The sequence below is a fragment of the Streptomyces sp. NPDC002499 genome (assembly GCF_053595415.1).
In genome coordinates this window covers 336,431-393,885 of the sequence record NZ_JBSFXO010000004.1, presented here as the reverse complement: position 1 = coordinate 393,885, position 57,455 = coordinate 336,431, and the positions used below count along the sequence as shown (strand labels likewise).

Genomic DNA, 57,455 nt, shown 5'->3' with positions numbered 1-57,455 from the left:
GCCCTGCTGTTCATCGGCGGCACGCTCCTGCACGCCAGCCGCAAGCGGGCCGTCCTGGCCCCGGGCACGGCCTACGACGACGCGCGGACCGCCCACCCGGGCCTGGAGCCGTGGACCGCGACCCCGGCCGAGCGCGCGGTCGCCGAGCGCGCCCTGGCCGCCGTACCGCAGTCGCCCGAGTTGCTGTACGCGCGCGTGGATCTCGTCGACGGGGACGACGGGGAGCCGGTGGTGATGGAGCTGGAGCTGGTCGAGCCGAACTTCTTCCTGTTCCTGCACCCGGACTCGGTGCCGGTGGTCAGGGACGCGATCCTGGCGGCGGCCCGTCGCTGACCGCGGTCCGCTGGAGCAGCCCCCAGGTGAATTCCGCTACGACGTTCCGCCGCACACCCGCTCCGTCCGGAGCCGCGAACGCCAGCCCCCAGCGGGTCGGCGCGCTGCCCTCCAGGGGGCGGGCGGGGGCGAAGGCGCGGGCGGCCTCGTCGACCGTGCAGGACCAGGGGGTGAGGTCGTCGAGGGTGCGCAAGGGCGGGGGCTCGGCGCCGGGGGCGCGGATCAGCCACTCGTTCCAGACGGCGCCGTTCGGGGCGAGCAGCACCTCGAAGCGCAGGTCGGGCCAGAGGGGGACCGGCCAGAGCAGGGCCTCGCAGTCCAGGTCGCCGATCGTGCGCTCGATCGTCGACTCGGGGGCGCCGAGGATCGAGCGGTAGCGGGAGGCGGCGCCACGCGCGCGTGGGGAGCGGGCCATCGCCTGCCACCGCTTGTTGGCCTCGCGCATGTCGGCGAGCGAGGCGCCCAGCTCACGGCGGGCGTCCTCGACCCGGTCCGGGTTGTGATCGGCCATGCGGCGCAGCAGGACGAGCTGGAAGTCCAGCGGGGTGAAGGGGCGGAAGGAGCCGGACGGTCCCGTGGAGCTACCGGGGCGCTTTGCGGAGGGCATGCGCACCATCGTCGCCCATCACCGATCCGCCCGGACGGCGGCCGTCGGGCAGGAACAGGACCGAGTTGACGTACCGCGGGTGACGGCGGAAGGGCAGTACGCGGCCCAGCAGCCCCTGGGGGACGACGTGCGCGGCGCCTTCCTGGTGCTCCTCCAGCGGGAAGGACGACAGCGGGACCCAGGTGTCGCCGGGCAGCACCCAGCCCTCGTAGCGCAGCAGCGAGAGGTAGGTGACGACCGGCCCGATCGGCTGGATCCGGGACTCCAGCTCGACGAAGAGGGCCGGGCGGTCGCGGGAGAGCAGCCCGGTGGCGCCGCGCAGCACCGCCAGCTCGCTGCCGTCCACGTCGACCTTGATGAAGCCGACGTCCCGCAGCCGCAGTTGGTCCAGCGTGACGCAGCTGACGTGCAGGGCGTGCGCGTGGATGTCGCGGCGGACCAGGGACGACACCCCCCGGTCGCCGTCGTCGAGCGCCGGGAACCACAGCCGGGCCGTGCCGGGCCGGTCCGCGGCGGCGGCCTGTACGACCCGTACGTTCGCCGGGACCCAGGCGGTCAGCAGCCGCGCCAGGTGCGGTACCGGCTCGACGGTCACCACCCGGTGCGCCCGCCGCGACAGCCGCCGCGTCCACGGGCCGTACCAGCCGCCGACGTCGACCGCGGTCCCGCAGCCGGCCGGGCACAGGTCCCCGAGCCGGGCCAGTTCGGGCTCGAAGCGCGGGTACACCGCCCGGGCGGCGGCCGCGACCAGGCGGGTGGGCAGCAGCCGGGCGAGGCGGGCGGCGAGGGTGGGGGCGGGCACGGGAGCGGCGGCGGGCGCGCGCACGGGACTCTCCGATTCATGACTCACTGGACCCTCCGATTCAGGTCTCACGGGACCATCCGCTTCAGCAGGGCCTCGTGCTCGTCGTCCGACACCTGCTCGCCGGAGGAGGGCAGCAGCTGCGGGATGCCGTCGACGATCGGGTAACGGCGGTGCAGGCGTGGGTTGTAGAGGATCTCGCCGTCGGCGACGAGATGCAGCGGGCCCTTGTCGAGCGGGCACGCCAGGATCCGCAGCAGTGGGTCGTCGGGGTTCATGGGGGCGTCAACTCCTTTGCACCGATGGGGGGTTGGGGTGCGGGATCGTGCCTGGGCATGGCCAGCAGCACGGACACGGCCAGGGCGGTGCCGCCGATCCGCAGGGCGAGCCGCACCGGTTCGTGCGGCAGCGCCTCGCCGAACGAGAGCGTGCCGAGCACCGCCGTGTACAGACAGGTCACCGTCGTGCACACCGGCACGATCAGCGAGGCCCGGCAGCGCTGCAGCGCCGCCTGCGACATGACCAGGCCGAACACGCCGGTGCACAGCAGGAGATACGGGTACGGGGAGCGCAGCAGGTCGACGACCGCACCACCGAGTCCACTGGTCGTCAGGTAGCTCGACACCCCCTTGATCGCCAGCGAGCTGACCCCGTACAGCAGGCCCACCGCGACGCCGTACTCCACGCCCGTGGTCGGCGCGCGGTGCCGGTGCCGGGCCCGGCGCTCGGCGGCCCCGTACAGCCACACGCCCCCGGCGAGCGACGGCACGCACACCAGCAGGATCAGTTGATACGGCGCACTGCGGCTGACGGTGTCCGCGCCGCCCCCGGACTCCTTCAGCGACAGCACGACCATGAGCAGCGCGGCCAGGATCGCGCCCAGCGCGTACCGTTCGCGACCGGTCGTCTCCTCGCCCAGCAGCCGGGCCGACAGCAGCACGAGGAGCACCAGGCCGGAGACGAAGATGCCCTGCGCGGCGGCGATCGGCAGCGTCCGGTAGACGACGAGCTGCGCGCCGAAGCCGGCGGCCAGCGTGAGCGAGCCGCCGATCCACAGCGGGCTGCCGATCACCAGCCGCAGCAGTCGCGCGGGTTGACGGATCGTCACCTCCGGCAGGCTGGACAACGCCCGCTTCTCCAGGACGAATCCGAGACTGTAGAGAAGGTTCGCCAGCAGGGCCGCGGCCACTCCCACCCACATGGGCCACGCCCCCTTACGTCTTGCGCGCGTGCAGCAGAAGGATCGAGGCGAGGGACGGTCTGGCGCAGGCGAGCCGGTCGAGCGGACGCAGCGCCCGCGGTACGCCGTGGAAGGGGGCGCCCTTCACCGCCACGACCGTGAAGCCGGACGCGGCGACGAACTCGCTGAGCGCACGGGCGGTGTAGAGCCGCAGATGCCCGACCACCTCCGACCCCGGCCGTCCGTGGATCGCCCGCAGACTGACCTCGGAGAAGACCGGCTGCACCCCCGCCAGCAGCAGACCGCGGTTGTACCAGGCGGCCAGGTTCGGCGTGGACAGCATCAGATGACCCCCGGGGCGCAGTACGCGGCGGATCTCGTCGAGGGCCGCGTCCGGGTCGACGAGATGCTCGACGACCTCGCTGAACAGCACGGCGTCGGCCGCTCCGGCCCCGAACGGCAGCCCGCCGCCGGTGAGTTCACCGCGCACGGCGTCCGGCAGCCGGGTGCGGGCCCGCCGCAGCGCGTCCTGCGACCAGTCCACGCCGATCAGCCGGTGCCCGGCGAGCAGCGGGGCGGCGGTGGCCGCGGCGGTGCCGTCACCGCAGCCGATGTCGAGGACGGTGCACGGACCGTGGCCCGCCGGACCGAGCGCGGCGGCCAGCATGCGGGCCTGGCGCAGACTGCGCGAAGTGCCGGAGGCGACGGGTACGGACGGGTTCTCGTAGAAGTCCCGGAGCTCGCGCGGGAGCGCCGCGGTGGTGGTCATGGGCCCGTCTCCGTCCCTGTCTCCGGCTGTGTCCCTGTCTCCGTCGTGTGCAGGTAGTGCTCGAACAGGTCCCTGACGTGGGCGCCGTCGCCGTGCCCGAGCAGCGCCCGGGACCAGCGCAGGGCGAGGTGCAGCCGGCCCGCCGTGGAGGCGGTGGTCACGGTGAGACCGCGCGGCATCCGGGCCGGGGCCGAGAACCAGACCGCATGCGCCCGGCCCGCCTCCTCGCCGAAGTCCAACGCGTACGGGATGCGCCCGATGTTGCTGAGCAGGGTCGTCGAGGTCCAGCTCGCGGCGGCCCGCCGCAGCCCGCGGGTGACGCCGGCCCGCCAGGTCACCGGGGTGACCGGTGCGGTCAGGAGGGCTGCTCCGCGCCCGAGTTGGGGCCGCGGGAGGGCCTTCAGGGCGCGGGTGCGGGCCGCCGTGCGGCGCAGCAGGGCCGGCATGTCGACGGAGTCCCCTTGGCGGCCGTGTGCGTCCAGCTCCTCTATGGAGAAAGGGACTTCGACCAGCCGGGTGCCGTTGCCGATCGGCATGGAGGAGTCCCGGGGGCGGTCGTCCACGGGCATGGTGATGCGAAGCGGCCGGGGCCGGGCTCCGTGTTCCCTGTTCCAGTGGGTGATCGTCAGGGCCGTGGTGACCATCAGCTGGTCGTTCACGGTGTAGGGGGAGCCCTTGGGGCGGTGCGGCAGCGGGAGTTCGGTGACGAGCAGGCCGTTGCCGGGGGAGGGCTCCGGGGTGCCGGGGGCGACCCGGGCGGGCGGGGACCAGTTGGAGGGGGTGTCGGCGGGCGGCTGCGGTGGTTCGGGCGGGCGGACCGGGGGTGCGGCGGGGGAGTTGTCCCGGCCGCCGTACAACTCCGCGGCTGTGGCGAGGACTCGGAGGCAGGCGGGTCCGTCGAGGGCGGTGTGGTTGATGGTGAGGAAGAGAACGGTGCCTTTGGCTCCGCCGGTTCGCGGGGCGCGGGTCCGCCGGTGTGCCGCCAGCCCGACCGCGTCCGTCGCCTCGCTCCCCTCGGCCCGCCCCGCGTCCGCCACCACCTCCAGCCGGACCGGCGGCGACAGCGACAGCGACGGAGCCGACGTCAGCGCACGCGTCCTGGCGTCCCGCAACGCGTTCGGCCCGGCCGGCGGGAAGCTCACCACCTCGACGTCCGGCTCCGCCGTCAACTCCCACTCGTAACGCCGCCGGTACCAGGGACCGGGCGCCTCACGCATGAGCACCCGAGGATGCCGACGCAACGCCTCCACGAAGGCCGCGGTCAGCCGGTCCCGGTCGAGCGGCCCCGGCAGATGCACCTCGATGTGCACCGTCTCCGGCTCCTCCTCCTGCACACAGTGCCGGGAGACTTCGTCGACGAGCGGGAAGGGGATCCGGGCGGACGGCTGCGCCGGGCCGTCGGCGCGGGCCGGGTGATCGAGTGCGGTCATGTGCCTTCACCCTTTCCCCTACGGTCCTCCGGCGGACGATCGGTCGGCGCGGCGGGGGCGTCGTCGGTCCGCCGGGGGTCCGGGGGGTCTGCGGCGTCTCCGGTGTGTCCGGTCGCTTCCGGTTCTCCGGTCTCCTCGGGCGGGGTGGGCCGGGGCCCGGGTTTGCCGAGCGGGATCCGCGCGGTCGGTGGGTCGGGGTCGGGCCCGCCGGGACCGCGCGCGGTGATGGGCCGTCCGGCGTCGGGGCGGGGGACGGGAACGGGTGCCGCGGGCTTGCCCTCGGCCGACGGCTCGCGCTCGGCCGCTCGCTCGCCTTCGGCCGCCTGCCCGCCTTCGGCCGCCCGCCCGCCTTCGGGCGTCGGCTCGCCCCTGGTCGCCGGGTCACCCGGGACCGCCGTTCCCCTCTCGGTCGCCGTCCTGCTTCTGCCCGCCGTTCCGTTCCTGGTCGGCGGCCCGCTCTCGCCCGGGTGCCGTTGCGGCAGCGGTCGGGTCGGGGGTGTCTCGAAGCCCGGCGGCGGCCCGCTCGCGGGAGTCGGCGGCAGCACCGCCGTATCACCGGACCTGGCCCCGGACCCGGATCCGGATCCGTAGGGACGGCCCCGCGCAGGGTCACCCGCGTAGCCGCCGTACGGCTCCCGCACGCTCACCAACCCCGCGAACAAGCCGATCAGCGCCAGCAGTTGAGCCGTGTGCCCGAACGCCCCCTCGCCCGCGCCCACCGGCTCCCCGGCCCCCGTGGCGGCGGCGATGCCCGCTCCCGCCAGGGCCGCGAAGGCGATCGGTACGAGGAGCTGGTGGCGTCGGTACGCGAGCAGCGCCAGCGCCGGGACCAGCAGGGCGAACCAGCCGGCGATCACGATGCCGACCAGCGTGAGCGCCACCGTGCCGAGCCACAACCCGGGGTTCGGCGGGGTCGGTTGGGGCTCGTCGGGGTTCGGCGTGCGGCGGCGCCAGACGACCAGGCCGATCAGGACCGCGAGCCCGACCGCACCGCCGATCAGCCCGCCCTCGTACGTCGTCGCGGGCTCGTACGACAGCTTCACCGCGCCGCCGGCACCGGCCGGGACCCGCCAGCCCTGCTGCCATCCGTCGAGCCGGACCGGGGTCAGCTCCTTGCCGCCGAGCGTGGCCTTCCAGCCGTCGTTGAAGTTCTCGTACGTCGTCAGATAGGTGGCCGCGCCCGAGCCGACCGTCACCTCGCGGCGGTCGCCCAGCCAGTCCCGGATCGTCAACTCCCGTGCCTCGGCGGTGGGTTCGGTGACCGTCCCGCGGGTGAGGGTCACGTCGGTCAGGGCGAGGGGGCCGCTGTCGCCTCCCTCGACCCGGTGCGAGCCGGAGGGCAGCTCCAACTCGGCGTCCTCGCGCCCTTCCTGGCACAGCGTCACCTCGACCTGCCGGCGTTCGGTCAGGTCCCGCACGGTGCCCTGCACGGCGGTCTGGTACAGCTCGCCGTCCACCGACACCACCGGACCCTGACCGCACGGCAGCTCGAACGACCGCGCGGGGCTGGGCTGTTTGGTGCGGTACTGGTCGAGGGCCGGGATGTACGCCTCCGTCAGGCCCACCGGCAGCTTCAAGTCCTCGTCGGCGACCGGGTTGTGCAGGGTCAGCGGGGCGGTCTGGGTGATCGTGATGTCGAGCCGGTCGGTGGTGATCGGGTCGAAGCGGGCCACGCCGTTCTCGTCGACACCGGCGATCGTGGAACCGTCAGGGGAGCTGATGTCCACCTGCGTGGCGCGGGTGGACAGCCCGCCGGCGGGCGCCAGCACGACCTCCCCCACCGCTTGTTTGCCGCTCCAGCTCAGGTGGATCGTCGGCCGGTCGCCCGCGATCCACGCCGTCGTCAGGTCACCGTCGGTGAGGTTGCGCGCCGACAGACCCGCGCCGAGGTCCGCCGTGGAGTCGGCGGTGGCGACGATCCGGTTCTGCTGGTCCGGCGCGACCTGGTACAGCAGCTTGTCGAGCGCCTCGCCGCTCACCGGCACCGCGCCCGCCTTCACCTCGTACGTCCCCGCCGAGCCGGTCGAGAAGGTCCGGTGCAGGCCGGCCTCGGTGCCGGTGGCGGAGAGGCCGGTGGGGTCGGGCGTGCGGTGCAGGGAGATCAGCGAGGCGGCGGCGTCGGAGGAGTCCGCGTCGGTCGGCAGCCGCAGCAGCCGGGTCACCTGGACGTCCGGCAGGGCGATCTCGGAGAACCCGGCGCCGGTGAGACCCGTGTGCCGCGCCACCGAGTCGACGATCGTCAGCTTCATCCAACTCGTCTCGCCCGCGGGCGCCTTGATGCTCTGCGTGGTGCCGTTCGGCTTGAGGAAGCTGGTCCTCGACCCCTTCTCCGTCTCCACCCGCACCTTCGTCGCCGCCGAGCGCACGCTCTCCTGCGGCAACGGCGTGACCTTGAAGGAGGACGGCATGTCGTACGAGCCGGTGAAGCCGATCCGCAGCCACTGTCCGTCCGCCGAGCCGGGCGCGCCCTCGGCCCACGCGGTGTCCGGGTTGCCGTCGAAGGCGTTCACCGGGTCGTACTGCGGCAGCGAGAACAGCCAGTTGCCGTAGGAGGACGCCGACACCGAGCGGGCGCCGCGCAGTTGCGCCACGGTCTGGTGGTCGAGGCCCTTGGTCGGCAGGATCTGGTGCGGTTTCTCACCCGCGTCCTGCACGGCGTCCGAGGGGTTCCGTTCCGAACTCGTGTATGTGTACGAGGTGTTGGCGCTGACCAGGCCGAACCGGGTGTCCGCGCGGCGCAGTCCGTCGCCGGTCACCTGGAGCGCGGGGGTGCCGAGACCGGGGTGGTTGTCGCCGGTCAGGACCGTGGCTCGGCCGCGGAGGTCGGATGCCAGCGGCAGCAGGGACTCGGGGCCACCGGAGACGACGGCGGTGTCGGCGACCGGGAGGAGGTGCGCCTGCCCGGGCCTGGGCACGTCCTGGTCGGCGGGTTCGTAGATCTCCACGGCCCGTTGCCGCGGGTACAGCCCCTCCACCTGGAGCGGGGAGTCGTGGGCGATGGTCCCGCCCGTCATGACCGGCCCGAACCCGGTCACCCGCTGGTACCCGGACTGCTCCAGGGTGCGCTTGACGGTGGTGGTCGGCACCGAGCCGACCTGGTTCTGGTCGAGGTCGTTGCGGACGACGACGTAGAAGACTCCGGCCCGGCTCAAGTAGTCGGCCAGGCCCGGTACTTCACTCCCGGAGGTCAGCGCGCTCTCGACGGCGTCCATCGCGCGCCGGTTGCCCGGGGTGCCGAAGGGGACGTAATCGCGTTGTGCCCAGCGGGACTTGGCGAGCACGTCGAGGGGCTGGTCGATGGGGGAGCCCCAGGTGTAGAGGCCGTGCGCGGTGGCGGGGACGACCAGGGCGCGGGAGTCGGGGGAGTACTTCTCCAGCCAGTCGGCCGTGGTCGACCAGTACTTGGGCAGCTCCTGGAAGGAACCGGGGTTGAGGATCGACCCGTTGAGGTACGGCCACATCAGCCCCGGCAGGATCAGCACAGCCGCGATCAGCGGCGCGAACCGGCGCCCGCGCACCGGCCGTGCTCCACGCGGCTCGGCGGCCACGCCCACCAGATGGGCGATCCCGAGCACCAGCGCCAGCGCAAGGCCCGTCTGGAACTTGTAGATGTTGCGGAACGGCACCAGCCACCCGTTCAGCCAGTCCTGCACCACCCCGTGGAAGGGCGCCCCGAACGCACCGCCGTACCCGGCGAGCAGCAGCAGCGAGACCGTCACCACGGTCAGCACCAGCCACCGCCGCTCCGGCATGTCCCGTCTCGCCAGCCCGGCAAGACCCAGCCCGGCCGCGAGCGCGGAGCAGACGATCACGATCACCGAGGACGCCACGACCCACCCGGCCGGCAGCCACGCCTCCCCGAAGTGCAGATACGCGACCCAGTCACCGCCCCCGCGAAGCGCCTCGGTCGCCGACATGGTGGCCGTCGTGGTCTGTGAAGTCTCCACGTACGGAAGGAAGTTCTCGCCGTAGACGCCGAGCATGAGCAGCGGGATCCACCACCAGGCGGTCGCCACGATCACCCCCGGCACCCACCACGCGATCAGCTTGCGCTGCCGTGGTCCGGGCGGCCGGGACAGCAGATACAGCCCGACCGGCAGCAACGAGGCCAGCGTGGAAGCACCGTTGACCCCGCCCATGAACGGCACGATCAACGCCGAACGCAGGGCCGCGATCCGGGCAGTGTACCGCTCGTCGGTCAACGGCAGCAGCACCCACGGCAGAAACGCGCCGGGCAGCGCGGCAGCCGACGTGGAGCCGACAACAATGGTGAAGACGGGCCACAGCGCGTACGCCACCCCCGCCAGCAGCCGCGACCCGCCGGTCCCGATCCGCAGCCGCTCGGCCAGTCGCAGCGCACCCCAGAAGGCGACGGACACGATCAACGACAGCCACAGCCGCTCGGCCAGCCACACCGGCAGCTGCACGGCATGGGCCAGCCAGTAGAACGGCAGCATCGGCCACAGATACCCGGCGTACTGGTCCTGGATCCCGCCGAACGACCCCTGGTCGTGCCACAACTGCCCGAGGTCGGAGAAGAAGGCACCGGGATCGACCGTCACACCCAGCTTGGTGTCGAAGGTCTGCCGCCCCGGATGCACCACCAGGAACAGCAGGAACGCCACGGCCCAGAACCCGACCAGCAAGCGCCGCGACCGCGGCCCCTCCGGCGGACCCGAAGTGGCCCGCGCGGTGGGGACGGTTGCCGGAGGAGGAGCCTGGACCGTGGTCGTCATGGGGGACACCGCCGGAGTATGAGGAGGAGGTTCCAGGTGGCCAACTCCCTTATGCCGGGCGCCTTCACGACGGTCTCGGCGAGGAACGGCCAGTAGCGGGAGCGCGCCGAGACGACCGTGACGTCGTCACGCGCGCGCACCTGCCGCAGGGTGGCGCCGATGTGCACGGCGAACAGGTTCTCGCCGAGGGTGTGCTTGGCCGGCTTTCCGGTACGCCGCCGGTAGCGCGCGCGGGCCCGTTCGGCACCGAAGTAGTGCCACGGCGCCCACTCGTGACCGCCCCACGGGGACAGCCAGTTGGTGAACGACACATAGATCAGCCCACCGGGCCGCGTCACCCGGGCCAGCTCACTCAGAAACGTCTGCGGATCGGCCACGTGCTCCAACACGTTGGACGAGAAGGTCACGTCGGCGACCCCGTCGGACAACGGCAGCAGATACCCGTCGGCGATGACGGAGGAGTCGGGAGGCTTCCCACCCAACTCCGCCGCATCGGGCTCGAAGAGGTACGCGTGCGCTCCGCGCCGCCGGAACTCCGAGGTGAAGTACCCACTCCCACCGCCGACATCGACGACGGTCCGCCCGGAGACGGCTCCGTCATAGGCCTCGACTTGATCAACGGCGTCACGAGCGAGGAGGGAGTAGCAGGTCTCCGGGTCGTCTTGTTCGTGCCGGAAGGCAAGGAAGAGAGAGACGGAGCGTCGAACCGACGGATCTTTGAAGTGCCGGTTGCGCATATCGCCCTTTGAGGGGCGCGGGGAACTGCGCGACCAGCCACGACGCACCCCAGGCCGCATCACGACCCCCAGCCCGCCACCGCCTCCGCGGCAACCGCCCGGAACTGTCTCACCGTACGGTCCCACCGAAAACGAGCAGCCCGCTCCCGAGCGACCTTCCCCATCAACTCCCGCCGCTCCCCCGAGAGGGCAAGCGTGCACCAGGCCGCAGCGAAGGAAGACTCCCCGTGCGCAAGCACACCCGTCTCCCCGTCCACGACAGAATCCCGCAAGCCGGGCACGTCGAACGCGATGGTCGGCGTCTCCCGGGCGGCGGCCTCCGTGACGACCAGCCCCCATCCCTCCACGGCGGACGGATGCAACAACAGCCAAGCCGCGCACAACAGCCGATGCTTCTCTTCCTCGGACACATGCCCGGCGAACTCGACCCCAGGACCGGCGAGTTGCTCGAGCCGCTCCCTCTCGGGCCCGTCCCCGACGATCACCAGCCGCCCGCCGGTCACGGGCCGCACCCGTTCCCACAGCCGCAGCAGCAGATCGATCCGCTTGTACTCGACCAACCGACCCACCGCCACGAACAACGGCTCGGCCGACCGATCACCACGGGGCCCCGGCTCCTCGACTCCGTTGTGCACGACTCTGATCCGGTCCCGCTCCACGCCGATCCCGCGGAGCGCATGCGCGGTGGAGGGCGAGACCGCGACCAGAAGCCCACGCCGCGAACCGGCGGAGCCGCTCGCGCCGGTCAGCGCCCACTGCTCAAGTCTTCGTCCGAGCCTTGCGGCCGGCGTCAACGGCCCGCCGAACCGCATCGCCCACAGGTCGGAGTGGACGTGGTTGACCAGGCACAGCGTGGGCCCGCGGTGCCAGACCGGCGCGAAGTACGGCATGCCGTTGCAGACCTCGACCAGCAGGTCGCAGTCGCCGATCCGGCGGGCGAAGGCGGAGCGGGCGCGCAGGTAGTGGTCGAACGAACCGCCCGCCGACACGACGCGGTAGTCCCGGAAGGCCGCGGGTCCGCCGCACAGCAGCGTCACCTGATGGCCGAGTCCGGTCAGTCCGTCGGCGAGCCGGTCGACCAGCAGCTCGGAGCCGCCGGCCGCCGGGTTGTCCAGATCCCGGTGGGCGAGGAAAACGATTCGGCGCGGTTGTGGGGGAGGCGCCGAAGGGTGCTGCGGCGCCGCCCGGGGTGGCACGGCACGCAGCGAGGAAGGCACGTGCTGGGGCATGGGTGCTCCAACTCGTCTCAGGGTGCGGAACTCAGTGGCGAGGTCTCGGCGACCTCGTGGCGACCTGAACCGCCGCGCTGCCGCGCCGACTTCGTGGCTACTTCTGTGCTGTTGCTGTGGGGGAACTGAGCCCTTCTCAGGAGGGGGGTGTGGACGGGTTGTGCGGGGGTGGGGTTGGACAGTTTTCGCCCCGCCGTCCGCCACGGCTACTCACCGAGATGACAATTTCGGGCTTTATTAGAACTGACGTCATGTCACATCGTGAGCCCAGTCCCGGACGAATCGGGGGATCCGGGGCGCCTTCGCCCTCGTACCACCAAAACGCCCCCTACTACGGCCAGGACGAACCCGGCCACAGCGGCTCCTATCGGCAACGTCTGCCCCACCATGCGCAGTTGACCACTCTCCTTTTTGGCCAACTTCACCTGGGACTTCTGCGTGGCGGTCGTGAAGACCAGTTTCTCGGCGTCCAGGAGGAGCACCGCGTCGTACGAGTGCCCCGGCGCGCGCAATGTACGTCGCGGGCCGACCTGGGCGTAGATCACGCGGCCGGTGCGCTGGTCGACGACGAGCCGGACGCCGTGGTTGGAGTACCACTCCTCGGCCAGCACCTGGGGCTGGTTCGGCTGGTCGACGAGGCTGCCCGGCACCAGCCGGGTGCCGATCTTCGTCGGCGGGACCGTGCCGGTGAAGGCGAGGCCGGTGTAGCCCTGGACCTTCTGCTTGCCGGCGTAGTGCAGCGTGATCACGTCGCCGAGCGAGTTGTCCCACCACTGGTAGGAGCGTTTGTGCACGTCGAAGGGGAACTTGAGGTAGGCGTCGCCCTCGAAGTACGGGTTCTCCTCGCAGCAGTGCACCGGCTTGTTGGTCTTGCGGTCGGTGACCCAGCGGTTGAGGAAGAACTCCAGCGCGTCGTGCGGATCGGCGGCCGGCAGCGACTTGTCCGTGTCGACCGTGGTCGTCACGTCCCACACCGCGTCGCCGCTCTTCTCGCTGTCCTCGACGTTGCCGCGGACCTGCTGGGTGACGGTGATGCGCTTGTCGGTGACGGTCTTCAGCTCGTCGGTGTCGAAGTAGGCACCGGTGCCCTGGTAGACGGCGGTGGTGTCGATGTCGATCGGGTTCACGGCGGCCCGCGGCTGCACGTACCACGCCAGCATCGGCGCCAGGACCAGCAGAAACACGCCGAGACCGAGGAGTATCAAGGAGGTTGGTGAGGCTGTACGGCGCATCCGGGCACTCCAGGGGGGAGGGATGACGGAGTCGGGCCGTTCCATGGGCCCGGGACCGTAGGCGCCTCTTGACGGGGTGTCAATGCTTGTCGACACTGGGCCGACGGGCAGGGGTGGGGACAGCGGGGTGGGGACGACCTCCCGACAGAGAGGCTGACCCTGCGATGTCCAGACTGCTCGCCGCCGCACTCACCGTCGTGGCCGCCGCCGTTCTCGCGGTGGGCGCCGCGCTCGGTATCGTCGCGCTGCTCGACGCGACCCCGGACCAGCCCAACACGCCGTTGATCACGTACGAGCAAGCCGGACAGGGGAGTTGACGGGTGACGCCGGCTCGATCACCCGCCACCGCCACGCTCTCGGCCTGGCACGACGTGCCCCGCCTCCAGGTCCGCGAGTTCGCCGCGCTGGCCATGGCGGAGGCGCCCGCGCTCGCCGAGGAGATCCTGCGGGAGATCCGCCGCGAGTACCCCCATCTCCCGTTCGTCCTGGACGAGTCGGGCGAGCCGATGGCGATGGTCGGCATCCGTCGCGCCATCGAGGTCTTCGTCCAGCATCTGGAGACCTCCGAGGGCCGCCCGACCGTACCGCCGGGCGTCTTCCAGGAGTTCGGCCGCGGCGAGGGCCTGCACGGCCGCTCCCTCGACTCCCTCCAGGCGATCTACCGCATGGGCGTACGGCTCGCCTGGCGCCGTTTCGCCGAGATCGGCCAGCGCGTGGAGATCCCGCCGCCGGCGATGTACGAACTCGTCGACGCGGGCTACGAGTACCTGGACGGCCTGGTCGACCAGTCGGTACGCGGCTACGCGGAGGCGGCGGCACGTCAGGCCGGCGAACGTCTGCGCCTCCAACGCCGCCTGATGGAACTGCTGTTGGCCGAGCACCACCGGGGCGGTGACCCGGCGGAGGCGCTCACCGAACGGGCCGCGCGGGTCGGCTGGCCGCTGCCGAGGAAGGTCGCGGTGGGCGTACTGCTGCGCCCGGCAAGGGAGGCAGTGGCCCCGGCCGTGAGCGAGGGGGTCCTCCTGGACATGGAGTACGAGCAACCCCGCATGGTCGTCCCCGAACCGGACGCCGCCGGCCGCCCCGAACTCCTCCACCGCGCCCTCACCGGCTGGTCGGGCGCGATAGGCCCACCGGTCCCACTCGCCGACGCGGCGAAGTCGCTGCACTGGGCGGAGGCGGCGGTACGGCTGGTGGAGCGGGGCCTGCTGCCCGCCGGAGACGTCCTGCACTGCACCGAGCACACCGAGGCGCTGATCCTCCTCCAACCCGAGGAACTGATAGACGACTTGGCCTTACGCTGCCTGGCCCCCCTCGCCCACAGCGGCCCGACCCACGGCCGCCGCCTGGCGGAGACGCTCCTTGCCTGGCTGGAGACAAGAGGCGGCGCCCCGGAGGTCGCCGCCCGCCTCGGCGTCCACCCCCAGACCGTCCGCTACCGCCTCCGCCAGATCCGCGAACTCTGGGGCGACGAGATAGACGACCCGGACCGCCGCTTCGAACTCGAACTGGTGCTACGAGCACAGAGATTGAGGGGAACGCTGGGGGAGGCGAGGAGGGCGCCCTAGCGAGCCCGCTGCCGCTGCCAGGCCTCGTAGTGATCGAGCACCGTCTCCTCGATGGGGCGATAGCTGATGCCCAACTCCCGTACCCCACGCCCGTTGTCGACCTCGAACCGTATGCCGAGATGCTTGCGGATGTAGTCCTGGGTCAGGCCGAAGGCGGGGCCGAGGATGCGAACGGGCCAGTGGGGCAGTCGGGTTCGGGGCAGTCGCAGATTCTTCGGATACCGCCCACGCAGCACCCGGGCCATGTCGTGGAAGGAGGCCATCCGTTCGGCGGCGACGACGTACCGACCGTGCGCGTCCGCGTTCTCGGCGGCGGCGATGTGGGCGTCGGCGACATCACGGACGTCGACGGTCGTGAAACTGAAGTCGGGGGCGCCGTAGAAGAAATAGCCCTTGAAGAGCTCGTCGAGCAGGAAGAGGCTGCCGGACTCGGAGGCGGGGGTGAGGGACGGCCCGAGCACGAGCCCCAGGTTGACGGAGACGAGCCGCCACCGCGTCTGCCCCTCCGCGGCCTCCCAAGCGGCCTGCTCGGCAACGGTCTTGGCGTAGTGATACGGGTTGTTCTCCACGGTGCTGGTGGTGTTGAAGTACTTCTCGCTGAGCACGCCCCCGTCCATCTCCAGCACGTCGACGTAGTCCCCGAAGACGGCCCCCACGGTGGAGGTGAACACCACCCTCCGCACGCTGGGCGTCCGCTCCACGCTCCCCAGCACGTTCCGCGTCCCGACGAGCGCGGGCTCGACCACGTCCCGCTGCCCGTCCTTGATCTTCTCCGGCATGAGGAAGGGCGAGGCCACATGGAACACGACCCCGCACCCTTCCATCGCCGCGTCGAAGTCCCCGTCGACGAGCAAGTCGGCTTCGAAGAGGTCGAGTTGGTCCGGATGCTGCTTCTGCATCGCGCGGAGGGGAGCCACCTTCGCGGAATTCCCCGCACTCCGCACGGTGGCCCGCACCCGATACCCACGCTCGAGCAATCGCGCGACCAGATGACTCCCGACGAACCCACTGCCACCGGTCACCAGGACGGGTTCCGCACCCGAGCCCTCGCTCATGCCGCTCCTCGCGCGTCGATCTCGTCCGATCGGTCAGAGGGACGGTATCGCTCGACGCTCGGATCGACGCTCGGATCGGCGGCGGATCAGCAGCGGATCGGAGTGGATCAGCCCGTTCCGCTCCGTTCCTTCGCCCCCGCCCGCCGCGGTGTCGCCCCCTCCACCTGGACCACCACCGTCGTGTAGAAGCGGTTGACCGCGTCGTTGACGCTGCGGATGAAGCCCGTTTCGGCGTTGCCGCGGCCGTTGCCCATGTTCTTGATGAGGGAGAGGCGGAAGCCGGTGATGCGGGTGGTGGGGTTCTTGGGGAGGACGTCGGCCGGTTCGGGGCGGAGGCGTTCGAGGGTGCCTCGGGGGCCTCCCGTCTCGCCTTCGACCAGGGTCTCGACGTGCAGGTCGGCCGGTGCCTCGTCCAGACGGCGGATCAGGCGTTTGGCCCAGGTCAGGGGGTATCCCTGGTCCGGTGCCGGGAGGTCGAGGGAGGTGCGCAGCCGGCCGGTGCGCAGGTCGGCGGTGAGGGCGAGCACGCCGGGGGTGCCCTCGATACGGACCTCCGCCTGGAGCCGCCCGTCGGTGCAGAGCTGGTCGGCGAGGCGGGCCCGACGGGTGCCCGGGTCCGCGCCGCGCCTGGTGCGCTGGACGGGAAGCGCCTTCTGGCCGAGTTCGCCGCCGAGGCCGAGGCAGACCTGGCGGATGAGCCGCTCCCAGTTCTCGACGACCTCCAGCGCCCGCGGATCGCCCTGGCACAGGGTCTCGTCGTCGATGCCGTTGCGCACCGGCACCCAGGCCGCGCCCATGTTCTGGAAGCCATGGCAGCCGGAGTTCTCGTGCTGGAGATAGTGCAGCAACTCCTGGAGCAGCCAGGCGTGGGCCGCGTTGCCGACCCCCTCGTGCCGGATCAACAGCTGGGCCTGGTGCGCGACTTCGGCCCAGGACAGATGCCAGAGCGCCACCTTGTGCTTGCGCCGGCCGTCGATCCTGACGTCGACGAGCGGACTGCCCTCCAGGGCCACGTCGTTGGAGAGCGTGATCACCGCCTCGTAGCCGCGGCGGGCGGCGATGTCCATGTACGCCTGCACCTGTTCGGCCTTGAGGGCGTTGCCGTTGGTCTTGGTCTCGACGAGCGCCGTCCACAGTTTTCCGGCCCGTTCGATCCGGATCACCCCGTCGGGCCGCCGAGGCGTGTCGCCGTGCGGCAGGGCCACCTCGGTGAACGTCTCCATACGGCCGGCCGGCGCCCCGAACGCCGCCGTGAGCCTGCGGCCGAACTCCGGTACCTGCGCCATCACCGACAACAGCACGGACGTGGCCCGCGTCTCGCGGTCGCGGTCGCTCTTGAGCACCGAGACCGGGAAGAGCCGGGCCTCCCGCCACGTCTCGTTGTCCGCGAGGGACTTCCTGGTCACCTTGGGCAAGGTGACCTTCTTCTTCGCCGTACGAGGTCGCGCACCCTGTTTCCGCGGGCCGTTCTCGGCGTCGTCGCCGGGCTGCCGGGGAGCGGGCAGGGCCTCCAGGTTCGGCCGCGGATCCTGCTGCGGATCGGGCCGCGTCGGCTGGACAGCCCCCGCAGGCTCGTCTCCCGCCTCGGCGCCGGCCATGTCGGTCTCGACCCCCGCCTCGGCCGGTTCGTCATCGATGTCGACGCCGAAGTCCGTTGCCAGACCGGCCAGTCCGGTCTCGTACCCCTGTCCCACGGCCCGGAACTTCCACTCCGTCCCGCGCCGGTACAGCTCGCCGAAGATGAACGCGCTCACCGAGCCGGCGTCGTCGATCGAGAACCGCAGCAGATGCTCGCCCGCCGCGTCGGCCAGCGTCACCCGTAAGCCCTCCAACTCCCCGAACCGGGCGCCCTCGTACCGGCTCGCGGCCACGACGATCCGCTCGACGTCCGGCGGAACGGCGGTCAGATCGAAGCCGATCCGGTCCTCGTTGCCGTCCTCGGTGGGCGTCTTGCCCAGCAGTTGCACGCTGCCGTCGGCGGCCACCGGGTTGTTGTAGAAGTAGAAGTCGCCATCGCTGCGCACCTTGCCGTTCGGGCCGACGAGGAGGACGGAGACGTCCGCGTCGCCCTCGCCGCTCGGGCTGGTCCAGCCCAGACCGACGATCACCGAATCGACGTTCTCGCTCAGGGCCGTAAGGGATACGTTCGAACCCTTGGCCATTTCATGCGTCTCTTGCACGGAACCCCCCAATCACACCTTCCGGACGCCGAGGGCCCCTCCCGCCCTCGCCCGCCCACCGCACGACATGATGTGACGTGTCGCACATGGGAGACAGTAGTACTCACCCGGCCCGCGAGGTGGTGCCCGCAGGACCATTGCCCGGGCAAACGCACTATGGCTAGCCTGTCCTCGTTCGTCATTCCGATCGTCTGTTGAAATCTCGAACGCAGACGCTACAGACAACCAAGGGAGGGGGCCGGTCGTGGGACGCCTCGTACCTGCCGTGACTCGGGCTCTCGACATTCTTGAGCTCTTCCTCGACGGGGACGGGACGCTCTCCGCCCCCGACATAGTGCGCAAGCTCCAGCTGCCGCGCACCACCGTGCACGAGTTGGTGACCACGCTCGCCGCCCGTTCGTACATCGTGCAGGTGCCCGGGCAGCCGGGACGCTACCGGCTCGGGGTGCGGCCGTACCAGCTCGGCAGCAGGTACGCCGAGCAGCTGGACCTCGCCGCCGAGGGGCAGCAGGTGGCCCGGTCCGTCGCCGAGACCTGCGACGAGACCGTGCACGTGGCCATCCTCGAAGGCACCGACGTCATCTACATCGCCAAGGTGGACTCCACCCACGCGGTGCGCATGGTGTCGGCCGCCGGCCGCCGGCTGCCCGCCCACTGCACGTCCGTCGGCAAGATGCTGCTGGCCTCCCTCCCGCAGCCCGAGCTCGACTCGCGCATCCCGGAAGACGCCGACCTCGTCGCGATGACGCCCAACAGCATCACCGAGCCGACCGCCCTGCGCGAGGCCCTGGCGGAGATCCGGCTGCGGGGCATCGCCGTGGAGAGCCGTGAGTCCAACCCGGACGTCAGCTGCGTCGCCGCGCCGGTGCGCGACCGCACGGGGCAGGTCGTCGCCGCGCTCTCCATCTCCGTACCCATGATCCGCTGGAGCGACGAGCGCCGGGTCGAGCTGGAGCAGCTCGCCGCCAAGGGTGCCGTGGAGCTCTCCGAGCGCCTCGGCCACCGGAGCGTCGCATGACGGCGTACGCGTACGAGGTGGCCGTGCTCGCCGAGGCCGCCCTCGGCGAAGGTCCCACCTGGGACGCCGACGCCGCGCGGCTCATCTGGGTCGACATCCTCGGCAGCCGCGTCCACACCTACGACCCCGCCACCGGACACCGCACCGTCCGCACCACCGAACAGCACGTCGGCGCCGCCAAGCCGCGCGTGGGTGGTGGGCTGGTGCTGAATCTGCGGGACGGCGTCGGGCTCGTCGACCCCGACGACTCGTTCCGCTGGCTGCACCGCGAACCCGTTCCGGGCCGCCGCGCCAACGACGCCGCCGTCGCCCCCGACGGCTCCCTCTGGGCCGGCACCATGCGCTACGACGAGGCCCCCGGCGGCGGCACGCTCTCCCGCGTCACCGGCGACGGCACGGTCGAACCCGTCCTCGACGACGTGGCGGTCAGCAACGGCACGGGCTGGAGCCCCGACGGGCGCCTCATGTACTACATCGACTCCCCGACCCGTCGTATCGACGTCTTCGACTACGCGGGAGACCAGGGATACGAGGGTGCGGCGCGAGTCGGCAACCGGCGGCCCCTCGCCGAGATCGAGGACGGCGCCGGGTTCCCCGACGGGCTCACCGTCGACGCCGACGGGTGCGTGTGGGTGGCGCTGTGGGACGGCTCGGCCGTGCGCCGCTACACGCCCGCCGGTGCGCTGGACCGGGTCATCGAGCTGCCCGTGCCCAGGCCCACCGCCTGTGCCTTCGGTGGCACCGACCTCACCGACCTGTACATCACCACGGCCCGTACGGGTCTCACCGCACCCCTCCCGGCCGCCGGCTCGCTGCTGGTGGTGCCCGGCGCGGGGAAGGGACTGGCACAACCGGCGTTCGCGGGCTGAGAGCCATGGGGGCTGGGCCACTTCTCCGCCCGGCCCCCCCCAACTACTCGGCCCGGCCCGTCCGGTCCAGCGACCGCAGGATCTTCCGCTCGGACTCGGTCAACGGCGGCTCCGTAAGCGGTGGCAGCAAGGGGCCGTTGAGGGTGGCGAGGAGAGTCCGGGGGCGCAGCACCCGGGTCGGGCCCGTGGTCAGGCTGGACAGGTCCCACACGGCGGCCGCCGCCTGGTAGGAACCGGTGGCGGTTCTGGTCAGGCGGCGGGAGTACGCAGCGACCAGCCGGTCGGCGGTGCCCGGCTGCCCGCCCCGCGTGCCCGGGTACCAGACGTCCTGCCCGACGGCGACCGCCCAGGCCGCGTCCACGGACCGTGCCGCCGCGCGCTGCACCCGGCGCGACAGACCCGGCACGGTCGGCCCGCCGCGGGCCAACTCCCGTGCGAAGGCCTGGACTCCGAGCGCGGCCACCGACATGCCCTGTCCGTAGGTCGGGTTGAACGTGGCCAGGGCGTCGCCGAGCACGACGAGGCCGTCGGGCCAGTCGCGCGCCTTCTCCACGTAGTGCCGCACGTTGGCGGTGCCGCGGCCGACGTGGATGTCGGTGAGCGGTTCGGCGCCGGAGATCAGCCGGCCCACGACGGGGTCGGGCAACTCCATGGCGTGGCGCAGGAATTGGTCGGGGTCGGCCGAGGGTTCGCCGCCACGGGACCCGGCGAGACTGACCATCCAGCGGTCGCCCTCGATGGGCATCACCATCCCGCTGCGACCCGGCCGGCCGGAGTACGGGTCGGCGTGCACGACGGTCAGCGGGAAGTCCTCGGCGCCGGCCGGAGTGCGGTAGATCCGGGTGGCGTTGACGAGACCGGCGTCGACGGTCTTCTCCCGGACCTCCGAAATCCCCAGCGCCGTGAGCCACTTGAGGATCCGCGAGCCACGCCCGCTCGCGTCCACGACGAGATCGGCGTCGAGGTCGGTGTCGGCGTCGGAGCCGTGGTCGTGGTCGTGGTCGTGGTCGTGCAGAGCGTCGCGCTCGATGCCCGGTTCCGCGTCGACTTCCCCGCCCCTAGCGGCGGTCGACACCCGCACGCCCCGCACGCGACCCGCGTCGCCCAGCAACTCCACCGCTTGGGCCCGCCGAACCTCCACCCGGGCCCGCCCGACCTCCTCCCCGCCCAGGCCCAGCACGGCGTCCCGTACCGCCCAGTCGACCAGCGCCCGGCTGCAACTGATCATCCGGGGCCCCTCGGGCCGCCATCGCCGCAGCCAGCCCTCCGGGGTGCGGGCGAGCATGCCCGAGCTGAAGGAGATCTCGTGGGCGCCCTTGTCCAGCAGCCGTCGGCGGATGTCCATGCCCGGCAGGAGGTCGTCCATCGCGATCAGGCCACCGGGCATGAGGAGGTGGGCGTGCCGGCCCTGCGGCAAGCCCCTGCGGTGCTCCGGTCCGGTGGGCAGGTCGTCGCGTTCGAGGACGATCACCTCGTCCACGGCGGTGGACAGGGCCGCCGCGGCCAGCATGCCGGCCAGGCCGGCACCGATGACGACAGCTCTACTCGGCATGGGGCTCCTCGCACTCGGCCACGGGGTCGGCCACGGGGCGGGAGCCACGGGCGCACTCAGCCATGGGAAGCCTTCACGGTACCTTCACGCAGCGTGTCGCAGGCGGGGGTCTCCGCCAGGGCCTGGGCGAGCTCGACCAGGCCGCCCGGACCGGCCACCTCGGTCGCGTGCAGGCGGTACGTGCTCGGCGGGTCGAGGGGCCGGGCCCGTGCGGCGGCCCGGCGGGCGGCGTCGGCGAGCATGGCGGCCTCCGCCACCACCCGCGCCTGATGCGTGTCCCGGCCCGAACTCAGCGCCGCCCGCCGGGCCTTCTCGCGTACGCCGTCGTCGAAGTACGGCGCCAGTGCCAACAGCGCGTCGTGGATGGAGACTTCACGCCAGCGCAGCCGGGCGAGCGGTAACTGCCACCAGGCGGAGGGCTGTTTGGGCGCGGTCGACACGAACCGCACCCGTGCCCACAGCGGACCGAGGCGCCGGTACTCGCCCAGGCTGCGGCAGTGCGCGGCGACCGGCGGCAGCAGCCGCGGCAGCACGAAGCCGGCCGAGCAGAACAGCGCGCCGAGCGAGGCGAGCGGCGGCGCCACCGACGTGGAGAGGAAGTCGAGGTCGTGGCCGTACCAACGCGCCACCACCGCCGTGTACTTGGCCGGCTGGAAGCCCAGCACGTCCAGTAGTGCGCCGGTGAGGATCAGCCGCAGCCCAATCCTCAGCAGACCGGTCACCTCGCGGCCCCACTTGAGGCACACGGCGCACATGACGACCATGGCCGCGGTGTGCGCGAGCAGGTAGCACAGGATCATCTCGCGCATGTACGGCGTGTTCGCGTAGTACGTGTCCAGGTCCCGCAGCCGCTCCACGGGCGCGTCCGCGAGCGCGAACAGCACGACGATCGCGACGACCAGCAGCCCGTACGCGGTCACGCAGGCCAGCACCGCCCGCCGGACCCGCGCGGGGGGCCCGCCCCGCCAGTGGATCAGCAGCACGATCAGGGAGCAGCTGTACGCGGTGAGCATGCCGTAGGTCAGCGGGGCACCGAAGTTGGGGATGCCGGTGAGGTCGTTGACGGCGGCCAGCGTCAGCGGCGCGGAGCAGGCGAAGACGAGCGAGCCGAGCACGATCGCCACGCAGGTCGACAGGGTCAGCGGATCCCGCGCGACGGTACGCGGCCGACGGAACAGCAGGCCCGAGGAGAGCGCGAGCGCGCACGCGGCCACATAGACGACGAGACTCACGCGGCTCCCGTCGGCACCCGGACCCCCGCGACGACGGTCCCCTCGGCCAGCACGTCGGCGATCCGCACCAACACCTCCACTTCCGGCACCCGCCCGGGCGACCCGGCTCCCGCAGGCACGTCGGCCGCGGCGACCCGCCCCGGGGGACTGCCCGCCGCCCCGGCCCCGGTCCGCCCCACGAGCCCGTCATCCGTCGCGCCCGGCAACACGCGCCGGGGCGACCCCGTTCCCGCACCCGCGCCGGACGTTCCGGCCTGCCCCGAGGAGTTGCCGACCGTCCCGGCTCCGGTCCGCCGCACGAGCCCGTCATCCGTCGCGCCCGGCAACACGCGCCGGGGCGACCCCGTTCCCGCACCCGCGCCGGACGTTCCGGCCTGCCCCGAGGAGTTGCCGACCGCCCCCGCCCCGGTCCGCCCCACGAGCCCGTCGTCCCGCACGCCCGGCGACACCTGCCCGGGTGACCCTGCGCCCGCACCTGAGCCGGACGCGCCGGCTTGCCCCGGAGGGCCACCCGTCGCTCCGGCTTCTGTCCTGCCCGCCACGCCCGCCACCTCGGCCCCGACCCGCCCCCCGAGCCCGCCGTCCCTCGCCCTCGGCAGCACCCGCTCCACAAGCTCGCCTTCGTCCCCGAACCCGACTCCACCCCCGAGTCCGACTCCAGCCCCGGGCGCCGTCCACGCCCCCGCCGTCCCGGCGTCCACCCGTTCCGGTTCCTCCGCGATCGCCGCCACGATGACCGTCGCCCACGCCGTGGCCTCGGCCCGGTCGGCGTCGGCGGTCGTGCGCAGGACCTCCTCCCGCGTGCGCTCGTACAGCGCGTGGTCGAAGTACGCGTCGAGGTGGCTGAGGCCGTTGTGGATGCTGGTCTGGCGCCAGACCAGCCGGGTCGTGGGGGAGGACCAGCGAGGGCGCGGCAGGCGCAGCGCGCGCCGGGTCAGGAGGTCGTCCAACTCCCGTTCCAGCGGAGCGAGTCGGGCGTATGTCCGGCGGGACCGGCGCCACGCGCTCAGCCGGGGTCCGATCAGCGGGAGGAGCACGCCGACGACCGTCAGGACCGCGCCGAGCCCGGCCGCGGCCGGCGGGACCTGGGAGCCGAGCACCGGCCAGTCCGTCCCGCACCAGCGGGCGATCACGGCGACCAGCTTGCTCACGCTGTACCCGGCGTTGCACAGCGTGCCGATGCCCAGCGTCAAAAGGCTCGCGCGCAGCCAGCCGTCGACCTGGCGGGCCCAGCGCAGCGACGACACCGTGGTGACGGTGGTCGCGGCGAGGTGTCCGACCAGGTAGAGGACGATCATCTCGGCGATGAAGGGGGTGGTCGCGTAGTAGGTGTCCAGGTCCGTGCGGCGTTCCACGGGCGCGTCCCCGAGCGCGAACGTCGTCGCGATGCCGAGCACGATCAGCGCGTACGCCACGACCCAGCGGCGCGCGACGCGGTGCACGTGCGGCCCGCCCCGCCAGTACACGATCAGGACCTGCGCGGCGGCGCTGTACACGGTGATCGACGCGTACGTCAGCGGCGCGGCCAGGTTGGGGACTCCGCTGACGCCGTTGACGTACGCCACGGTCGGCGGCGCCCCGAGGAAGAAGCACAGGCCGGCCAGGCCCAGCACCACGCAGATCGCTCGGAGATAGGGGTCGTGGCGGTGGCGGCGCAGGTCGGGGGATTTGACGAGCAGGCCGAGCCAGAGGATCCCGCAGCTGACGTAGTTGATGAGACCGCTCATCTCTGTGTCCCACGGTGGTTGAGCGCGGCGCCTATGCGGCCGGCGAGGTCGGGGGAGTCGTTGCCGGCGGACGCGAACACGGAGTCCGTGGACGCCTCCAGCCAGGTGCGCAGCCGGCCGCCCATCAGCATCCCGAACCGGTCGGCCTCCTGCTCCTCGGCGAGGCTGAAGTCGGTACGGGCACCGCCGGTGCCGCCCTGGCGCATGTGCCACACCTCGTGGCAGAAGATGACGAGTTGGTGCCAGGGCGCGGCCCGCCGGTCGACGACGACGTCGTCGTGGGCCTCGCCCTCCAGCCACAGTCCGCTGGCCGTGTGCGGCGGGAACACCGCGCGGTGGACCAGGACTTCACGGCCGCGCCAGGCGCTGACGGAGTCGACCAGCGCCTCGAACAGGACCTCCGGGTCGGCCGGGATCGGCACGCGGATGGGGTCGACGAGGACGTCGGCGAGACGACGCATGTCCCTGTTGGTCCCCACCGCGCATCTCCCTGTCGGCTCGCACCGCGCTCCCCGGGGCTGCTCGGGTGTTCGACGGCCGTGTGTGCAACAGCCGACATGCTCTCAGACCGCGTGATCCTCCGCCGGAGGATGCGAGGGATGCGTCGCGGACGGCGACCGAACCGTCACCTCCGCCTCGGCACCTGCCCCCACCCGTGTCCCGGTCCCCGCACCTGCCCCCGCACGCAACCGCACCGCCGACAGTTCCTCCGGCCGACGCAGCGCACGCGACACCGCGCCGATCTCCCGCAGCAGATCCGTCGTGTCGCCGTCGTGGTCGCCCGCCCCGTCCGCCGCGTGGTGCCGTGCGGCGACGGCGTCCTGGATGCTCACGGCGGAGGCGAGCGCCTTGGCCCGGCCGGCCTCGAAGCCGAGGGCGAGCGCGGCGTCGTAGGCGGAGCGGCGGCGGTCCTCGTCGATGTGCCGGGCCAGCGGCAGCAGTACGTCCCGGATGAACGTCTCCCGGCGGATCAGCCGGAGTTCGGGCGTGGCCCGCAGCAGGAACGGCGTGCCGCCGCCGTTGACCGTGCGCAACAGCAGGTACAGCGGCCGCAGTTCGCGGTGCGCGAACCGGACCCGCCAGCGGTCGTGCAGGTACTGGCCGGCGTGCGGCAGGATGAAGCCGATCGCGATCAGGATGGCCGACAGACAGGCGATCGGCGGCGCCACCCCCGTACTGAGCCAGTCCAGGTTCCGCCCGGCCCAACGGGCCGCGACCGCCGTGAGTTTGGCCGCGTCGAAGGCCAACTGGATCGCGTAGCCCACGCCGAGGAACTTCAGCCCCCAGCGCAGCCACGCGTCGAGGCCGTCCGCGCGCACCCAGTTCCAGATCAGCCACGAGGTGATCAGCGTGGCCACGGTGTGGGCGAGGAGATAGAGCAGGATCATCTCGCGCAGGTACGCGGTATTGGCGTAATACGTGTCCAGGTCCCGCAGCCGCTCCACGGGCGCGTCGCCGAGCGCGAACAGCACCCACAGCGCGACGATCACGCCCGAGTAGGTGGCGACGACCCAGCGCATCGCGCGGACGGTCTGCGCGGAGCGGTCCGCGAGGCCGTTGCGCCAGGCGATGATCAGCAGCAGGCAGGAGCCGCAGAACGCGGTGAGCAGTGAATACACCCAGGGCGCCGAGATGTTGGTGACGCCGGTGACCCGGTTGACCCAGGCGATCGTGGCGGGCGCGACGAACACGAACACCGCGCAGGCGAGCAGCAGCAGACCGCCGACGGCCCGCAGCAGCGGGTCGCTCCACAGCCGGATGATGGTGGGCAGTTTGATGGCCAGCGCGGCGGTCAGCACCCCGGCCGGGATCCACCAGAAGGACGGGTAGAACTCGTTGACGAAGCTCACCGCGGCGGCCCGCCGCGCCCGCGGTAGCCCAGGGACCGCTGGAAGGGGTCGAGGTCCCCGCCGGGGGTCCGCCCGTCGAGCATTGGCCGGAACGCGGCGGCGAGCCGGTGCCCGAAGTCGTCGGCCTCGGCCTCGTCGCTCTGCCGCGAGCCGTTGCGCGCGGCCACCGTCAGCGCCGCGTCGGTCCACTCCCGCCGGTCGGCCAGGGCGTGCGCGGCGACAGGTCCTGCCACGTGGTGATGGCCGTGCGCGGCGTGCAGATGCCACAACTCATGGCCCAGGATGACCAGTTGCTGCACCGCCTCGGCCCGCTCCTCGACGATGACCAGGTCGAAGTCCTGGAACTCCACCCACAGTCCGGTGACCTCGATCTCGTCGGGGAACCGCTCGAAGCGCAGATCGAGGGGCCGTCCGCCGCGCAGTGCGCTCATCTCCTCGCACAGCGCCCGGCACAGCTCGCGCACCCCGGCCGGCGGGTCGGGTCTGGCCGCCACCGCGGCTCCGAGGCGGGCCGTCAGCTCCCGCATCCCCGAGCGGGTGCCGGCGCGCGTCCCGAAGTACGCGCCGAGACGGGTGCCGACGCGCGGCCCGGCGGCTCTTCGCGAGCGCATGAGAGCAGCGGCGATCCCGGCCGCCTTCCTCCGCGCGCCCGCGATGTCCATCGTGCCCCTTCCCGCCCGGCCGCCGGGCGGCAGGGCTGTTCGAGCGTACGCGGCAGGTCCGGTCCACGTCATGTGATCCGGTGCGAGTGGTTCAGTGCGGAACTACCCCTCTGGCTGGAAAGTTCCGCCCGGACCATTGACCGAGAAAGCGCTTCCTCCTTACGGTCCTGTTCGAGGATGCGAGCGAGAGTCGATATCCCGGACGGCCACCAACCCCGTTCCAGCCCCCGTTCCCGAAGGGTCCCCATGAGCACCACCACCGCCCGTTTCACGCTCGACCCCGCCTTCACGGTCGGCGAGGTGAACCCCCGACTCTTCGGATCCTTCGTCGAACACCTCGGCCGCTGCGTCTACACCGGCATCTTCGAACCGGACCACCCCGCCGCCGACGAGGCCGGAATCCGCACCGACGTCCTCGACCTGGTCCGCGAACTCGGCGTGACCGCCATCCGCTACCCCGGCGGCAACTTCGTCTCCGGCTACAAGTGGGAGGACTCCGTCGGCCCGGCCGAGGACCGCCCCCGCCGCCTCGACCTCGCCTGGCGCTCGACGGAGACGAACCGGTTCGGTCTCTCCGAGTACATCGCGTTCCTGAAGAAGGTCGGCCCCCAGGCGGAGCCGATGATGGCGATCAACCTGGGCACCCGAGGCGTCGCCGAGGCCCTGGAACTCCAGGAGTACGCCAACCACCCCGCCGGTACCGCCCTCGCCGAGCAGCGGATCGCGCACGGCGACAAGGACCCCTTCGGCATCAAGGTCTGGTGTCTCGGCAACGAGATGGACGGCCCCTGGCAGACCGGCCACAAGACGGCCGAGGAGTACGGCAGGATCGCCGCCGAGACGGCCCGCGCGATGCGCCAGATCGACTCCGACGTCGAACTCGTCGCCTGCGGCTCCTCGTCCCAGGCCATGCCGACCTTCGCCGCATGGGAGGCGACCGTCCTCCAGGAGACGTACGACCTGGTCGACTACATCTCGCTGCACGCCTACTACCAGCCGCACGACGGCGACCTCGACTCCTTCCTCGCCTCCGCCGTCGACATGGAGTCCTTCATCGAGAATGTGGTCGCGACCGCCGACCACGTGGGCGCCCGCCTCAAGTCGAAGAAGAAGATCAACCTCTCCTTCGACGAGTGGAACGTCTGGTACACGGCGGACTGGGAGGAGCAGACGAAGAACGCGGACCCGGCCGACTGGCCGGAGGCGCCGCGCCTGCTGGAGGACAACTACAGCGTCCTGGACGCCGTCGTCTTCGGCTCGCTGCTCATCGCCCTGCTCCGGCACGCGGACCGCGTCACGGTCGCCTGCCTCGCCCAACTCGTCAACGTCATCGCGCCGATCATGACCGAACCGGGCGGCCCGGCCTGGCGCCAGACGACCTTCTTCCCCTTCGCCCAGGCCTCCCGCTTCGGCCGCGGCCAGGTCCTCGACGTCCGCGTCGACTCGCCGACCCACGACACCAAGGTGTACGGCGAGACCGACCTGCTGCACGCCACCGCGGTCCGCGCCGACGACGGCACCGTCACCGTCTTCGCCGTGAACCGCAGCCGCACCGAGCCGCTGCCCCTCGAAGTCGCCCTGTCCGGCCTGGACTTGACCTCCGTCGCCGAACACACGGCCCTCGCGGACGCCGACCCGGACGCCCGCAACACCCTCGCCGACCCCGACCGTGTCACCCCCCACCCGGTCGAGGGCACCACCCTCACGGACGGCACCCTCACCGCCGTACTGGAACCCCTGTCGTGGAACGTGATCCGACTGGCCTAGTTCTCGATGTGCACCTGTGCGGGCGGATACGGGTACGAGGACGTCGTGCCGACGGCCCAGTAGCCGCCCGTGCCGGGGACCGCCGCGAGGGCGAGGGGGAGGACCGGAGTGGTCGCGGTCGGGCCGCGTTCGCTCACCCAACTCCCGTTCTCCCAGCGGAGGTGGTGCGCGCGGGTCTGGTCCCAGAAGTCCCAGCCGGTGATGCGGTCGGGGCCGCCCTGGCCGTCGTCGACGATCCCGGACAGCATGCCGACCGTGAACGGGGTGGTGACGTAGGTCCAGGAGTTGCCGTCGCCGTGCATCAGCGTGACGCTCGGGGGTTTGCCGGGCGGGCCGCCGACCCCGTAGGAGTAGCCGGTGAGCCAGATGTCGTCGTCGGCGACCGGGAGGAGGCCGGTGACGGAGGCGCGGATGCCGGGTGGCGTGGGCAGTTCGGTCCACGCCGTGCCGTCCCAGCGCGCGATGAGGGCGCTGTCGTAGACCCAGACGTCACCGGAGGGCAGGACGCGCAGGCCCGACGGGGTGGCGGTGGTGCCGCTCGGGGGCGCCGGCTCCCAGGTCCAGTCGGCGCCGTGGCCGTGCAGCAGGAGCAGGCCGTCGCTGGAGCGCCCGGAGATCCAGGTGTCGCCGTCGGGGCCGAGCGCGACGTCCGTGAGGTCGGTGCCGGAGGCTCCGCGGCCGGGGAAGTCGGCGTCCTGCCAGGTCACGCCGTCCCAGGCGAGCAGCCGGTACCCGCCCGTCGTGCCGTGGCCGAGTGCCCAGGCGCGCTCGGCGGTGCCGGCGACCGCGTGCAGGTATCCGCTGAAGCCGAGGTGGGAGAGGTCGACGCGGCTCCAGACCGAGCCGTCCCAGACGAGGGCCAACGGGGTCCCGCGCGTGCCGCCGTTGCGGCCCTCCTCGCCGACCGCCCAGGCCAGACCGGGGCCGGCGGCGGCCACGTCCAGCAGCTGGGCGGCCGGGGCGCAGTCCGGAGCCGGGACGGCGGTCCAGTCGTGGGGCACCCCGGCGCTCGCCGACCTCGCCGCGGCCGCACTGGCCGCTCCCGTGCTCGCCGAGACCAGACCGAGTCCGGCCCCGACTCCCACCACGCCACTGATGAATCGCCGTCTTCGCACGGGAGTTCCCCCTCATCACCGTCCGCGGCCCATGGGCCCACACGGTGAACCAGCCTGCCGAAGAAGGCAATGCGGGCGTACGTCCCTTTCAGGTCACGCCCGCGCCCGACACTTGGCGCCCCTCACACCGCCGTCACCGGCACCCCTCCCGCCGCCGAACCCAGCAGCGTCAGGCCCACCTCCGCCGGACCCGAGGCCGTGGTGCCGTCCGAAAGGACCGCCAGGGCAAGGGTGTTGGTGCCGCGGGTGCGCAGGATCCCGTTCGGCAGGACGAAGGTGTGCTGCGGGCCGACGTCGTTGATGTACTGGCCCATGTTCCAGCCGTTGAGGAAGATCTGGACGCGATAGGCGCGGGCCACGTCGTCGTTGAGGACCAGCCCGATCGACGCGTCGATCCCGGCGTCGACGGCGAGCTTGAAGCTGCGCCGGTACCAGGTCACGCCCTGCCGCTTCTCGGCGTTCACCAATTCGCCCAGAGCCCATTCGCCGTCACCGAACTCCGGCAGATGCCAGCCGTTGCGCTCCCCGTACAGCCCGCCGTTGTTCTGCGGCCCGCGCACCGGATCGGACGCCGCCTCGCCCTGGATCCGCCAACTCACCTTCGGAGCGGCCCCCTTGAAGGTCACCGCGGTCAGCCCGCGGGCCACCTTGTGGGTGTCCGTCGACTTGCCGTCCATGTCGTGCTGCATCCGCCGCACCAGCACGGACAGCACGTGCGCGCCCGAGGTGCGCAGCGCCTGCGGCACCGCGAACTCGGCCGTGGCCGTCCAACTCCCCTGCCGGACCGAGGTCTTGTCCGGCACCGGCATCCGGTGCGCGCCCAGCGGCTGCCCGTCCAGCCAGGCGAGCAGCAGCCCCTGCGTGCCCGTGCTGTAGGCGAGGGACACGGACTGCGCGCCGGTCGCGTCGGCGAAGTGGCCGCGGTACCAGACGTCTCCGTAGTGGAAGCCGTAGTCGTCGGCGAAGAGCACCGGCTGTCCGGCGGGGACCGGTGTGGTGCTGAACGAGGTCGTGCGGTCGGCGGTCTTCCAGGCGGAGTCGTCGAAGGCGAGGGCGGCCTCCGGGTTCTCGGCCTTCTTGCGCCAGCCGTCGGCCAGCGAGGGCAGGGCGACCGTACCGACACCCGGCAGCGGCTGCGTGGCCCGCAGGCTTCCGGAAGGCGCGGCGGCGGTCGTCAAGTCGTTGTCGTTCCAGGTGACTTCGAGGATTCCGCGCGGCCCCCACACCTCCAGTTCGGCGTCCGTGACGGTGTCCCCGGTGAGCGCGACCGTCACCCCGGTGACCGTCACCGTCCGCACCAGGGCGGGCCCGTAGGCGAGGACCGCCCCCGACGGGGTGTCGTAGGGCCACAGCCGCAGGGAGGTCTCGTCGTCGGCGAGCAGCAGGAGCAGCGGGGTGGCAGTGCCGCCACCGGACACCAACACCCGGGTGAGTCCGCCCAGTTCGGCCTCGATCCGCAGCAGCCCGTCGGTGTACGTGGAGGTGGCGTCCCCGTCCAGCACGGCCACCGTCGGCTGGACCTCGCACTCGATCGCGGTCACGGTCTGCTCGCCCGCGGGCCCGGTGAGCACGGCGATCTCCTGCCGTCCGGCGGTGAGCGCCAGCATGGGCTGGGCGGTGGAGTACCGCACCTTCCGCCGCCCGAGCTGGATCGAGGCGGCCAGCAGTCGCGCGTCCTTCGCCGGCACGGTGACCGGCGCGTCGATGCCGGGCAGGGTCGAAGTGACCGCCTTCGTACCGTCGTTGCGCAGGACGTAGACCTGGGCGCCGGTGTCGGGGTTGGCCAGGTGGTACGCCTTCAGACCGGTCACCGTGACGTCCGCCGCCCGGTCCAGCTTGGCGAGGTCGGGCACGTGCTGGACCAGATGCCCGAGCTGGTGCATGGGGACCAGCTTCGCCGTGGGCTGCCGAGCCTCGTCGATGGCGGCCCCGTAGTCGTACGAGGTGTACACGCACGGCGCGGGCAGCCAGCCCCAACTGGTTCCGCCGTAGGTCATGTAGACGTTGTGCAGGGTGATGCCGTTGGCGAGGTTGGTGAGGTAGAAGCGCCGCTCGTACGCCGCGTCCCGGGTGCGCCGGGACTCCGCGTACCCCTTCCCCTTGAACTCGACCCCGCCCCACGGATCGAACCAGCCGCCCCCGAACTCCGGCACGAACCCCGGGGTGTCCGGGCTGGCCGTGGCCCCGCCCTTCGCGCCGCCGATCCCGAAGTGCCCCCAGTCCGGGGCGGGTTGGCTGGGGGAGGGGTAGCCGTCGAAGCCGTACAGCCAACGCCCTTCCTCCCCACCCATGTCGAAGCTCCCGGGGGTCCAGTAGCCGTTGCGGCCGTTGTCGTTGTGGAAGAGGGGCACGTCGATGCCGTCGGCCCGCACCTTCGCGTACAGGTGGGCCATGTAGTCGCGGCCGGCCGGCTGGTCGACGTACGCGTTGTACTCGTTCTCGATCTGGTAGAGCAGGACCGTGCCCGCGCCGTCGGTGTACAGGTGGCGGGCGACGATCGCGTTCACCCGGGTGAGGAACTCGTCGACGTGTCCGAGATACGTCGGGTCGGAGGTGCGGGCCGTGCCCTTGGTGACGGTCAGCCAGCCGGGGTAGCCGCCCGCGTCGATCTCGGCGTTGATGTACGGGCCGGGGCGCAGGATCACGTACAGGCCGGTCTCGGCGGCCATCGTCAGGAACAGGTCCAGGTCGCGGACGCCGGTGAAGTCGTAGCTGCCGGGCGCGGGGGAGTGGTAGTTCCAGGAGACGTAGATGCTGACCGCGTTGTAGCCGTGCGCGCGCATCTTCTGCAGGACGTCCCGCCACAGGGACGGGCTCGGCAGCCGGAAGGGGTGCAGCTCGCCCGACCAGACGACCAGGCGGCTGCCGTCGACGAGCAGCGAGTAGCGGTCGAATTCGATCGTGTGCCGGCGGCCGTCCGCGCCCGGCGGCGCGGGCGAGGGGCCGGTGGGCGCGCTCGGCGCGGCGTAGGCGCAGCTCGCCGCCCCGCTGCCGCCGAGCGCCAGGCCGAGCGCGGCCGATCCGGCGAGTGCGCTGAAGGTACGTCTGCTGAGCCCCAAGGAAGCCTCCGTCGTGCGGGTCCGTCGGCGGGCGAATTCGGGGTCATTGTGTACGGAGGGACACCCCACAATGGTCGTATGAGGATCTCGGCACGGGCGGATTACGCGGTACGGGCGGTTCTTGAGCTCGCCGTTCGGCAGGACGGCGCAGCGGTGAAGGCGGAGGCCATCGCCGCCGAGCAGGGCATCCCGCACAAGTTCCTGGAAGGGATCCTCGGCGATCTGCGGCGCGCCGGGGTCGTGGACAGCAGGCGCGGCGGGGGCGGCGGCTACCGGCTGGCCCGGGAGGCCGCGAAGATCACGGTCGCGGATGTCATACGGGCGGTGGACGGCCCGATCGTGTCCGTACGCGGCGAGCGGCCCACCGGCCTGGAGTACACCGGGTCGGCCCAGCCGCTGCTGCCGCTGTGGATCGCGCTGCGGGCCAATGTGCGCAAGATCCTGGAGGGCGTCACGATCGCCGACATCGCGGCGGACGCCCTGCCGGAGCCCGTGCGGGAGCTGGCGGCGGAACCGGCGGCCTGGGAGAACCCGTAAAGGATCGAGCGAGGTCGTACGGGGTCGGGCGAGGCTGGTGGGCTGCCGCCCCGGCGTCCCGGTCCGCGCCCCTCGCCGCACCGGGAGAGGGTGAGCGGGACGGGAACCGGGTCCGAGTCCGCCGAGGGGCGGCAGCCGGTCGGGGTGCGATCAGCGGTGGCGGGTCGGCCGGTGGCCGTTCACCTGGTGGCTGATCAACTGGTGCTGACGCCCACGGTCAGGGTGGCCGCGTAGCCGTCGGACACGCTGGACCCGAGGGCGGTCAGGGTCAGCAGGCCGGAGGCGGCGCCGCCGTCGTCGTAGACGGAGTCGTCGGCGAGGGCCGTCTCGGCGGTGGTGTTGTCCGAGTACGGCGAACTGGCCTGCACCTCCTCGTTGATGTCGGTGTCGAAGAAGAGCTGGCCGGTGTGGACGAGTGTGCCGCCGGTGTACGTGCCGTCGGCGAGGGTCACGTCCGTGTGCACCCGCATATGGACGTGGACGGCGCGCGAGACGTAGTGACCCGGCCAGATGGACGTGATGGTCGCCCGGCCGTCGGAATCGGTCAGTTGCCCGCCGCGCAGGAAGGTGCCGTCGTCGTCCTCCGTGTGGCCGTTCTTGCCGACGAAGCCGGAGTACTCGCCGAGCGCGTCGCAGTGCCAGAGCTCGACGAGGGCGTCGGCGAGCGGCGCGCAGTCGTTGTCCTGGTCGACGACGGTGAAGGTGTACTGGACCTCGACGCCTTCCTTGTCCTCTCTGATGTCCTCGCGGATCAGGGCGCCGTCGAGCGAGTACGGGCCTTCGGTGACCTCGGAGGTGAGGGTGCAGACGCCGCTCGTCGCCGAGTCGGTGGCAGCCGCCTCGGTGAAGACGGTGGTCGACCCGCTCCCGGTGGCGGGCGTGTCGGCCGAGGCGAGACCGGCGGCCACGAGACCGCCCGCCAGGGCCGCGGTGCCGCCGCCGATCAGGACGCGGCGACGCTGGAGGCCCTTGTCCCGGCGGTGCCGGGCGGGCTGTTGGCTGTGCTGATTGTGGTGCTCCGTGTTTCCCGTCATGGCCACGAAGCTAGGGGCGTACCTGAAGGATTCCTTAATGTGCGGCTGTGAAGGCGCTAGGGATGGATCGGTCAACGCCCCCTTATTTCAACAGAGTTCGCATGCTATGGGAACAGTGTGAATAGCGCGTCTGTGAATGGCTTGAGTTCGCCCTGACCGTCGTCGGTGTGCGTTCCTACGATGCGATCGCCCCCGGCCTTCACAGAATCCCCATAGATTCCGCACAGGGCCGAGGGCGTGCCACCCCCCACTCACAGAACCGGAGACACCATGTCTGGTGGACTTCTGCTGGGCGGCGCCATCGCCGCTCTGCTCACCACCGCGCTTCCCGCGCACAATCCGTCGGGCGGGTTCGAGGACCCGCCCCCGGACAAGATCATCATCAAGGTCGCCACGGTGAACGGCTCCGGCTGCCCGCAGGGCACCACCGCGGTCGCCGTGTCCGAGGACAACACCGCGTTCACGGTCACCTACAGCGACTACCTCGCCCAGGCGGGCGGCACCTCCGACCCGACGGCGTTCCGCAGGAACTGCCAGCTCAACCTGGTCGTCCACGTCCCGTCGGGCTTCACGTACGCCATCGCCAGCGCCGACTACCGGGGCTTCGCCGCGCTTCAGGGCGGCGCGAACGGCACGCAGCGGGCCTCGTACTACTTCCAGGGCTCTCCGCAGACCGTGGCCAAGACCCACCCCTTCAACGGCCCCTACAACGACAACTGGCAGGCCACCGACGAGACCGACTGGGCCCAACTGGTCTGGGCGCCCTGCGGAGTTCAGCGCAACTTCAACATCAACACCGAGCTGAGGGTGACCGCGGGGTCGGCGAACCCCGGCAAGGTCAGCTTCATGACGATGGACTCGACGGACGGGGACATCAGCACGATCTACCACATGGCGTGGCAGCAGTGCCCGGCGTCCTGACCAGGGCGTGAGGGGGTGGCCCGCGGTCTGCGGGCCACCCCTGCGTCAGCTCCGCTCGACGCCCAGCGTCAGCGTGCCGGTGTAGCCGGCCGAGGTCGAACTGCCCAGCGCGGTCAGCGTCATGAGGCCGGACGCGGCGCCGCCGTCGTCGTAGATCGAGTCCTGGGCGAGGGTGGTGCGGGTGACCGTGTTGGTCGAGTACGGCGAGATCACGGCGACCTTGGTGGTGATCGACTCGTCGATGAAGAGCTGCCCGGTGTGCAGTTCCGTGCCGCCGGTGAACGAGCCGTCGGCGGTGAGGGTGACGCCGGTGTGCACCTTGACGTGGATATGCACGCAGCGCCCGCGGTACCAGCCGGGGTAGATCGTGGTGATGCTCGCGAGGCCGGCACTGTTGGTCAGCACGCCGCCGCGCAGGAAGGTGCCGTCGTCGGGCTCGGTGTGGCCGTTGTTGCCGACGAAGCCGGAGTACTCGCCGAGGGCGTCGCAGTGCCAGATCTCGACCAGGGCGTTGGGGATGGTGGCGCAGGTGTCGTCGTCCACGACGGTGAGCGCGAGCTTGAGCGGGATACCGGCCTTGCCTTCGGTGACGTCGGCACGGACGTACTGTCCGTCGAGGTAGTAGGGGCCTTCGGTCATTTCCTTGGTGAGGGTGCAGACGGCTGCGGCGGCAGCGGGGGTCGCGTCCGTGGGGGCTTCGGGTGCGGCTGCGCCGACGGCGCCTACGGCGAGCGTGGCTGCGGTGGCGCCGGTGGCGATCAGCACGGTTCGGCGGCCGATCGGGGTGGGGGTTGCTTCCGAAGTGTCTGTCATGAACACGGCAGATTAGGGAGGGACTCTGTCGAGGGGCTGTGGATTGGGCAAAGTGATGGGGCGTCAAGTTACTTGTCGGACACGTGGGTTGCTCCGCGGTCACCGGGGTCGCGGTGGCAGGCCTGGGCGTCCTGCTCCTCACGGCCGGCCGGTACGGACTGGGTGCGCTCGCCCTGGTGGCGTTCGTGAGCGTGGCGATCGCCACGGGGCGAGACATTGCGCGCTTCCGGGTGACGAACGGGGCCGGTGCTGCCGACGCGTGAGTGAGCGGTTCGGTCGCGTGGAACGCCGGCGTCGTGCCGCCGTCTCCGAGGAGGCTCAGTCAGGCAGTGCCACCGTGAGGTCCACCTCGACGAGCTGTTCGGGAAAGCCCAGTTGGGCGACGCCCAGGAGCGTGCTGGCCGTGGTGAACGCCGGTGCCAGGGCCGAGTTGGTGAGTCGGTGCCACGCGGCTGCGAGGTCAGGCCTCTCGTCGCTCCGTACGTAGATCACCGACCGCACCACGTGGTGCGGTCCGGCGCTCACCGCTGCCAGCGCGGTGAGCGCGTTCGCGACGACCTGGTCGACCTGGGATTCGAGGGAACCGGCACCGACGAGGTCACCGTTCCTGTCCAGCGGGCACTGTCCCGCCAGATGGGCTGTACGGCCTGCCTCGACCACGGTGATGTGGTGGTAGCCGGGTGTCTGGTGGAGCTGCTCAGGGTTGATGCGGGTGATCTTCTCGGTCATGTCCGCGAGTCTGACCGGCGTGGTGCCCGCCCGCACTCCAATTTGCCCCTGGTGCTACCGGGGGCTAGCGGGGTCCCTGTCGTAGGCGTACGACCGCCGTTCCGCCGTCGAGGTTCACCGTCGTGCGGTTCGGTGGGGCGCCGTCCTCCTCGTCGTCTCGCATGATCAGGGACGACTGGCGTTGTTTGAGTTCGTTCTGTTTGCCGGGGGAGAAGCTGGCGTGGAGTTGTTCGAAGCCGGTCGCCGATATCTGGCCGTGGCGGGCGCTGTTGCGCCAGGGGAGCAGGCCGGCTCGGCCTGCGCGGAGGAGGAGTTGGTCGGCGAAGGCGATGACGGTGAGCAGGATGACCAGTCCTGGCAGGGTCATGAAAACGGCGAATCCCATGTTCCCCAGTATCGGGTGCACTTGGCCGGAACCGCTGGCGGCGGGTGGCGCGGGGTCTCTAGCTTGGGCCGCGTGAACGGCGAGGGGGGATTGGTTGTGAATCGGGGGAGGGCACTGGGGCGGGTTGTCGTGGTGCGGGGGAACGGGCAGGGCAGCGGGGTGCTGCTCGACCGGCGGACGGTCCTCACGGCGTTGCACGTGGTGGTCGACAGCGGGGTCGTCGAGGTGGTCCATCCGTCGTCGGGCAAGCTCGTGCCCTGCCACATCAGCGGAGCGGACGAGTTGCTCGACGTGGCCGTGCTGACCGCGGCGACGGACGTGATCGGCGCCGACCTCGCCGCTCCCATGGGCCGGCTCAGGCTCGGCAGGGTCGCCACCGCCGCCCCGCTGCCGTACTGCGAGATCGTCGGCTTCCCGGAGATCATGCGCTACGGGCAGTACGGCGACGACCTCGACTACGACCAGTACCGGGCGAGCGTGCTGCCCATGGCCGGACGGATCAAGGGCGTCCTCACCTGCGAACTCGACCGACCGGCCGCCGAGGAGCGGGGATACGACGGTTCCCCGCTCGGCGGGCTGTCCGGCGCGCCGATCTTCGCCGGCCCCGTGCTGCTCGGCGTCGTGACCCAGGTGCCCCAGGGCCGACAGCACCTCCGGATCGAAGGCGTGTCGATGGCGGAGGTCGTGCAGCGATGGACGGCGATCTTCCGCGGCGCGCTCCTGGAGGAGATCGCCGAAGTCCATCCCCAGGACGAGTACTTCGAGGCCCGGTACGCCAAGGACCTGAGCTCCCAGTACCGCAGGACGGAGATCTTCGGCATCGAGGAACTCGGCCGCAGCGAGTCCCGATGGGACCTCGACACCGCGTATCTGAGCCTGCGTGCCGAGGCCCCCGCGCACGGGTACGTGCCCGTGGAACGCGGGCGGCGTCGCAGGACATGGGGAGGTGCCCAGCGCATTGATTCCCTGTTGACCGATCGGCCCCGCGCCCTGCTGCGCGGCGAGGCGGGCGCCGGCAAGACGACCCTCGTCTGGTGGCTCGCCGCCCACGCCGCCAACGGCACGCTCAGCGACGATCTCGCCGAGCTCAACGGCCTCGTCCCCTTCGTCGTCCCCCTGCGCGCGGTGCACGCCGGCGGTGGACGCTTCCCCGCGGTGTCGGAACTCCTGGCCGCCGGACGGACGATCACGGACGGACAGCCCGACGGCTGGGCCCACCGCGTGCTGGACGCGCGGCGTGGCTTCCTCCTGGTGGACGGTCTGGACGAGGTCCCGGAGGCACAGCGCGAGGAGGCCCGACGCTGGCTGGCGGCTCTCCTCGACCGCTACCCCGGCACCCGATGCCTGGCGACCGTGCGCCCGAACGCGGTCGACAAGCAGTGGCTCGACGGGGACGGCTTCGCCGAGCTGGCCCTGCTGCCGATGAGCGACGACGACATCCGCGCCTTCGTGCATGCCTGGTACAACGCCGCCCGTGTGGAGTGCGACAGCTTCTACGACGGTCGGCGCGGCCGGGAGGAGTACGAACTCCTCTCCTCCCTGGAACAGGACCTGGTGCACCAGTTGGCGCAGAACGCGGCCCTGGGCGACCTCGCCCGTACCCCGCTGCTGTGCGCCGTGATCTGTGCCCTGCACCGCAGCCGCCGCGGTCTGCTACCCACCACCCGCTGGCAGTTGTACCAGGCCGCCCTCGGCATGCTCCTGGGCGGACGGGACGCCGGGCGAGGCGTGCGGCACACCGGCCAGGTCAAGCTGGAGTCCGGTCAACAGCACACGCTGCTCCAGCGGTTGGCCATCTGGCTGGTACGCACCGGACAGCAGCAGATGACGCACGGCGAGGCGGTGCAGCAACTCGACCTCGCCATACGGGACATGCCGCCCGTCCAGGAGCAGGGCTCGCCCGAGCAGGTGCTGCGCTTCATGCTCGACCGCAGCGGGCTCCTCCAGGAACGGGCCGACGACACGATCCAGTTCATCCACCGCACGTTCCAGGACTTCCTGGCGGCCAAGGAGTTCCACGAGAGCGGCTGTCTCCCCGAACTCGTCAAACATGCCGGCGACGAGGCCTGGCAGGACGTGATCGTGCTGGCCGTCGGACACGCGGCCCGTCCGGAGGCGAGCCGCCTCATCGAGGCACTGCTGGGCCTGGGGGACGAGGCCACCGAGCGCCGGGCCGACCGTTTCCGCCTCCATGTGCTGGCGGCGCGGTGCGCGACCAACGCCGAGGTGCTGAGCCAGCCGGTGATGGACGCGGTGAAGGCGCGGGTGGACGCCCTCATGCCGCCGCGGGATCCCGAGGAGGTCGAGGAACTCGCCGGCCTGGGCGACTGGATCGTGGGCGTGCTGCCCGACGGGGAGCAACTGCGTGATCGGGTGGCCCTGAACACCGTGCGCTTACTGGCCCGGGTGCGCAGCGCGAAGTCCCGGCGGAAGCTGCGGCAGTGCGCGCTCCATCTGGCACCGCTCATCCGCAGCGAGGTGGCGAGGGGCTGGGACCTGCACCCGCTGGAGGAGTTCGTCAGCGAGGTGCTGGAAGGGGCGTCCGTTCCCGAACTGCTCGTCGGCAAGCGGGAACAGCTCGTACGGTTACCCCGGCTCGCGGCCGTCACCAAGCTCATCGTGCGGGGCTCGTACGACCCGATGGAGCTGGACGCCAACCTGCCGGTGCGGCAGCTCGAATCCCTCGCCATCTGGAACAACGAGGCCGACCTGAGCCTCGAATTCCTGCACAGCCGAGTGGATCTGAGAAGCCTCGAAGTACAGGAGTGCAGGTCCCTGCGGGGTCTCGCCGTGCTGACCGACCTCGACCTGACGGTGCTCAGGGTGACCGGAGGCGGCGGCGAACCCCTCAGGCCGCATCCGCGCGTGCGCCACCTTGAGGTGGGGGTCGAGAACATCGGACGGTTCGACACCCTGGAGGCGTGGACCGAACTGCGGACGCTGACGGTCGAGGGGTACAGCCGCGATCCGGTGTGGATCCTGAACACCGCCCTGAGCGCGCCCCGGCTCACCCGGATCGCGCTGGCGATCGGCTCCCTCCAGGAACTGCGGCGGCTGGACCCGATCCCGCAGATGGAGCGGCTGATGATCACCGACCTGCAAGAACACAGCGACATCGATCAGTTGAGCCGGGTCTTCCCCAACCTGCGCAGACTGGCGATGGGGTTGGTGACCTCGGGTCCGGACACACTCGATCTGCGGTCACTGCACGGCATGTACGACCTGCGACTGGACCTCTGGAGCACGCATTGGGGAAAGGTCACCCTCTTCGGAGCGGAGGCCTTCGGCGACCGGCTGCAGCTCCATGAAGGTGTTCCGGTCTACTGAGCGCTCCCACGCGCGTGAGCGAGAAAGTCGGCCCAAGTACCGGGCGAGACGGCGAGTTGGGGCCCTTGCCGGTCCTTGGAGTCACGCACGTGCACGGTGCCCGGGCAGGCGGCGACCTCAACGCAGTCCCCGTCGCCACCGCTGCTGTAGCTCGACTTGAACCACGTCAGTCCGCTGGTGCTCATAACGCTCCTCGCATCCGTTCCAACAGACTCTTCGAGTCATCGAAGGTGAGAGCCTGTGAACGCATCCTGGCATAACGCCTTTGGAGGACGCTGATCTCTTTCGGTTCCGAGACGAGAAGGCCGCCTCGCTGCCCCTCGCAATAGACGAACCACGAGTTTTCCGGGGTCTCCAACAACTGCATGGGGCCATCCAGCCCAGCGTGCGTCTCCCGCACCTGCGGCATGATCTGGATCTCCACGTTCCGCAACTCCGCGATCGCCAGCACATGGTCGATCAGCTCCCGCGTGACCTCGACCCCGCCCGTCCGCCGCAGGAACAACCCCTCCTCCAGGATGAAGCCGAACGCCGTGTTGGGCCGCTCCCGCAGCAACCGCTGCCGCTCCGCCCGCGCCACCCACTGCGCCTCGATCTGTTCGTCGTCCAGCGGCGGGAGTTGGTTGGCGAACAGCGTCCGCGCATACGCCTCGGTCTGCAACAGCCCCGGAATCAACCGGCATTCATACGTGTAGAGCGTGATCGCCTCCCCCTCCAACCGCGCCCACCGCCGAAACCAAGCCGCCAACCCCGGCTGCCGAGCCAGCGTCGGAAACGCCCGCCGCAGCGCACCCGCGTTGCCCAGGGCCTCCTCCGCCCGCTCCATCAGCGCCCGATCCGGCATCCGCCGCCCCAACTCGATCGACGCCACCGTATGTTTGGAATACCCCACCAGCGCGCCGAACTCCTCCCGCCCAAGTCCCGCATGCTCGCGCAGCGCCTGAAGCACCGCGCCGAACGTCCGCAAGCTGTCCGACGCCTCCGGCTCATCGACCACAGTCGGTCACCTCCCGCACCCATGGTCACGTTCCGTCACTCGTACTGTCCAGTCCGTAACCGCGTACGCTGCCGCGCTGTACGCGGCGCTCACCTGGATAACAGCCGTTCCGGCCCGCCAGATTGGGCGCATGACAGCGCTCCCCACCCCACAACAACCGGTCACCGTACGTGCGTTCGCGCAGCGACTGAGCGCAACCCCCCGCGCCGCCCGCCTCGCCCGGCACCTCGCCGTGGCCCAGCTCCACACCTGGGGCATCCCGCCCGGTTGTGACGCCTCCGACGCCGTCGCACTGGTCGTCGCCGAGCTGGCTGCGAACGCGGTGACGCACGGCCGGGTGCCGGGGCGGGACTTCGAGCTGCGGCTGTCCCTCGTCACGGGCAGCGTCCGGGTGGAGGTGACGGACACGCTCGCCGAGAAGCGCCCGCCCGCACCCGGCGAGATGGCCGGACCCCACGACCCCCTCGACGAATCCGGCCGCGGACTGCTCCTCGTGGACGCCGTCGCGGACCGGTGGGAGGTACTGGAGCGGGAACCGCCGGGCAAGACGGTCCGCGCGGAGGTCGATCTGCCAGGGTGGGCGGTGCTGTGGCGGTGATCGCGCGGTCGGCCCATCGCGACGCCAATTCCGTTGCGTCAAAAGGTATTTCGTGGCTCACTCCGACGGCGGTTACGGTCGAAATCATGGACTGGAGCTATCACTCGGCCGAAGAACTCACCACCGCCCTGCGTGCCGGCGAGGTGACCTCGGTGGAACTGACCGACGAGGCGATCGCCCGTATCGAGCGGGACGACAAGGCGATCAACGCGATCTGCGTGCCGGACTTCGACCGGGCGCGGGACGCCGCGCGCGATGCCGACCGGGCGCGGGCGCAAGGTGAGGACCGGCCGCTGCTCGGCATCCCGGTCACGGTCAAGGAGTCCTACAACATCGCCGGACTGCCCACGACCTGGGGCATGCCGGAACACCGGGACTTCCTGCCCGCCGAGGACGCGGTGCAGGTGTCCCGCCTCAAGGACGCCGGCGCGGTGGTGCTCGGCAAGACCAACGTGCCCTTGGGGCTGCGGGACGTGCAGAGCTTCAACGAGATCTACGGCACCACCAACAACCCCTGGGATCACGGCCGTACGCCGGGCGGCTCCTCCGGCGGATCGTCGGCGGCCCTGGCGGCCGGGTTCGGCGCGCTGTCCATCGGCTCCGACATCGGCGGTTCGCTGCGTACCCCCGCACACTTCTGCGGGATCTACGCGCACAAGCCGACGGTCGACCTGGTCCCCACCCGCGGCTCGGTCCCGCCCGCCGTGCCGGCCCGGCCGGTCGCCTCCGACCTCGCCGTCGTCGGTCCGATGGCGCGCACCGCACACGACCTCACGCTCCTGCTCGACGTCATGGCCGGACCGGATCCGCTGACCCACGGTGTGGCGTACGAACTGGCGCTGCCGCCCGCGCGCCACGAGCGGCTCGACGGCTTCCGGGTCCTGGTCATCGACGAGCACCCGTTCATCCCGACCGGGACCGCCGTGCGGGCGGGCGTGCAACGCGTGGCCGACGCGCTCGCCGACGGCGGCGCGCGCGTCGAACGGCACAGCGCCCTGCTGCCCAGCCTCGCCGAATCGGCGCTGATCTACACGCAGTTGTGGTTCGCGGGAGTCGGCGCACGTTTTCCCGCCGAGACGTACGAGCAACTGCGCGGCCTCGCCGCCGGATTGAGCGCGGACGATCAGGGTCTGGACGCGGCGCGGCTGCGGGGGCTCGTGTCGAGTCACCGCGACTGGGTCGACGCGGACAACCGCCGCGAGCTGCACCGGCACGGCTGGCGTCGGTTCTTCGCCGAGTTCGACGCCGTGGTGTGCCCGATCACGCCCACTCCGGCGTTCCCGCACGACCACGAACCGGATTCGATGAAACGCCGGCTCGACATCGACGGCGTCGCGTACCCGTACCTCGACCAGCTCGTCTGGGCCGGTCTTGCCACCATGCCCGGCCTGCCCGCCACCGCCGTACCGACGGGCCTGTCCCCCGAGGGGCTGCCGGTGGGAGTGCAGCTCATCGGCCCGATGTACGAGGACCGCACCCCGCTGCGGCTGGCCGAACTGCTGGAGCGGGAGCTCGGCGGCTTCCAGGCACCGAAGCGGGAGGGCGACAACGGCGGCAGCTGAACCGGGTCCGCGGCCCTCGGCCCCGACCCGGGCTCACAGGCTTCGCCCAGGAACGCTTCAGGTTGGGCCGGGACGCTGACGCCCATGCATGGACACCGACCCCACACCCCCGCCTCCGAGCGCAGCCGCCGCTGGTTCATGAACAAGGCGCTGCTCGCCGGCGGTGTCGCCGCCGTGGCGACCATGACCGGCTGCTCCAACGACTCGTCGGACACCGCGAGTTCGTCCACCGCCTCCCCGTCCGCCGGTGCCCCGAGCGGTATGCCGTCGGGCGGGCCCGGCGCGGGAGGCGGTGGCGGGGGCGGCATGGGCCCCGGGGCCTCCCAGGTCAAGTACAAGGACCTCAAGGGCGTCACCACCGACGGCACGGTCGTCGACGACCTGTTCACCGTCCACTCGACCGGCGTCTCCACGGACGGACTGGTCAAGGCCGCGCAGGCGTTCCTCGACGGGCTCTCCGCGAAGGAGCGCACGTCCTGCACCTTTGCCGTCGACGCCGACGAATGGACGGCCTGGAGCAACGTCGACGGCTACGACCGCAAGGGCGTCCGCATGGGCGACCTCACCGACAAGAAGCGCGACCTCGGCTACTCCCTGCTCGGCGTCGCGCTGTCCGCCGACGGCCTCACCCAGACCCGCAACATCATGAAGCTCAACCAGTTCCTCGGCGACTCCAACGGCGGCAACCAGAAGACCCTGACGGAGGGCCACTACTTCTTCACCTTCATGGGCACCCCGTCGACCACGAAGCCGTGGGGCTTCCAGTACGAGGGTCACCACGTCGCCATCAACTACTTCGTCCTGGGCGACCAGGTCGTGATGACACCGACCTTCATGGGCTCCGAGCCGACGACGGCCACGTACAAGGGCGAGAGGATCAGCCTGTTCCGGCCGGAGACCAAGGCCGGTCTGGCGATGATCCGTTCCCTCACCGAGGCACAGCTCGCCAAGGCGGTCTCCTCGCAGGACAACGGCAACGAGGACATGAAGGCCGGCGCCGGCGCGGACAACCTCAAGCTCGCCTACGTGGGCCTGCGCGGCTCCGAACTCACCTCCGCCCAGCGGGAGAAGCTCCTGGCCGTGGCCCGCGTCTACATCGGCTACATCAACGAGGGACACGCCGAGGTCAAGATGACCGAGGTCGAGAAGCACCTCGACGACACGTACTTCTACTGGATGGGCGGGACGAAGGACGACTCCGCCTTCTACTACCGCGTCCACAGCCCCGTAGTGCTCATCGAGTACGACGCCCAGGCCCCGCTCTTCTACCACGAGGCGTCCTCGGAGAGCCCGAGCGCGAGCGCCGGTGCGAGCGCGAGCTCCGACGCCGGCGGTCCCCCTGGCGGCGGTATGGGCATGGGCGGCGGCACCCCCTCCCAGGAACACATCCACACCATCATCCGCACCCCCAACGGCGGCGACTACGGCGTGGACCTGCTGAAGCTGCATTTGGACAACGACCACTGACATATGCCAAGTTGGGCCCTTATGGGCTAATAGGCGACCTTCGATTGCTCATCTCCCTGATCTGGCTGATATGAAACCACTTGGCCGAAAAAGCAAGATCAGGGGTGGATGTGGCGAAACGATTCGACTCCGGAGCACGGACCGGGGTGGTGATCGTCGGGGCGGGCCCGGCGGGGCTGGTCCTGGGGAACCTGCTCCTGGCCCAGGGCATCGACTGCGTGATCCTGGAACGGCGGGACCGCGAGGCCGTGGAGGGGCGGGCCAGGGCGGGCTTCCTGGCCGCCCACTCCGTACGCGTCCTGACCGAACACGGCCTGGCCGCCGGACTGTTGGAACGCGGCCGGCCGCACGGCACTTGCCTCTTCCGCAGCGAGCAGGGCGAATTCACCCTGGACTACGGGAAGTTGGGTCAGGGCGAGGTCCACACCGTCTACCCCCAGCAGGAGTTGGTCCGGGACCTCCTCGCCGAGTACCTGCGACGCGGCGGCGAGATCCGCTTCGGCGCCGAGGTCGAGGAGATCGCCGAGGGCCGGGTACGGGTCCGGGGAGCGGAGGACGTGACCGGACGCTATGTCGCCGGCTGCGACGGGCACCGGGGTGTCGGACGCCAGGCCCTCGCCGCGCACGGCATCCGTACCGCCCGCTGGGACCACGGGGTGACCTGGCTGGCCGTCCTGGTGGCGGCCCCGCCCAGCCTCGCCGCCGTCGGATACGCCCTGCACGACCGCGGATTCGCCGGCCACATGGCCCGCACGGAGACGGTCACCCGCTACTACCTCCAGTGCCCGCGAGGCACCGATCCGGCGGACTGGGACGGGGACCGCGTCTGGACCGAACTGGCGCAGCGGCTCCGCACGGACGAGTTCGGCCCCTTGAAGCACGGTCCGGTCCTGGAGAGGACGGTCGTCGACCTGCGCTCCGACGTCCTGGACTCCCCGGGCACCGGCCGCCTCTGGCTGGCGGGCGACGCCGCCGGACTCATCAGCCCCTCCGCGGCCAAGGGCGCCAACCTCGCCGTACTCCAGGCCGAACGCCTCGCGGAAGCCTTCGTGGCAGCCCTCACGCGCGGCGACGAGACGGACTTCGCCCGCTATGCCTCGTACTGCCTGCCCCGGGTCTGGCGGGCCCACGAGTTCTCGCACTGGATGAGCGGCCTCCTGCACGGCCCGTCCGCCGACGACCCCGAGGCCCAGTACGGCCGCGCCCTCCAGTACGCCCGCCTGGACAGCCTGCGCACCTCCCGCGCCCACCAGGATTTCTTCGCCGAGAACTACACCGGCATCTGACCCGAGGAACCCTCCCCATGAGCCTCACCGAGCCCGACGTGCTGCGCATCAAACAAGCCGCCGCCTACGTCGAGACCCACGACACGGACCAGGTCCTGGCGGAACTGTTTCCCGACCTGGCGGAGTCTGAACGGGCTTACGCCAGCCGCTACTTGAGCTACGACCACACCGCGGTCCTGGTCTTCCCCGACGTCCTCGACGGCCTGCGCGAAGAACTCGGCAACCTGGGCTTCGAATCGGGTCCGGTCTCGCCGAGCGTGGTGGTCCGAGGAAGGCTGGCGAGACGGTACGGCACAGTCGTAGGCGATACCCCGGTCGCCATCGTGCACGCGGCGGTGGCAGGCCGAAGCGTGGAGATCTTCGCCCTGCCGGTGACGCCGGGCTCCGCCCTGGAAGCCGTGGCAGCCGACGAACGCGAGACGGAACACGAGTCCCACCACGCGTTCGCGGCGACGACGGTACCGGCCGAGGTGCGGAATCTTCTCAAGGAGCGTGGCGCAGTACCGGACGGCGGGGGCCACAACGCCCACGAGCGCGTAACCGTCCAGTACTTCCGCACCAAAGCCGACAGCCGCTTCGAACTACGCCTCAGCGACAACCCACCCAGGGGCGCGGGGCTGTGACATTGTGCGGCTCCGCCGCGTCCGCGCGACCAGCCACACTCCACCCGCACCCGGCAACGAGCCCTAGCCCGTCTGCCCCATCCCCGCCGCATTGGGCCAACTCTGCGCGTTGGGCCACCCGGTGGCGGGCGCGGGCGCGAGCCCGGGACCTGTAGTACCCCGAACCTGCGCGGCGGTGAGCCCACCCCGCGCAGGAACCCCGGGCGGCGTGGCAGCCGCCGCAGGCATGGGCATCTGCGGCTGCGACGGCGTACTCATGGCCGGCGCGTACTGAGGCTGCTGCTGAGGAACCTGCGGCTGAATGACCTGCGGCTGAGGCTGCATCGGCATCTGGGCCACCGCCGGCATGGGCATCTGCGCCACGGCAGGCATGGGCATCTGGGCCACCGCCGGCATCGGCATCCCCACCCCGCCAGTTTGCGCAGCGGCCGGCATCGGCATCTGCATGGGCATACCGCCCCCGATGGCCTGCGCGACGAGCGGAATACCCGCCCCGTTCGTCTCGCTGACCAGCCGGTCCACGGCCGCCGTACCCGAGCTGTAGTTGGTCCCGGTACCCAGCTCGGGCACGGCGGCTCCCCTCCTGGTCCCGTAGAGCACCTGTTCCAGGCCGGACACCAGGCGACGCACGTCCACCTGGGGGCGCACCACGAGCCTCAGGAAGCGGCTGGACGAACCGATCTTGTTGCCGCATTCGCGGACCAGGATCCGGTGCTCGGTGAGCATCCGGTCCCGGACCACCGTGCCTTCGGCGCCCACGGGCAGGCGTACGAAGAGGAAGTTGCCCTGCGAGGGGTAGACCGTCAGGCCGGGGAGGGCCGAGAGCTGGCTCGACATGTCCAGACGGTCCCGATACACCTGGTGCAGGCTCTGCGCGTACTCGGCGCCGTGCTCCTTGAGCATGAACACCACGTACTCGGCGAAGGCGTTGAGGTTCCACTTCGGCAGCATCGAGCGGACCCGGCCGGCCAGCGAGGGGTTCGCGACCATGTAGCCGAACCGTATGCCGTGCAGGCCGAAGTTCTTGCCGAGGCTGCGCAGCACGACGACGTTGGGGCGCAGCATCGCCTCCTGGACGACGCTGGGTTCGGCCTCGGCGTCGGCGAACTCCAGGAACGACTCGTCGATGACGATCAGATCGAGGTCGGCCATCGCGTCCATGAACTGCACGAGCGACTGCTTGTGGAGGTAGCCGCCGTCGGGGTTGTTGGGGTTGCAGATGACGGCGACCCGGGTCCCGCGGGCGCGGATGAACTCGGCGTACTGGCCGAGGTCCAGGGCGAAGCCGCTGGACTCCTGGAGCGGGAACATGTCGACCCGCTTGCCGGTCTCCATCGGCTGGTCGGTCCAGCGGCCGAAGGTGGGGACGGGGATGGCGAGGGACTCGCGGACCAGCAAGTGGTCGATCCAGGTGATGAGTTCGGTGGAACCGTTGCCCATCGCGACCGCCTGCGGCGGGAGTTGGAGCAGGTTGCACAGCTCGGCGGTGATCGTGTCCGCGCTGCTCGGGTAGTACGTGATGATGTCGCGCAGTCTCGCCGACATCGTGTCGAACATGGCCGGTGTGGGGAAGTACGGGTTGCACGGAATGCAGAAGTCCACCGGGCCGGCTCCCTCGCCGCCCTCCCGCGTCAGCGCCGCCATCGACGGGCTGTGCGCCGCCGTGCTGCGGAACAACGAGGTGACGTTGTCGGCCATGGAACCTCCGTATGGGGCGGACCCGTCGGGGACGGCCGGGTCCGTCGTCTTGGGTGGCCCGCGCGGGGGAGCACGGGCCGCTCTTACATACGGAGTCTGGGGTGGCGTTGTTCAACGCGTGTGAAAGTGGTGTGAGTGTGGGAACCACCAGGCCGCCGGACGCATCCGGCGGCCTGTGACACGGTTCACCAGATCACGCGCTGAACGTGTGCACCGTCCTCGTGCGGTACGTCTGCCCAGGTCGCAGCGTCGTCGTCGGGAACGACGGCTGGTTGGGCGAGTCCGGGAAGTGCTGCGTCTCCAGGCACAGCGCGTCGCCCTGCCGGTAGACGCTGCCGCCGGTGCCGGTGAGGGTTCCGTCGAGGAAGTTGCCCGAGTAGAACTGCAGCCCCGGCTGGTCGGTGGCGATCTTCAGGGTGCGGCCCGAGCGCGGCTCGCGCAGGGTGGCGACATGCTCCGGTTTGGCCGTGATGCCCTTGTCCAGAACCCAGTTGTGGTCGAAGCCCTTCGCCTGCACCTGCTGGACGTGGCCGGCCCGGATGTCCCGGCCGATCGTCTTCGTCTTGCGGAAGTCGAAGGGGGTGCCGGAGACCTTCGCCAGTTCGCCGGTCGGGATCAGCCCCGTGTCGGTGGGCGTGTAGCGGGCGGCGGCGATCTGGAGCTCGTGGTCCTCGATCGTGCCGCTGCCCTCGCCGGCCAGGTTCCAGTAGACGTGACTGGTGAGGTTGACGACGGTGGCCTTGTCGGTGGTGGCCTCGTAGTCGATGGTCCAGTCGCCGTGCTTGTTCAGCGTGTACGTGACCTTCACCTTGAGAGTGCCGGGGTAGCCCATCTCCCCGTCGATGCTGGTGTAGTGGAGATGCAGGCCGACGTCGGAGCCCTTGGTGAACGGCTCGACGTCCCACACGTGCTTGTCGAAGCCCTGGGTGCCGCCGTGCAGGCTGTTCACGCCGTCGTTGACGGAGAGCTGGTAGCTCTTGCCGTCGAGCGTGAACTGCCCCTTGCCTATGCGGTTTCCGTAGCGGCCGATCAGCGCGCCGAAGTACGGGGTCTTGGCGACGTAGTCCTCGATGTTGTCGAAGCCGAGGGAGACGTTCGCCAAGTGGCCGTGCCGGTCGGGGATCTCCAGCGACTGCACCACGCCGCCCCAGGACAGGACCTTCAGTTTCGTGCCGCCGTTGGCCAGCGACCAGATCCAGACCTTCGTGCCGTCCGCGAGCTTGCCGAAGAGCTTCTTCGAGGGTGTCCTGCCGCCGGAGGCCTCGGCGGTACCCGTACCGAGGGTGGTCGCGGCGAGTCCCGCCGCCGCCGCACCCGCGATGACCGTGCGTCTGTTCAGTTCCATCTAGCGGCTCCTGTAAAGGAATTGGGCCCCGTGGATCTCTCCGGCGGGGCCCTTAGCTGATTTACGAACCGGACTTGCGCTTGTTCCACACATCGAAGCCGACCGCGGCCAGCAGGGCGAGCCCCTTGATGACCTGTTGCCAGTCGGTGCCGACGCTGAGGAGGTTCATGCCGTTGTTCAGCACACCGAGGACGAGACCACCGATGATCGCGCCGAGGACGGTACCCACACCGCCGCTCATGGACGCGCCACCGATGAACGCCGAGGCGATCGCCTCGAGTTCGAAGTTCAGGCCCGCCTTCGGCGAGGCCGCGTTCAGACGGGCGGCGACCACCAGACCCGCCAGGGCCGCGAGCACGCCCATGTTCAGGAAGACCAGGAAGGTGACCTTCTTGTCCTTCACCCCGGACAGCTTCGCCGCCGGCAGGTTGCCGCCGATGGCGTAGATGTGCCGCCCGAAGACCGCGTTGCGCATGACGTAGCCGTAGCCGACCACCAGCACACCGAGCACGATCAGGATGATCGGCGCACCCTGATAGCTGGCCAGCAGCATGGTGACCGCGAGGATCGCGGCGGCGATGGCGACGAGCTTCAGCAGGAAGGCGTTGCGCGGCAGCACCTCGAGCGAGAACTCCTGCTGGCGGCCCCGGTCGCGGACCTCCTGGAAGATCACGAAGGCCAGCAGCGCGAAGCCCAACAGCAGCGTGAGGTTGTGGTAGTTGGTGTCCGGGCCGACCTCCGGCAGGAAGCCGTTGCCGAGCTTCTGCAGACCGTCCGGGAACGGGCCGAGGGTCTGGCCCTCCAGGAAGATCTCCGTCAGACCGCGGAAGAGCAGCATGCCGGCGAGGGTGACGATGAACGACGGTATGCCGAGATACGCGATCAGGAAGCCCTGCACCGAGCCGGCCAGCGCGCCCACCACCAGGCACAGCACCAGCGCGACCGGCCAGGCCACCCCGTGCTGCACCGTGAGCACGGCCGCGAACGCGCCCACGAACGCGGTCAACGAGCCGACCGACAGGTCGATATGGCCCGCGATGATCACCAGCATCATGCCGATCGCGAGGATCAGGATGTAGCTGTTCTGGAGCACCAGGTTGGAGACGTTGCGCGGCAGCAGCAGGTCGCCGCCGGTCCACACCTGGAACAGCACCACGATCAGGCCGAGCGCGATCAGCATGCCGTACTGGCGCATGTTGCGGCGCAGGCCGCCCAGCATCAGCTGCAACAGGCCGCCGCCGGAGGCGGACCCGCCGCCCTTGCCGGGCGGCGCGGCGGCCGGGACCTTGTCCGTCACATCGGTGCTCATCGGGATACCTCTTTGTCCTTCGTCATCTGGCGCATCAGCACTTCCTGCGTGGCCTCGGCCCGCGGGACCTCGCCGGTCAGCCGCCCGGCGGCCATGGTGTAGATGCGGTCGCACATGCCGAGCAGTTCGGGCAGCTCGGAGGAGATGAAGACGACCGCCTTGCCCTCGGCGGCGAGCTGGTCGATGACCGTGTAGATCTCGTACTTGGCGCCCACGTCGATCCCGCGGGTCGGCTCGTCCAGGATCAGCACCTCGGGACCCGCGAAGATCCACTTGCTGAGGACGACCTTCTGCTGGTTGCCGCCGGACAGCCGGCCGACCGTCTCGAACACGGTCGGCGCCTTGATGTTCATCGACTTCCGGAAGCCCTCGGAGACCTGCCGCTCCTCGTGCTCGTCGACCACACCGCGCCTGGCGACCTTGTCCAGGGCGGTCAGCGAGATGTTCCGGTTGATGTTGTCGATGAGGTTGAGCCCGTAGTGCTTACGGTCCTCGGTGACGTACGCGATGCCGTGCCCGACCGCCTCCGCGACGGTCTTCGTACGGATCTCCGTGCCGTCCTTGAGGACCGTGCCGCCCGCGTACCGGCCGTAGGCGCGCCCGAACACGCTCATCGCCAGCTCGGTGCGGCCCGCGCCCATCAGGCCCGCGATGCCGACGATCTCCCCGCGCCGTACGGTGATCGACACGTCGTCGACCACCTTGCGCTGCTGGTCGATCGGGTGGTGCACGGTCCAGCCGCGGATCTCCAGGGCCGGCGCCGCGTCCACCTCGCCCTCGTACGGCGTGCGTTCGGGGAAGCGGTGGTCGAGGTCGCGGCCGACCATGCCGGAGATGATCCGGTCCTCGGTGGTCTCCGCCGCCTTCACGTCGAGGGTCTCGATGGACCGTCCGTCGCGCAGGATCGTCACCGAGTCGGCGACCCGCCGGATCTCGTTCAGCTTGTGCGAGATGATGATCGCGGTGATGCCCTGCTTCTTCAGCTCCAGGATGAGATCCAGGAGTTTGCCGCTGTCCTCGTCGTTCAGAGCCGCCGTCGGCTCGTCCAGGATGAGCAGCTTCACCTTCTTCGACAGCGCCTTGGCGATCTCCACCAACTGCTGCTTGCCCACGCCGATGTCGGCGATCCGGGTCTCCGGGTGGTCGGTGAGACCGACCCGGCGCAGCAGCTCGGTGGCGTGCTTGAGCGTCTCGTTCCAGTTGATGAACCCGCCCGAGGCGTGTTCGTTGCCGAGGAAGATGTTCTCCGCGATCGACAAGAACGGCACCAGCGCCAGCTCCTGATGGATGATCACGATGCCGTGGTGCTCGCTGGCCCGGATGTCCTTGAACGAGCACTCCTCTCCCTCGAAGAGGATCTCGCCCTCGTACGTGCCGTGCGGATGGACGCCGGAGAGCACCTTCATCAAGGTGGACTTCCCGGCGCCGTTCTCACCGCAGATGGCATGGACCTCGCCCTGACGGACCGTCAACGTGACGTCCGACAGCGCCTTTACGCCGGGAAAGGTCTTGACGATCGAGCGCATTTCCAGGACGGGTCCCGCCATGGTCGTGCCCTTCCAATCCGTGGGAATTGATCGATCCGTGCGAATGACGGAATGACCGAATGGCTGCTACGGGCCGGCTACTGGAGTTCGCTCGCCTTGTAGTAGCCGGTGTCGACCAGTTCCTTGCTGTAGTTGGTCTTGTCGACGCTCACCGGCTGGAGCAGGTACGCGGGCACGACCTTGGTGCCGTTGTCGTACGTCTTGGTGTCGTTGACCTCGGGCTTCTTGCCGTTGAGGACGTCGTCGACCATGGTCGCGGCGACCTTGGCGAGCTGCCGGGTGTCCTTGTAGACGGTCTGTGTCTGCTCACCGGCGATGATCGACTTCACCGAGGCCAGCTCGGCGTCCTGGCCGGTGATGACCGGCAGCGGCTTGCTGGCGGAGCCGTAGCCGTCGGACTTCAGCGCGGAGAGGATGCCGATGGAGATGCCGTCGTAGGGCGAGAGCACCGCGTCGACGCGGCCGGTCTTGTAGGAGGAGGTCAGGACGTCCTCCATGCGCTTCTGCGCGGTGGTGCCGTCCCAGCGCAGGGTGGTGACCTGGGTGAGCCCGGTCTGCTTGGACTTGACGACGAGCTTCTTGCTGTCGATGTACGGCTGGAGCACGCTCATCGCGCCGTTGAAGAAGTACTTGGTGTTGTTGTCGTCGTTGGAGCCGGCGAACAGCTCGATGTTGAACGGGCCCTTGCCGCTCGCCAGGCCCAGCTTCTCGACGATGTAGTTGGCCTGGAGCTCACCGACCTTGGTGTTGTCGAAGGACGCGTAGTAGTCGACGTTCTTCGTGCCCAGGATCAGGCGGTCGTAGGAGATCACCGGGATCTTGGCGTCCGCGGCCTGCTGGAGCACGTTGTTGAGCGACTTGTTGTCGATCGCCGCGATGATCAGGCCCTTGACGCCCTGCGTGATCAGGTTCTCGATCTGCGAGACCTGCTGGTCGGGGTCGTCCTCGCCGTAGACCAGCTTGGTCTTGTAGCCCTTGGACTCCAGGTTGGTGACGACGTTCTTGCCGTCGGCGATCCAGCGCTCCGAGGACTTGGTCGGCATCGCGATACCGATGGTGCCGCCCTTGGCATCGCTCGAACTCGCCTTGCTGCCCCCTTCGCTGTCCTGCCCGCAGGCGGACAGGGTGAGAGCGAGCGAGGCGGCGCCGGCTATGAGGGTGAGGGCGCTTCTACGAGTGCGCATGGTGATCGTCCCTGTTCTTTCTCGTCGTTGAGATGTGCTGGGCCCTGGCAGGGGTGTGGGGGATGTCAGTTGGCCGGGAAGCGGTTGAGCGTTCCGGGCAGTCGGGAGCCGAGCGGAGCCATGTCCCCACCCGCGCCGTGCCGTTCGAGCAGGTCGAGGGCGAGCCGGCCGCGCCGTACCCGCTCCCGCGCGGTGTCCAGCGTCACGTCCCGCAGGTGGGTGCCCCACGGGTAGATCCCGGGAGCCCTGGACAGACCGAACTTCAGGTACAGCGGTGCGCCGCGCCGGATCAGCTCGGCGACCTCGTACATCCGGATGTAGCCGCCGAGGTCGTCCGGAGCCTCGATGTACATGTCCATCGGCGCGGCGGACACCCGCCGGATCTCGGTGAGATGAGCGAGCGTCAGATCGCTGGGCACGTTCAGCGAGTCGGCGCCCAGGTGCTCGAAGACGGCGTACGACGCCGGGTTGACCGGGCCGATCAGCGCCGACACCTTCAGCGTGGTGTCGGCCGGGATGATCCCGGCGACCCGCGCCCGGTGCAGCGTCCACAGCACGCCCTCGTCGGCGACGAGCAGGCACTTGACGCCCAACTCCGTCGCCCGCACGGCGTCTTCGACGCAGCCGGCGACCGCGTCGTGACCGCGGGCCCGCAGGCCGCCGCCGCGCGAGTCGGACCGCACCGAGCCGCCGATGTCCCAGGTGCCGCGCGGGCCCGTGAACAGACACAGCTCGATGTCGCGCGCGGCGGTCGCCTCGACCATCTCGGTGATCTCGGAGTCGGTCAGCATCCACACCCCGCTGCCCTGGCTGATCCGGTGGATCGGCACGTCGAGGCGGGAGGACTCCTTGAGGACGACGGCCAGCGCCTCGGGACCCTCGCACGAGGGGATCTCGGTGCGCCAGCGGCCACCGTCGGGGAAGGTGTGCGGCGAGGCGTCGGCGGGGTCGAGGGCGGGCGCACCCAGGCCGAGCGCGGTGAGCACCTGCTCACCGGGGCGGCGGGCCGCCGGAGCGGAGACGTCGTTCACAAGCTGTCCTTCGCGTTCGGTATTTCGGACGAGGTTCGCGGCTCTGGGTACGGAAAGGCTGGGTGGTACGCCGGTACGGGGACCGTCAGGTCGCCCCCGTACCGGCGTACGTCTAGGGGCGAAGGAGCACCTTGCCGACCTTCGGATCGCCGGACCCGACCAGCTCGATGGCGTGCGGGAACTCGTCCAGCGGCAGCTCGTGCGTGACCAGCGGCAGCGGGTCGAGCAGCCCCGCGCCGAAGACCCGTACCGTGTGCGCCCAGGCGTCCGGCGGAGCACCGAAGACGGTGTGCACCTCCAGCTGCCGCACGACCAGGTCGGTCGGGTCGAGTCCCTCGGCGCCCGGCGCCGGGATCCCCGTGAGCACCAGCCGGCCGCCCCGCCGGAGCAGTCCTGCGGCGGTACGGGCCGCGTCCGCGGAGCCCGCGGTCTCGATCACCACGTCGAAGTCGTCCGGCAGCTCCTGGTCCTTGGTACGGAAGTCGGTGGCGCCGAACGTCCGCGAAAGCTCCGCGCGGTCGGGGCGCGTGCCCACCACGAGCAGCTCCGCGGGCGAACCCGCCTTGAGGAACTGGATCGCGAACATGCCGAGCGTTCCCGTGCCGACGACGGCGACCCGCTCACCGGGCCGAGCGTTCGCCTTGAGCGCCGCCGCCGCGATGCAGGCCGCGGGCTCGAGGAGCGCCGCGGCCGTCAAGTCGGCCTCGTCCGGCAGGACATGGAGCAGCCGGGCGGGCAGGGTCAGCGTCGGGGCCATCGCACCCGGCTGGGTGAACCCGGTCTCCTCGTACCCGGCCGTGCACAGCGTGGTCTCGCCCGCGTGACAGCGGTCGCACACCTGGCAGTTGCGGAACCCCTCGCCGACGACCTTGCGCCCCACGAGACTTGACGGCACCCCGGCGCCGACCGCCGTCACCGTCCCGGACCACTCATGCCCGGGCGTCAGCGGGTAACGGACGTACCCCTCGGGCCGGTTGCCCTGGTACACCTCGCGGTCGCTGCCGCAGATGCCGACCGCGTGGACGCTCACCAGCGCCTCGCCGGCCTCCGGGCGCCGGGGCTCGTGCGCGGCCAGCCGGTGCTCGCCCGGCGCGTCGATGACGACGGCGCCACTCACTGCTCGGTGCCCTTCGGCTTGCGCTGCTCCCAGCCCTCGGCCCACAGGTCGAACCGGGCCTGCTGCTGCGGGAATTCGGCCGCCGCGTCGGCATCGAACTCGACGCCGAGACCGGGCTTGTCGGAGAGGTGGAAGTAGCCGTCCACGACCTCCGGCGCGCCCTTGACGATCTTCTTGATCTCCGCGTCCGCGAAGTCGTTGAAGTGCTCCAGGATCTTGAAGTTGGGGGTGCTGAAGCCGACCTGGAGGGAGGCGGCGGTCAGTACGGAACCGCCCACGTTGTGCGGTGCGACGAGCACGTAGTGCGTCTCGGCCGTGGCGGCGAGCTTGCGGGTCTCCCAGATGCCACCGACATGGCCGACGTCCGGCTGGATGATGTCGACGGCCTGGCTCTCGAACAGCTCGCGGAACTCGATGCGGTCGTGGATGCGTTCACCGGTGGCGACCGGGATGTCGACCTTGGCCGCGACCTTCTCCAGCGCCTTCAGGTTCTCCGGCGGGCACGGCTCCTCCAGCCAGGCCGGCTTGAAGGGCGCCAGCTCGTGGGCGAGGCGGACGGCGGTGGCGGGGGAGAAGCGGCCGTGCATCTCCAGCATCAGCTCGGCGTCCGGACCGATGGCGTCCCGCACGGCCTCGATCAGCGAGACGGCGTACAGGGTCTGCTCGTGGTCCAGCTCGAAGTGCCCGGTGCCGAAGGGGTCGATCTTCAGCGCCCGGTACCCGCGCTCGATCACGCCCTGCGCGGCCTTGTGGTACGCCTCGGGCGTGCGCTCGGTGGTGTACCAGCCGTTGGCGTACGCCTTGACCTTGTCGGTCACCTTGCCGCCGAGCAGCTGCCAGACGGGCACCCCGAGGGCCTTGCCCTTGATGTCCCAGCAGGCCATCTCGATGACGGCGATACCGGACATGACGATCTCGCCGGCCCGGCCGTAGTCGCCGTACTTCATGCGTCGTACGAGGTCTTCCACCGCGAACGGGTCGGAACCCAGAATGTGATTGGCCTCCGCCTCCCGCAGATAGCCGATCAGCGCGTCGGTGTGCCCCAGCATCCGGGTCTCGCCGACTCCGGTGACCCCTTCGTCGGTGTGCACCTGGACGTAGGTCAGGTTGCGCCAGGGCGTCCCGACCACGTGTGTGCTGATTCCGGTGATGCGCACGGCAGTTGCCCCTCAGCTGTTCGAGATTCGCTGTTCGAGATTTCGTCACACGTTCGAAATGCTGGCGTGACAGTAAGGA

48 protein-coding genes and 1 pseudogene (1 of these 49 cut by a window edge) are annotated in these 57,455 nt (G+C 70.8%); 15 read left to right on the top strand and 34 right to left on the bottom strand.

Features of this window, described 5'->3' with window-relative positions:
• Positions 1–333, top strand: the 3' end of a protein-coding gene (locus tag ACWD5F_RS12820) for an ATP-grasp domain-containing protein (RefSeq protein ID WP_451253743.1). Its footprint begins 540 nt before the window's first position; 333 of the gene's 873 nt are visible here — the last part of the coding sequence; the start codon falls outside the window, past its left edge; its stop codon occupies positions 331–333.
• On the opposite strand, the gene ACWD5F_RS12815 is transcribed toward ACWD5F_RS12820, so the two are convergent.
• The 10 genes from ACWD5F_RS12815 to ACWD5F_RS12770 form a co-directional block, all read right to left on the bottom strand.
• Positions 299–949, bottom strand: coding sequence for a hypothetical protein (locus ACWD5F_RS12815; RefSeq protein WP_451253741.1), 651 nt, complete (start codon positions 947–949; stop codon positions 299–301). The genes ACWD5F_RS12820 and ACWD5F_RS12815 overlap by 35 nt on opposite strands.
• On the bottom strand, positions 915–1,766 hold the full coding sequence (locus tag ACWD5F_RS12810) for an FkbM family methyltransferase (RefSeq protein ID WP_451253739.1): 852 nt from the start codon (positions 1,764–1,766) through the stop codon (positions 915–917). The genes ACWD5F_RS12815 and ACWD5F_RS12810 overlap by 35 nt, the downstream gene beginning before the upstream one ends.
• 44 nt (positions 1,767–1,810) lie before the next feature.
• Positions 1,811–2,020: a Trm112 family protein gene (locus ACWD5F_RS12805; protein ID WP_123999662.1), complete on the bottom strand. Its 210-nt coding sequence runs from the start codon at positions 2,018–2,020 to the stop codon at positions 1,811–1,813.
• Complete coding sequence (locus ACWD5F_RS12800; RefSeq protein ID WP_451254122.1) at positions 2,017–2,931, bottom strand: hypothetical protein; 915 nt, start codon at positions 2,929–2,931, stop codon at positions 2,017–2,019. Before ACWD5F_RS12800 ends, ACWD5F_RS12805 begins: the two co-directional genes overlap by 4 nt.
• Positions 2,932–2,956: 25 nt before the next feature.
• Complete coding sequence (locus tag ACWD5F_RS12795; RefSeq protein ID WP_401727818.1) at positions 2,957–3,691, bottom strand: class I SAM-dependent methyltransferase; 735 nt, start codon at positions 3,689–3,691, stop codon at positions 2,957–2,959.
• Positions 3,688–5,121, bottom strand: coding sequence for a condensation protein (locus ACWD5F_RS12790; protein ID WP_451253737.1), 1,434 nt, complete (start codon positions 5,119–5,121; stop codon positions 3,688–3,690). Before ACWD5F_RS12790 ends, ACWD5F_RS12795 begins: the two co-directional genes overlap by 4 nt.
• The gene (locus ACWD5F_RS12785) at positions 5,118–9,857 is read right to left on the bottom strand and encodes an alpha-(1->3)-arabinofuranosyltransferase domain-containing protein (RefSeq protein WP_451253735.1); all 4,740 of its coding nucleotides are present in this window, start codon (positions 9,855–9,857) and stop codon (positions 5,118–5,120) included. The genes ACWD5F_RS12790 and ACWD5F_RS12785 overlap by 4 nt, the downstream gene beginning before the upstream one ends.
• Positions 9,854–10,594: a class I SAM-dependent methyltransferase gene (locus tag ACWD5F_RS12780; protein WP_451253733.1), complete on the bottom strand. Its 741-nt coding sequence runs from the start codon at positions 10,592–10,594 to the stop codon at positions 9,854–9,856. The genes ACWD5F_RS12785 and ACWD5F_RS12780 overlap by 4 nt, the downstream gene beginning before the upstream one ends.
• Before the next feature lie 59 nt (positions 10,595–10,653).
• Entirely contained in the window at positions 10,654–11,823 is a 1,170-nt protein-coding gene (locus ACWD5F_RS12775; protein ID WP_451253731.1) for a glycosyltransferase family 4 protein, read from the bottom strand.
• 254 nt (positions 11,824–12,077) lie between these two features.
• Positions 12,078–13,055 carry a DUF3068 domain-containing protein gene (locus ACWD5F_RS12770; RefSeq protein WP_401727813.1) on the bottom strand — a complete coding sequence of 326 codons (978 nt, stop codon included), beginning with the start codon at positions 13,053–13,055 and terminating at the stop codon, positions 12,078–12,080.
• 164 nt (positions 13,056–13,219) lie between these two features.
• On the opposite strand from ACWD5F_RS12770, the gene ACWD5F_RS12765 reads away from it, so the two are divergent.
• Both ACWD5F_RS12765 and ACWD5F_RS12760 read left to right on the top strand, forming a co-directional pair.
• Positions 13,220–13,372: a hypothetical protein gene (locus tag ACWD5F_RS12765; protein ID WP_165951142.1), complete on the top strand. Its 153-nt coding sequence runs from the start codon at positions 13,220–13,222 to the stop codon at positions 13,370–13,372.
• 3 nt (positions 13,373–13,375) lie between these two features.
• Entirely contained in the window at positions 13,376–14,623 is a 1,248-nt protein-coding gene (locus tag ACWD5F_RS12760; protein WP_451253730.1) for a PucR family transcriptional regulator, read from the top strand.
• Here ACWD5F_RS12760 and ACWD5F_RS12755 read toward each other — a convergent pair.
• Positions 14,620–15,678 (bottom strand): NAD-dependent epimerase/dehydratase family protein, encoded by a 1,059-nt coding sequence (locus tag ACWD5F_RS12755; protein ID WP_451253728.1) that lies wholly within the window; start codon positions 15,676–15,678, stop codon positions 14,620–14,622. The genes ACWD5F_RS12760 and ACWD5F_RS12755 overlap by 4 nt on opposite strands.
• A gap of 107 nt (positions 15,679–15,785) precedes the next feature.
• Complete coding sequence (locus tag ACWD5F_RS12750) at positions 15,786–17,840, bottom strand: TerD family protein (protein ID WP_451253726.1); 2,055 nt, start codon at positions 17,838–17,840, stop codon at positions 15,786–15,788.
• 262 nt (positions 17,841–18,102) lie between these two features.
• Between ACWD5F_RS12750 and ACWD5F_RS12745 the strand changes: the two genes are divergently transcribed.
• Both ACWD5F_RS12745 and ACWD5F_RS12740 read left to right on the top strand, forming a co-directional pair.
• Positions 18,103–18,876 carry an IclR family transcriptional regulator gene (locus ACWD5F_RS12745; RefSeq protein ID WP_451253725.1) on the top strand — a complete coding sequence of 258 codons (774 nt, stop codon included), beginning with the start codon at positions 18,103–18,105 and terminating at the stop codon, positions 18,874–18,876.
• Positions 18,873–19,745: an SMP-30/gluconolactonase/LRE family protein gene (locus ACWD5F_RS12740; RefSeq protein ID WP_451253723.1), complete on the top strand. Its 873-nt coding sequence runs from the start codon at positions 18,873–18,875 to the stop codon at positions 19,743–19,745. Before ACWD5F_RS12745 ends, ACWD5F_RS12740 begins: the two co-directional genes overlap by 4 nt.
• 43 nt (positions 19,746–19,788) lie before the next feature.
• Here the strand turns inward: ACWD5F_RS12740 and ACWD5F_RS12735 are convergent, their stop codons facing one another.
• From ACWD5F_RS12735 to ACWD5F_RS12710, 6 genes and pseudogenes are all read right to left on the bottom strand, one after another.
• Positions 19,789–21,297 (bottom strand): pyridine nucleotide-disulfide oxidoreductase, encoded by a 1,509-nt coding sequence (locus ACWD5F_RS12735; protein WP_451253721.1) that lies wholly within the window; start codon positions 21,295–21,297, stop codon positions 19,789–19,791.
• Positions 21,298–21,353: 56 nt separating this feature from the next.
• Entirely contained in the window at positions 21,354–22,529 is a 1,176-nt protein-coding gene (locus ACWD5F_RS12730) for an MAB_1171c family putative transporter (protein ID WP_451253719.1), read from the bottom strand.
• A gap of 710 nt (positions 22,530–23,239) precedes the next feature.
• Positions 23,240–24,256: pseudogene (locus ACWD5F_RS12725) on the bottom strand (MAB_1171c family putative transporter); the annotation flags it as partial.
• On the bottom strand, positions 24,253–24,717 hold the full coding sequence (locus ACWD5F_RS12720; RefSeq protein WP_450352590.1) for a toxin: 465 nt from the start codon (positions 24,715–24,717) through the stop codon (positions 24,253–24,255). The pseudogene ACWD5F_RS12725 and the gene ACWD5F_RS12720, both read right to left, overlap by 4 nt.
• Positions 24,718–24,819: 102 nt before the next feature.
• Complete coding sequence (locus ACWD5F_RS12715; RefSeq protein ID WP_451253717.1) at positions 24,820–26,106, bottom strand: DUF6545 domain-containing protein; 1,287 nt, start codon at positions 26,104–26,106, stop codon at positions 24,820–24,822.
• Positions 26,103–26,768, bottom strand: a complete 666-nt coding sequence (locus ACWD5F_RS12710) for a toxin-antitoxin system, toxin component family protein (protein ID WP_451253715.1) — start codon at positions 26,766–26,768, stop codon at positions 26,103–26,105. The genes ACWD5F_RS12715 and ACWD5F_RS12710 overlap by 4 nt, the downstream gene beginning before the upstream one ends.
• 246 nt (positions 26,769–27,014) lie before the next feature.
• Here ACWD5F_RS12710 and arfA point away from each other — a divergent pair, with 246 nt between their 5' ends.
• Positions 27,015–28,535 (top strand): arabinosylfuranosidase ArfA, encoded by a 1,521-nt coding sequence (gene arfA / locus ACWD5F_RS12705; RefSeq protein ID WP_451253714.1) that lies wholly within the window; start codon positions 27,015–27,017, stop codon positions 28,533–28,535.
• On the opposite strand, the gene ACWD5F_RS12700 is transcribed toward arfA, so the two are convergent.
• Both ACWD5F_RS12700 and ACWD5F_RS12695 read right to left on the bottom strand, forming a co-directional pair.
• The gene (locus ACWD5F_RS12700; RefSeq protein WP_451253712.1) at positions 28,532–29,650 is read right to left on the bottom strand and encodes a hypothetical protein; all 1,119 of its coding nucleotides are present in this window, start codon (positions 29,648–29,650) and stop codon (positions 28,532–28,534) included. The genes arfA and ACWD5F_RS12700 overlap by 4 nt on opposite strands.
• 122 nt (positions 29,651–29,772) lie before the next feature.
• Positions 29,773–32,709, bottom strand: a complete 2,937-nt coding sequence (locus tag ACWD5F_RS12695; protein ID WP_451253710.1) for a beta-galactosidase — start codon at positions 32,707–32,709, stop codon at positions 29,773–29,775.
• Positions 32,710–32,787: 78 nt separating this feature from the next.
• Between ACWD5F_RS12695 and ACWD5F_RS12690 the strand changes: the two genes are divergently transcribed.
• Positions 32,788–33,246 carry an RrF2 family transcriptional regulator gene (locus ACWD5F_RS12690; RefSeq protein ID WP_401727799.1) on the top strand — a complete coding sequence of 153 codons (459 nt, stop codon included), beginning with the start codon at positions 32,788–32,790 and terminating at the stop codon, positions 33,244–33,246.
• A gap of 194 nt (positions 33,247–33,440) precedes the next feature.
• Here ACWD5F_RS12690 and ACWD5F_RS12685 read toward each other — a convergent pair whose 3' ends face one another.
• Positions 33,441–34,280 carry an intradiol ring-cleavage dioxygenase gene (locus ACWD5F_RS12685; protein ID WP_451253708.1) on the bottom strand — a complete coding sequence of 280 codons (840 nt, stop codon included), beginning with the start codon at positions 34,278–34,280 and terminating at the stop codon, positions 33,441–33,443.
• Positions 34,281–34,550: 270 nt separating this feature from the next.
• Between ACWD5F_RS12685 and ACWD5F_RS12680 the strand changes: the two genes are divergently transcribed.
• Complete coding sequence (locus tag ACWD5F_RS12680; protein WP_451253706.1) at positions 34,551–35,201, top strand: DUF4360 domain-containing protein; 651 nt, start codon at positions 34,551–34,553, stop codon at positions 35,199–35,201.
• A gap of 45 nt (positions 35,202–35,246) precedes the next feature.
• On the opposite strand, the gene ACWD5F_RS12675 is transcribed toward ACWD5F_RS12680, so the two are convergent.
• Positions 35,247–36,014: an intradiol ring-cleavage dioxygenase gene (locus tag ACWD5F_RS12675; protein ID WP_451253704.1), complete on the bottom strand. Its 768-nt coding sequence runs from the start codon at positions 36,012–36,014 to the stop codon at positions 35,247–35,249.
• A gap of 83 nt (positions 36,015–36,097) precedes the next feature.
• On the opposite strand from ACWD5F_RS12675, the gene ACWD5F_RS12670 reads away from it, so the two are divergent.
• A complete protein-coding gene (locus tag ACWD5F_RS12670) occupies positions 36,098–36,277 on the top strand; it encodes a hypothetical protein (RefSeq protein WP_451253702.1) in 180 nt (59 codons plus the stop codon).
• A 55-nt stretch (positions 36,278–36,332) separates the two neighbouring features.
• On the opposite strand, the gene ACWD5F_RS12665 is transcribed toward ACWD5F_RS12670, so the two are convergent.
• Positions 36,333–36,743: a RidA family protein gene (locus ACWD5F_RS12665; RefSeq protein ID WP_451253700.1), complete on the bottom strand. Its 411-nt coding sequence runs from the start codon at positions 36,741–36,743 to the stop codon at positions 36,333–36,335.
• Positions 36,744–36,807: 64 nt separating this feature from the next.
• Positions 36,808–37,128, bottom strand: coding sequence for a DUF6191 domain-containing protein (locus ACWD5F_RS12660; RefSeq protein WP_451253698.1), 321 nt, complete (start codon positions 37,126–37,128; stop codon positions 36,808–36,810).
• A 129-nt stretch (positions 37,129–37,257) separates the two neighbouring features.
• Here ACWD5F_RS12660 and ACWD5F_RS12655 point away from each other — a divergent pair, with 129 nt between their 5' ends.
• A complete protein-coding gene (locus ACWD5F_RS12655) occupies positions 37,258–40,455 on the top strand; it encodes an NACHT domain-containing protein (RefSeq protein WP_451253696.1) in 3,198 nt (1,065 codons plus the stop codon).
• Here the strand turns inward: ACWD5F_RS12655 and ACWD5F_RS12650 are convergent.
• Complete coding sequence (locus ACWD5F_RS12650; RefSeq protein WP_280876443.1) at positions 40,449–40,640, bottom strand: DUF397 domain-containing protein; 192 nt, start codon at positions 40,638–40,640, stop codon at positions 40,449–40,451. The two genes, ACWD5F_RS12655 and ACWD5F_RS12650, sit on opposite strands and share 7 nt — an antisense overlap.
• Positions 40,637–41,452: a helix-turn-helix domain-containing protein gene (locus ACWD5F_RS12645; RefSeq protein WP_451253694.1), complete on the bottom strand. Its 816-nt coding sequence runs from the start codon at positions 41,450–41,452 to the stop codon at positions 40,637–40,639. Before ACWD5F_RS12645 ends, ACWD5F_RS12650 begins: the two co-directional genes overlap by 4 nt.
• Before the next feature lie 130 nt (positions 41,453–41,582).
• On the opposite strand from ACWD5F_RS12645, the gene ACWD5F_RS12640 reads away from it, so the two are divergent.
• The 5 genes from ACWD5F_RS12640 (at position 41,583) to ACWD5F_RS12620 (ending at position 46,988) form a co-directional block, all read left to right on the top strand.
• Positions 41,583–42,050, top strand: a complete 468-nt coding sequence (locus ACWD5F_RS12640) for an ATP-binding protein (RefSeq protein ID WP_451253692.1) — start codon at positions 41,583–41,585, stop codon at positions 42,048–42,050.
• An 86-nt stretch (positions 42,051–42,136) separates the two neighbouring features.
• On the top strand, positions 42,137–43,612 hold the full coding sequence (locus tag ACWD5F_RS12635; RefSeq protein ID WP_451253690.1) for an amidase: 1,476 nt from the start codon (positions 42,137–42,139) through the stop codon (positions 43,610–43,612).
• Positions 43,613–43,696: 84 nt separating this feature from the next.
• Positions 43,697–45,079: a DUF3500 domain-containing protein gene (locus ACWD5F_RS12630; protein WP_451253688.1), complete on the top strand. Its 1,383-nt coding sequence runs from the start codon at positions 43,697–43,699 to the stop codon at positions 45,077–45,079.
• A 110-nt stretch (positions 45,080–45,189) separates the two neighbouring features.
• On the top strand, positions 45,190–46,365 hold the full coding sequence (locus tag ACWD5F_RS12625; protein ID WP_451253686.1) for a 4-hydroxybenzoate 3-monooxygenase: 1,176 nt from the start codon (positions 45,190–45,192) through the stop codon (positions 46,363–46,365).
• A gap of 17 nt (positions 46,366–46,382) precedes the next feature.
• Positions 46,383–46,988 carry a hypothetical protein gene (locus ACWD5F_RS12620; RefSeq protein ID WP_451253684.1) on the top strand — a complete coding sequence of 202 codons (606 nt, stop codon included), beginning with the start codon at positions 46,383–46,385 and terminating at the stop codon, positions 46,986–46,988.
• Between the two features lie 63 nt (positions 46,989–47,051).
• On the opposite strand, the gene ACWD5F_RS12615 is transcribed toward ACWD5F_RS12620, so the two are convergent.
• From ACWD5F_RS12615 to ACWD5F_RS12580, 8 genes are all read right to left on the bottom strand, one after another.
• Positions 47,052–48,686 carry a pyridoxal phosphate-dependent aminotransferase gene (locus ACWD5F_RS12615; protein ID WP_451253682.1) on the bottom strand — a complete coding sequence of 545 codons (1,635 nt, stop codon included), beginning with the start codon at positions 48,684–48,686 and terminating at the stop codon, positions 47,052–47,054.
• A gap of 193 nt (positions 48,687–48,879) precedes the next feature.
• On the bottom strand, positions 48,880–50,031 hold the full coding sequence (locus ACWD5F_RS12610) for an aldose epimerase family protein (RefSeq protein WP_451253680.1): 1,152 nt from the start codon (positions 50,029–50,031) through the stop codon (positions 48,880–48,882).
• A gap of 61 nt (positions 50,032–50,092) precedes the next feature.
• Positions 50,093–51,340 (bottom strand): multiple monosaccharide ABC transporter permease, encoded by a 1,248-nt coding sequence (mmsB, locus tag ACWD5F_RS12605; RefSeq protein WP_401727782.1) that lies wholly within the window; start codon positions 51,338–51,340, stop codon positions 50,093–50,095.
• Entirely contained in the window at positions 51,337–52,887 is a 1,551-nt protein-coding gene (gene mmsA / locus ACWD5F_RS12600) for a multiple monosaccharide ABC transporter ATP-binding protein (RefSeq protein ID WP_401727781.1), read from the bottom strand. Before mmsA ends, mmsB begins: the two co-directional genes overlap by 4 nt.
• 77 nt (positions 52,888–52,964) lie before the next feature.
• A complete protein-coding gene (gene chvE, locus ACWD5F_RS12595) occupies positions 52,965–54,071 on the bottom strand; it encodes a multiple monosaccharide ABC transporter substrate-binding protein (RefSeq protein ID WP_401727780.1) in 1,107 nt (368 codons plus the stop codon).
• A 65-nt stretch (positions 54,072–54,136) separates the two neighbouring features.
• Positions 54,137–55,102, bottom strand: a complete 966-nt coding sequence (locus tag ACWD5F_RS12590; protein WP_451253678.1) for a hypothetical protein — start codon at positions 55,100–55,102, stop codon at positions 54,137–54,139.
• A gap of 112 nt (positions 55,103–55,214) precedes the next feature.
• On the bottom strand, positions 55,215–56,219 hold the full coding sequence (locus ACWD5F_RS12585; protein ID WP_451253676.1) for a zinc-dependent alcohol dehydrogenase: 1,005 nt from the start codon (positions 56,217–56,219) through the stop codon (positions 55,215–55,217).
• Complete coding sequence (locus ACWD5F_RS12580; protein WP_451253674.1) at positions 56,216–57,376, bottom strand: mandelate racemase/muconate lactonizing enzyme family protein; 1,161 nt, start codon at positions 57,374–57,376, stop codon at positions 56,216–56,218. The genes ACWD5F_RS12585 and ACWD5F_RS12580 overlap by 4 nt, the downstream gene beginning before the upstream one ends.
• Between the last annotated feature and the right edge of the window lie 79 nt (positions 57,377–57,455).

Coding starts and splice junctions, on each gene's coding strand:
- ACWD5F_RS12815 (WP_451253741.1), bottom strand. CDS start 949: ATGGTGCGCATGCCCTCCGCAAAGCGCCCCGGTAGCTCCACGGGACCG.
- ACWD5F_RS12805 (WP_123999662.1), bottom strand. CDS start 2,020: ATGAACCCCGACGACCCACTGCTGCGGATCCTGGCGTGCCCGCTCGAC.
- ACWD5F_RS12795 (WP_401727818.1), bottom strand. CDS start 3,691: ATGACCACCACCGCGGCGCTCCCGCGCGAGCTCCGGGACTTCTACGAG.
- ACWD5F_RS12790 (WP_451253737.1), bottom strand. CDS start 5,121: ATGACCGCACTCGATCACCCGGCCCGCGCCGACGGCCCGGCGCAGCCG.
- ACWD5F_RS12785 (WP_451253735.1), bottom strand. CDS start 9,857: ATGACGACCACGGTCCAGGCTCCTCCTCCGGCAACCGTCCCCACCGCG.
- ACWD5F_RS12780 (WP_451253733.1), bottom strand. CDS start 10,594: ATGCGCAACCGGCACTTCAAAGATCCGTCGGTTCGACGCTCCGTCTCT.
- ACWD5F_RS12775 (WP_451253731.1), bottom strand. CDS start 11,823: ATGCCCCAGCACGTGCCTTCCTCGCTGCGTGCCGTGCCACCCCGGGCG.
- ACWD5F_RS12770 (WP_401727813.1), bottom strand. CDS start 13,055: ATGCGCCGTACAGCCTCACCAACCTCCTTGATACTCCTCGGTCTCGGC.
- ACWD5F_RS12765 (WP_165951142.1), top strand. CDS start 13,220: ATGTCCAGACTGCTCGCCGCCGCACTCACCGTCGTGGCCGCCGCCGTT.
- ACWD5F_RS12755 (WP_451253728.1), bottom strand. CDS start 15,678: ATGAGCGAGGGCTCGGGTGCGGAACCCGTCCTGGTGACCGGTGGCAGT.
- ACWD5F_RS12750 (WP_451253726.1), bottom strand. CDS start 17,840: ATGGCCAAGGGTTCGAACGTATCCCTTACGGCCCTGAGCGAGAACGTC.
- ACWD5F_RS12740 (WP_451253723.1), top strand. CDS start 18,873: ATGACGGCGTACGCGTACGAGGTGGCCGTGCTCGCCGAGGCCGCCCTC.
- ACWD5F_RS12735 (WP_451253721.1), bottom strand. CDS start 21,297: ATGCCGAGTAGAGCTGTCGTCATCGGTGCCGGCCTGGCCGGCATGCTG.
- ACWD5F_RS12720 (WP_450352590.1), bottom strand. CDS start 24,717: ATGCGTCGTCTCGCCGACGTCCTCGTCGACCCCATCCGCGTGCCGATC.
- ACWD5F_RS12710 (WP_451253715.1), bottom strand. CDS start 26,768: ATGGACATCGCGGGCGCGCGGAGGAAGGCGGCCGGGATCGCCGCTGCT.
- arfA (WP_451253714.1), top strand. CDS start 27,015: ATGAGCACCACCACCGCCCGTTTCACGCTCGACCCCGCCTTCACGGTC.
- ACWD5F_RS12690 (WP_401727799.1), top strand. CDS start 32,788: ATGAGGATCTCGGCACGGGCGGATTACGCGGTACGGGCGGTTCTTGAG.
- ACWD5F_RS12685 (WP_451253708.1), bottom strand. CDS start 34,280: ATGACGGGAAACACGGAGCACCACAATCAGCACAGCCAACAGCCCGCC.
- ACWD5F_RS12680 (WP_451253706.1), top strand. CDS start 34,551: ATGTCTGGTGGACTTCTGCTGGGCGGCGCCATCGCCGCTCTGCTCACC.
- ACWD5F_RS12675 (WP_451253704.1), bottom strand. CDS start 36,014: ATGACAGACACTTCGGAAGCAACCCCCACCCCGATCGGCCGCCGAACC.
- ACWD5F_RS12665 (WP_451253700.1), bottom strand. CDS start 36,743: ATGACCGAGAAGATCACCCGCATCAACCCTGAGCAGCTCCACCAGACA.
- ACWD5F_RS12660 (WP_451253698.1), bottom strand. CDS start 37,128: ATGGGATTCGCCGTTTTCATGACCCTGCCAGGACTGGTCATCCTGCTC.
- ACWD5F_RS12650 (WP_280876443.1), bottom strand. CDS start 40,640: ATGAGCACCAGCGGACTGACGTGGTTCAAGTCGAGCTACAGCAGCGGT.
- ACWD5F_RS12640 (WP_451253692.1), top strand. CDS start 41,583: ATGACAGCGCTCCCCACCCCACAACAACCGGTCACCGTACGTGCGTTC.
- ACWD5F_RS12635 (WP_451253690.1), top strand. CDS start 42,137: ATGGACTGGAGCTATCACTCGGCCGAAGAACTCACCACCGCCCTGCGT.
- ACWD5F_RS12630 (WP_451253688.1), top strand. CDS start 43,697: ATGCATGGACACCGACCCCACACCCCCGCCTCCGAGCGCAGCCGCCGC.
- ACWD5F_RS12620 (WP_451253684.1), top strand. CDS start 46,383: ATGAGCCTCACCGAGCCCGACGTGCTGCGCATCAAACAAGCCGCCGCC.
- ACWD5F_RS12615 (WP_451253682.1), bottom strand. CDS start 48,686: ATGGCCGACAACGTCACCTCGTTGTTCCGCAGCACGGCGGCGCACAGC.
- ACWD5F_RS12610 (WP_451253680.1), bottom strand. CDS start 50,031: ATGGAACTGAACAGACGCACGGTCATCGCGGGTGCGGCGGCGGCGGGA.
- mmsB (WP_401727782.1), bottom strand. CDS start 51,340: ATGAGCACCGATGTGACGGACAAGGTCCCGGCCGCCGCGCCGCCCGGC.
- mmsA (WP_401727781.1), bottom strand. CDS start 52,887: ATGGCGGGACCCGTCCTGGAAATGCGCTCGATCGTCAAGACCTTTCCC.
- chvE (WP_401727780.1), bottom strand. CDS start 54,071: ATGCGCACTCGTAGAAGCGCCCTCACCCTCATAGCCGGCGCCGCCTCG.